The sequence below is a fragment of the Variovorax sp. 05L425 genome (genome assembly GCF_056397705.1).
In genome coordinates this window covers 1-56,775 of sequence record NZ_JBFTNY010000024.1, presented here as the reverse complement: position 1 = coordinate 56,775, position 56,775 = coordinate 1, and the positions used below count along the sequence as shown (strand labels likewise).

Annotated in this window: 51 protein-coding genes (1 of these 51 only partly in view); 10 read left to right on the top strand and 41 right to left on the bottom strand. The window is 65.5% G+C overall.

From position 1 onward, the window contains the following. From AC1DN9_RS23800 to AC1DN9_RS23730, 15 genes are all read right to left on the bottom strand, one after another. A protein-coding gene (locus tag AC1DN9_RS23800; protein WP_478104154.1) for a heme lyase CcmF/NrfE family subunit crosses the window boundary here: on the bottom strand, positions 1-1,761 show its 5' portion. The gene continues 234 nt to the left of window position 1, outside the view; 1,761 of the gene's 1,995 nt are visible here — the first part of the coding sequence; its start codon is at positions 1,759-1,761; the stop codon falls past the left edge of the window. Next, positions 1,758-2,237, bottom strand: a complete 480-nt coding sequence (gene ccmE, locus AC1DN9_RS23795) for a cytochrome c maturation protein CcmE (protein WP_478104153.1) — start codon at positions 2,235-2,237, stop codon at positions 1,758-1,760. Before ccmE ends, AC1DN9_RS23800 begins: the two co-directional genes overlap by 4 nt. Then, positions 2,234-2,374, bottom strand: a complete 141-nt coding sequence (locus tag AC1DN9_RS23790) for a heme exporter protein CcmD (protein WP_478104151.1) — start codon at positions 2,372-2,374, stop codon at positions 2,234-2,236. The genes ccmE and AC1DN9_RS23790 overlap by 4 nt, the downstream gene beginning before the upstream one ends. Beyond that, entirely contained in the window at positions 2,362-3,156 is a 795-nt protein-coding gene (locus AC1DN9_RS23785; RefSeq protein ID WP_478104150.1) for a heme ABC transporter permease, read from the bottom strand. The genes AC1DN9_RS23790 and AC1DN9_RS23785 overlap by 13 nt, the downstream gene beginning before the upstream one ends. A 7-nt stretch (positions 3,157-3,163) precedes the next feature. Continuing rightward, a complete protein-coding gene (ccmB, locus tag AC1DN9_RS23780; RefSeq protein WP_478104149.1) occupies positions 3,164-3,832 on the bottom strand; it encodes a heme exporter protein CcmB in 669 nt (222 codons plus the stop codon). 4 nt (positions 3,833-3,836) lie between these two features. Next, complete coding sequence (gene ccmA / locus AC1DN9_RS23775; protein ID WP_478104201.1) at positions 3,837-4,472, bottom strand: cytochrome c biogenesis heme-transporting ATPase CcmA; 636 nt, start codon at positions 4,470-4,472, stop codon at positions 3,837-3,839. A gap of 24 nt (positions 4,473-4,496) precedes the next feature. After that, a complete protein-coding gene (locus AC1DN9_RS23770) occupies positions 4,497-5,084 on the bottom strand; it encodes a NapC/NirT family cytochrome c (protein ID WP_478104147.1) in 588 nt (195 codons plus the stop codon). A gap of 12 nt (positions 5,085-5,096) precedes the next feature. Further along, positions 5,097-5,600: a nitrate reductase cytochrome c-type subunit gene (locus AC1DN9_RS23765; RefSeq protein WP_478104200.1), complete on the bottom strand. Its 504-nt coding sequence runs from the start codon at positions 5,598-5,600 to the stop codon at positions 5,097-5,099. A gap of 29 nt (positions 5,601-5,629) precedes the next feature. Then, positions 5,630-8,125 (bottom strand): periplasmic nitrate reductase subunit alpha, encoded by a 2,496-nt coding sequence (napA, locus tag AC1DN9_RS23760; RefSeq protein WP_478104146.1) that lies wholly within the window; start codon positions 8,123-8,125, stop codon positions 5,630-5,632. Beyond that, positions 8,097-8,435: a chaperone NapD gene (locus tag AC1DN9_RS23755; protein WP_478104145.1), complete on the bottom strand. Its 339-nt coding sequence runs from the start codon at positions 8,433-8,435 to the stop codon at positions 8,097-8,099. The genes napA and AC1DN9_RS23755 overlap by 29 nt, the downstream gene beginning before the upstream one ends. Before the next feature lie 42 nt (positions 8,436-8,477). Continuing rightward, the gene (gene napE, locus AC1DN9_RS23750; RefSeq protein ID WP_478104143.1) at positions 8,478-8,642 is read right to left on the bottom strand and encodes a periplasmic nitrate reductase, NapE protein; all 165 of its coding nucleotides are present in this window, start codon (positions 8,640-8,642) and stop codon (positions 8,478-8,480) included. 95 nt (positions 8,643-8,737) lie between these two features. Further along, positions 8,738-10,324 (bottom strand): mechanosensitive ion channel family protein, encoded by a 1,587-nt coding sequence (locus AC1DN9_RS23745; RefSeq protein ID WP_478104142.1) that lies wholly within the window; start codon positions 10,322-10,324, stop codon positions 8,738-8,740. Positions 10,325-10,390: 66 nt separating this feature from the next. Then, the gene (locus tag AC1DN9_RS23740) at positions 10,391-10,891 is read right to left on the bottom strand and encodes a hypothetical protein (protein ID WP_478104141.1); all 501 of its coding nucleotides are present in this window, start codon (positions 10,889-10,891) and stop codon (positions 10,391-10,393) included. A 21-nt stretch (positions 10,892-10,912) separates the two neighbouring features. Then, complete coding sequence (locus AC1DN9_RS23735) at positions 10,913-11,761, bottom strand: DUF2092 domain-containing protein (RefSeq protein ID WP_478104139.1); 849 nt, start codon at positions 11,759-11,761, stop codon at positions 10,913-10,915. Between the two features lie 96 nt (positions 11,762-11,857). Next, positions 11,858-12,718, bottom strand: a complete 861-nt coding sequence (locus AC1DN9_RS23730) for a bile acid:sodium symporter family protein (protein WP_478104138.1) — start codon at positions 12,716-12,718, stop codon at positions 11,858-11,860. Between the two features lie 175 nt (positions 12,719-12,893). On the opposite strand from AC1DN9_RS23730, the gene AC1DN9_RS23725 reads away from it, so the two are divergent. After that, the gene (locus AC1DN9_RS23725) at positions 12,894-13,250 is read left to right on the top strand and encodes a response regulator (RefSeq protein ID WP_478104137.1); all 357 of its coding nucleotides are present in this window, start codon (positions 12,894-12,896) and stop codon (positions 13,248-13,250) included. Positions 13,251-13,253: 3 nt separating this feature from the next. Here the strand turns inward: AC1DN9_RS23725 and AC1DN9_RS23720 are convergent, their stop codons facing one another. From AC1DN9_RS23720 to AC1DN9_RS23675, 10 genes are all read right to left on the bottom strand, one after another. Further along, positions 13,254-13,433, bottom strand: a complete 180-nt coding sequence (locus AC1DN9_RS23720; protein WP_478104135.1) for a DUF3606 domain-containing protein — start codon at positions 13,431-13,433, stop codon at positions 13,254-13,256. A 169-nt stretch (positions 13,434-13,602) separates the two neighbouring features. Continuing rightward, positions 13,603-13,869 (bottom strand): hypothetical protein, encoded by a 267-nt coding sequence (locus AC1DN9_RS23715; protein WP_478104134.1) that lies wholly within the window; start codon positions 13,867-13,869, stop codon positions 13,603-13,605. A gap of 149 nt (positions 13,870-14,018) precedes the next feature. After that, positions 14,019-19,121, bottom strand: a complete 5,103-nt coding sequence (gene treY / locus AC1DN9_RS23710; RefSeq protein WP_478104133.1) for a malto-oligosyltrehalose synthase — start codon at positions 19,119-19,121, stop codon at positions 14,019-14,021. Then, the gene (gene treZ / locus AC1DN9_RS23705; RefSeq protein ID WP_478104131.1) at positions 19,114-20,991 is read right to left on the bottom strand and encodes a malto-oligosyltrehalose trehalohydrolase; all 1,878 of its coding nucleotides are present in this window, start codon (positions 20,989-20,991) and stop codon (positions 19,114-19,116) included. The genes treY and treZ overlap by 8 nt, the downstream gene beginning before the upstream one ends. Continuing rightward, positions 20,988-23,120, bottom strand: coding sequence for a glycogen debranching protein GlgX (glgX, locus tag AC1DN9_RS23700; protein ID WP_478104130.1), 2,133 nt, complete (start codon positions 23,118-23,120; stop codon positions 20,988-20,990). Before glgX ends, treZ begins: the two co-directional genes overlap by 4 nt. Then, on the bottom strand, positions 23,117-23,893 hold the full coding sequence (locus AC1DN9_RS23695; protein WP_478104129.1) for a mechanosensitive ion channel family protein: 777 nt from the start codon (positions 23,891-23,893) through the stop codon (positions 23,117-23,119). Before AC1DN9_RS23695 ends, glgX begins: the two co-directional genes overlap by 4 nt. Positions 23,894-23,925: 32 nt before the next feature. Then, positions 23,926-27,252: a maltose alpha-D-glucosyltransferase gene (gene treS, locus AC1DN9_RS23690; RefSeq protein WP_478104127.1), complete on the bottom strand. Its 3,327-nt coding sequence runs from the start codon at positions 27,250-27,252 to the stop codon at positions 23,926-23,928. Positions 27,253-27,259: 7 nt separating this feature from the next. Next, the gene (locus AC1DN9_RS23685) at positions 27,260-29,302 is read right to left on the bottom strand and encodes an alpha-1,4-glucan--maltose-1-phosphate maltosyltransferase (protein WP_478104126.1); all 2,043 of its coding nucleotides are present in this window, start codon (positions 29,300-29,302) and stop codon (positions 27,260-27,262) included. Next, on the bottom strand, positions 29,295-31,190 hold the full coding sequence (gene glgB, locus AC1DN9_RS23680) for a 1,4-alpha-glucan branching protein GlgB (RefSeq protein WP_478104199.1): 1,896 nt from the start codon (positions 31,188-31,190) through the stop codon (positions 29,295-29,297). Before glgB ends, AC1DN9_RS23685 begins: the two co-directional genes overlap by 8 nt. A gap of 114 nt (positions 31,191-31,304) precedes the next feature. Next, a complete protein-coding gene (locus AC1DN9_RS23675; RefSeq protein WP_478104125.1) occupies positions 31,305-32,285 on the bottom strand; it encodes a LysR family transcriptional regulator in 981 nt (326 codons plus the stop codon). Positions 32,286-32,492: 207 nt separating this feature from the next. On the opposite strand from AC1DN9_RS23675, the gene AC1DN9_RS23670 reads away from it, so the two are divergent. Further along, positions 32,493-32,735 (top strand): hypothetical protein, encoded by a 243-nt coding sequence (locus tag AC1DN9_RS23670; protein WP_478104123.1) that lies wholly within the window; start codon positions 32,493-32,495, stop codon positions 32,733-32,735. 24 nt (positions 32,736-32,759) lie between these two features. On the opposite strand, the gene AC1DN9_RS23665 is transcribed toward AC1DN9_RS23670, so the two are convergent. The 10 genes from AC1DN9_RS23665 to AC1DN9_RS23620 all read right to left on the bottom strand — a co-directional run bounded on the left by AC1DN9_RS23665 (position 32,760) and on the right by AC1DN9_RS23620 (position 41,989). After that, the gene (locus AC1DN9_RS23665) at positions 32,760-33,461 is read right to left on the bottom strand and encodes a GntR family transcriptional regulator (protein WP_478104122.1); all 702 of its coding nucleotides are present in this window, start codon (positions 33,459-33,461) and stop codon (positions 32,760-32,762) included. A 125-nt stretch (positions 33,462-33,586) separates the two neighbouring features. Next, positions 33,587-34,576 carry a dihydroxyacetone kinase subunit DhaK gene (gene dhaK, locus AC1DN9_RS23660; protein WP_478104120.1) on the bottom strand — a complete coding sequence of 330 codons (990 nt, stop codon included), beginning with the start codon at positions 34,574-34,576 and terminating at the stop codon, positions 33,587-33,589. A gap of 9 nt (positions 34,577-34,585) precedes the next feature. Beyond that, positions 34,586-35,206 (bottom strand): dihydroxyacetone kinase subunit DhaL, encoded by a 621-nt coding sequence (dhaL, locus tag AC1DN9_RS23655; protein WP_478104119.1) that lies wholly within the window; start codon positions 35,204-35,206, stop codon positions 34,586-34,588. 26 nt (positions 35,207-35,232) lie between these two features. After that, on the bottom strand, positions 35,233-36,270 hold the full coding sequence (locus tag AC1DN9_RS23650; RefSeq protein WP_478104118.1) for an ABC transporter ATP-binding protein: 1,038 nt from the start codon (positions 36,268-36,270) through the stop codon (positions 35,233-35,235). Next, positions 36,263-37,384 (bottom strand): ABC transporter ATP-binding protein, encoded by a 1,122-nt coding sequence (locus tag AC1DN9_RS23645; RefSeq protein WP_478104116.1) that lies wholly within the window; start codon positions 37,382-37,384, stop codon positions 36,263-36,265. Before AC1DN9_RS23645 ends, AC1DN9_RS23650 begins: the two co-directional genes overlap by 8 nt. 3 nt (positions 37,385-37,387) lie before the next feature. After that, positions 37,388-37,594, bottom strand: coding sequence for a hypothetical protein (locus tag AC1DN9_RS23640; protein ID WP_478104115.1), 207 nt, complete (start codon positions 37,592-37,594; stop codon positions 37,388-37,390). 19 nt (positions 37,595-37,613) lie between these two features. Continuing rightward, entirely contained in the window at positions 37,614-38,576 is a 963-nt protein-coding gene (locus AC1DN9_RS23635; RefSeq protein WP_478104113.1) for a carbohydrate ABC transporter permease, read from the bottom strand. Between the two features lie 8 nt (positions 38,577-38,584). After that, positions 38,585-39,538, bottom strand: a complete 954-nt coding sequence (locus tag AC1DN9_RS23630; protein ID WP_478104112.1) for a carbohydrate ABC transporter permease — start codon at positions 39,536-39,538, stop codon at positions 38,585-38,587. Between the two features lie 31 nt (positions 39,539-39,569). Beyond that, on the bottom strand, positions 39,570-40,901 hold the full coding sequence (locus AC1DN9_RS23625) for an ABC transporter substrate-binding protein (protein ID WP_478104197.1): 1,332 nt from the start codon (positions 40,899-40,901) through the stop codon (positions 39,570-39,572). Between the two features lie 56 nt (positions 40,902-40,957). Further along, on the bottom strand, positions 40,958-41,989 hold the full coding sequence (locus AC1DN9_RS23620; protein ID WP_478104110.1) for a LacI family DNA-binding transcriptional regulator: 1,032 nt from the start codon (positions 41,987-41,989) through the stop codon (positions 40,958-40,960). A gap of 197 nt (positions 41,990-42,186) precedes the next feature. On the opposite strand from AC1DN9_RS23620, the gene AC1DN9_RS23615 reads away from it, so the two are divergent. Beyond that, on the top strand, positions 42,187-43,053 hold the full coding sequence (locus AC1DN9_RS23615; RefSeq protein ID WP_478104109.1) for a GDSL-type esterase/lipase family protein: 867 nt from the start codon (positions 42,187-42,189) through the stop codon (positions 43,051-43,053). 16 nt (positions 43,054-43,069) lie between these two features. On the opposite strand, the gene AC1DN9_RS23610 is transcribed toward AC1DN9_RS23615, so the two are convergent. Then, positions 43,070-45,952, bottom strand: a complete 2,883-nt coding sequence (locus AC1DN9_RS23610) for a 1-acylglycerol-3-phosphate O-acyltransferase (protein ID WP_478104107.1) — start codon at positions 45,950-45,952, stop codon at positions 43,070-43,072. A gap of 48 nt (positions 45,953-46,000) precedes the next feature. Then, positions 46,001-46,474: an Lrp/AsnC family transcriptional regulator gene (locus AC1DN9_RS23605; protein WP_478104106.1), complete on the bottom strand. Its 474-nt coding sequence runs from the start codon at positions 46,472-46,474 to the stop codon at positions 46,001-46,003. A gap of 204 nt (positions 46,475-46,678) precedes the next feature. On the opposite strand from AC1DN9_RS23605, the gene AC1DN9_RS23600 reads away from it, so the two are divergent. From AC1DN9_RS23600 to hppD, 5 genes are read left to right on the top strand one after another with little or no spacing between them, the layout of a single operon-like run. Further along, positions 46,679-47,653, top strand: coding sequence for an ABC transporter substrate-binding protein (locus AC1DN9_RS23600; protein WP_478104105.1), 975 nt, complete (start codon positions 46,679-46,681; stop codon positions 47,651-47,653). Between the two features lie 15 nt (positions 47,654-47,668). After that, positions 47,669-48,598, top strand: coding sequence for an ABC transporter permease (locus tag AC1DN9_RS23595; RefSeq protein WP_478104103.1), 930 nt, complete (start codon positions 47,669-47,671; stop codon positions 48,596-48,598). Continuing rightward, a complete protein-coding gene (locus AC1DN9_RS23590; RefSeq protein WP_478104102.1) occupies positions 48,598-49,392 on the top strand; it encodes an ABC transporter ATP-binding protein in 795 nt (264 codons plus the stop codon). Before AC1DN9_RS23595 ends, AC1DN9_RS23590 begins: the two co-directional genes overlap by 1 nt. A 24-nt stretch (positions 49,393-49,416) precedes the next feature. Further along, the gene (locus AC1DN9_RS23585; protein WP_478104101.1) at positions 49,417-50,643 is read left to right on the top strand and encodes a Glu/Leu/Phe/Val dehydrogenase dimerization domain-containing protein; all 1,227 of its coding nucleotides are present in this window, start codon (positions 49,417-49,419) and stop codon (positions 50,641-50,643) included. A gap of 11 nt (positions 50,644-50,654) precedes the next feature. Then, a complete protein-coding gene (hppD, locus tag AC1DN9_RS23580; RefSeq protein ID WP_478104099.1) occupies positions 50,655-51,734 on the top strand; it encodes a 4-hydroxyphenylpyruvate dioxygenase in 1,080 nt (359 codons plus the stop codon). Between the two features lie 490 nt (positions 51,735-52,224). Here the strand turns inward: hppD and AC1DN9_RS23575 are convergent, their stop codons facing one another. After that, entirely contained in the window at positions 52,225-52,371 is a 147-nt protein-coding gene (locus AC1DN9_RS23575) for a hypothetical protein (protein WP_478104098.1), read from the bottom strand. A 294-nt stretch (positions 52,372-52,665) separates the two neighbouring features. On the opposite strand from AC1DN9_RS23575, the gene AC1DN9_RS23570 reads away from it, so the two are divergent. Both AC1DN9_RS23570 and AC1DN9_RS23565 read left to right on the top strand, forming a co-directional pair. Further along, positions 52,666-53,736: an alkene reductase gene (locus tag AC1DN9_RS23570; RefSeq protein WP_478104097.1), complete on the top strand. Its 1,071-nt coding sequence runs from the start codon at positions 52,666-52,668 to the stop codon at positions 53,734-53,736. 48 nt (positions 53,737-53,784) lie between these two features. Further along, a complete protein-coding gene (locus AC1DN9_RS23565; RefSeq protein WP_478104096.1) occupies positions 53,785-54,057 on the top strand; it encodes a hypothetical protein in 273 nt (90 codons plus the stop codon). 226 nt (positions 54,058-54,283) lie between these two features. Here AC1DN9_RS23565 and AC1DN9_RS23560 read toward each other — a convergent pair whose 3' ends face one another. The 3 genes from AC1DN9_RS23560 to AC1DN9_RS23550 form a co-directional block, all read right to left on the bottom strand. Further along, entirely contained in the window at positions 54,284-55,336 is a 1,053-nt protein-coding gene (locus tag AC1DN9_RS23560) for an MBL fold metallo-hydrolase (RefSeq protein WP_478104095.1), read from the bottom strand. 81 nt (positions 55,337-55,417) lie between these two features. After that, positions 55,418-56,167 (bottom strand): carboxymuconolactone decarboxylase family protein, encoded by a 750-nt coding sequence (locus AC1DN9_RS23555; RefSeq protein ID WP_478104094.1) that lies wholly within the window; start codon positions 56,165-56,167, stop codon positions 55,418-55,420. 263 nt (positions 56,168-56,430) lie between these two features. Further along, positions 56,431-56,775 (bottom strand): zinc-binding dehydrogenase (locus AC1DN9_RS23550; protein WP_478104092.1); only part of this gene is annotated, 345 nt, incomplete at its 5' end.

Sequence of the window (56,775 nt, the reverse complement as noted above, 5' to 3'; positions counted from 1 at the left end):
GACGTCGATGGCGGCCTCGGTGGTGGGCATCTGCTGGCTGCGGTAGACGCGTCTCTGTGGCGCCAACGTGGCGACGGGGCTTCCGTTGCGGCTGACAGTCAGCGTCGCGGCGAGAGCCTCGTAGTTGGGGCCCACGAAAGGCGACACGCCATCGAACCGGAACTCGTAGCCTGCCAATTCGAGCGTATCGCCGCTTTTCATCGGCAGTTCGCGCATGCTTTCCTGGCTGCTGACCAAGGTGACGCCGGCGATGAAGACACCGACCCCGGCGTGGGCGACCAGCATGCCCACGTAGCTTGCGGGCAGTTGACGCAAGGCGGCCAGCCGGCGGCCGCGCTGATGGCGAAGTCGATCGGCCAGATTGGCGATCGCGCTGGCGATGGCCCAGCAGGCCAGCAGCAGACCCAGGCCCGTCAGTGCCGAGGCGTTGCGCAACACGGCCAGCAGTCCCGCGCTGATCGCGAGGCTGGCAAGCGCCGACCAGCGCAGGCGCGTCGACAGGTCCGCCCATGCCGCGCCGCGCCATCGCACCCACGGCGCGGCGCCCATGAGCAGAACGGCCGGTGCCATCAACGGCACGAACACCTGATCGAAATACGCAGGGCCGACGGAAATCTTGCCGAGCCCCAGCACGTCGATCAGGAGCGGGTAGAGCGTTCCGAGCAGGACCGTGGCCGCCGCCACTGCGAGCAGGACATTGTTGGCCAGCAGGAAGGACTCTCGCGACAGCGCGGCGAATCCGGTGCGTCGCGCCAGCTTTGGCGCGCGTGCGGCGAACAGCACCAGGGCCAGCCCTGTCACCAGCCCGAGCAGGGCCAGGATGAAGGTGCCGCGCAGGGGATCGACGGCGAAAGCGTGGACGGACGTCAGCACGCCCGAGCGGACGAGGAAGGTGCCGAGCAGGCTCAGCGAAAAAGTGAAGATCGCAAGCAGGGCGGTCCAGGCGCGGAACGCGCCGCGCTTCTCCGTCACCGCCAGCGAATGGATCAGCGCCGTGCCGGCGAGCCAGGGCATGAAGGAGGCGTTCTCGACCGGATCCCAGAACCACCAGCCACCCCAGCCCAGTTCGTAGTAGGCCCATGCACTGCCGAGCATGATGCCCAGCGTCAGGAATGCCCATGCCGCGATTGTCCAAGGGCGGGTCCACCGCGCCCAGGCGGCATCGAACGTTCCGGACAGCAGCGCGGCGACAGCAAAGGCGAAGCTCACCGAAAAGCCCACGTAGCCCATGTACAGCAAGGGCGGGTGCAGCACCATCCCGGGGTCTTGCAGCAACGGATTGAGATCGCGTCCTTCCATGGGGGGCGGCAGCAAGCGCACGAACGGGTTGGACGCGAACAACAGAAACAGAAGGAACCCCGCGCTGATCGCTCCCATGACACCCAGCACGCGGGCCACCATGTCCAGCGGCAGGCGGCGACTGAACAGCGACACGGCCGCGGACCAACCGCCGAGCATCAGCGTCCACAGCAACATCGATCCTTCGTGCGAGCCCCAGACCGCCGTCAGGCGATAGGCCAGCGGCAGCGCGGTGTTCGAGTTGGCGGCCACGTACCGGACGCTGAAATCGTTGTCGACGAAGGCCCATGCCAGCGAGACGAAAGCCATGAGCACGAGCGAACCCTGCAGGCGTGCGGCGGGACGCGCCATTTCCATCCAGCGGGTCCTGCCGGTGACGGCGCCCGCGAGCGGCAACGCAGCCTGGACCAGCGCGACCAGCAGCGCGACGATGAGGCAGAAATGACCGAACTCCGCGTTCATGGCTCTGCGGCGCGCAGGGCGCCCCCTTCTGCGCCGGCCATCTGTCGCCTGACCTGCTCGGCCTTCTTCAGCGCGTCGGCGGCTTCCGGCGGCATGTAGTTTTCGTCGTGCTTGGCCAGGACCTCGGTCGCGGCGAACACGCCGTCCTCGCGCAGCTTGCCGTTTGCGACAACGCCCTTGCCCTCGCGGAACAGGTCCGGCAACAGACCTCGATAGACGACCGGCACGGTGCGCGCGGTATCAGTGACGACGAAGCGAATGGTCAGCCCGTCCCCTTCGCGGCGAATCGACCCCGGCACGACCAGACCCCCTAGGCGGAAGTTGCGGGCCACCGGCGCTTCATGTGCGAACACCTGCGTCGGGCTGAAGAAGAAGACCAGATTGGAGCGAAAGGCGTTGAGCACCAGCGCCAACGCGGCGCCAGCGCAAACCAGGGCCGCCGCCAGCATGCCGAGCCTGCGCCGCCTGGCGGTCATGGCGCAGGCGCCGACACGGCACGGTAGCGCCGTCTCAGCCACAGGACTTCGACGCCGAGGAGTGCGAACGCCAGGCCGAACGCGGTCGCGACATAGGCCGTGTGCGGATCCGATGCAAGCTGCGTCAGCCAGTCCATGCTTCGCTCCCTGGTCGATCTGTCGCCTGAAGGCCGCCGCGCTCGCGCAGGATGCAACGCACCCGGACCAGCGCGACGGCGATCGTGTACATCCAGCAGGCGAGCGTCATCAGCAGCATGCCGCCCAGCATGGTCGCCGCCATCGATGGTGCCGCGGTGAGGCTGATGGACGCGCCCTGGTGCAGCGTGTTCCACCACCGCACGGAGAAGTAGATCACCGGGACATTCAGCGACCCCACGAGTGCAAGCACCGCGCAGGCGCGCTCGGCGCGCCGAGATTCGTCGACCGCCGCTTCGAGCGCCAGGTAGCCCAGGTACAGGAAGAGAAGAATCAGCTCCGATGTGAGGCGCGCGTCCCACACCCACCACGTGCCCCACGTGGGCCGACCCCAGAGCGCACCGCTCGCCAGCGCGATGAGCGTGAAGACCGCACCGGTCGGCGCCAGCGCTGACGCCATCATCGACGACAGACGGGTATGGAAGACCAGTGCCAGCGCGCTGTACATCGCCATGACCAGATAGATGAACATCGACATCCACGCCGCCGGGACGTGAATGAAGATGATGCGGTACACCTCGCCTTGCTGCGCATCGGTCGGCGCGACCACGAAGGCGACGTACAACCCCGCCAGGAGGAAGGCCAGGGCCGCGGCGAAGAACCATGGTGCGAGGCGCCGTGCCAGCGGGTCGAATCGCTTCGCCGAGGCGAAGGCGAGCCACCTTCGTCCGAGCGCCCAGGCCGGTGCACGGGTTCTTTGCGTCGTGCTCAGGAGGTTGCTCATGGACCGGTCACTCCACGGCGATGCGCAGGCCAGCGGCGGTGGCGAGCGGACAGAGGAAGAGCGAGAGTGCCAGGCAGGCACCCAGCAGCGACAACTGCGGCGCCACGTCGAGGCCCGCGTCGGCCGCTGCGCCGGCGCCGGCGCCGAAGATGAGCACCGGCACGCACAGTGGAAGCACGAGGATGCACAGCAGCACCGCCCCGCCGCGCAGACCCAGCGTCAGCGCCGCACCCACGCTGCCGATCAGGCTCAGTACCGGCGTGCCGATCAGCAACGAAGCGGACAGCAACATCGCGGACGAGACCGGAAGCCCATACTGCTGCGCGAGCAGCGGCGTCAACAACAGCAGCGGAAGGCCGCTGGTGATCCAATGCGCACAGATCTTGGCAAGCACGAGCAGGGCCAGCGGGTGTGGCGACAAAAGGAGCTGGTCGAGGCTGCCGTCGGCGTACTCCTGCGCAAAGAGCCTCGACAGTGAAAGCATCGACGCCAGCAGCGCCGCGACCCACAGGATGCCCGGGGCCAGCGCGCGAAGCTGCTGCGGATCCGGCCCGATGGCCAGCGGAAACAGGCTGCTCGTGATGACGAAGAAGAGCACGACGGACAGGATGCTCCCGCGGCGACGCCATGCCAGCGAAACGTCGTGGATCACGATGGCGCAGAAGACCGGGGTCATGCGGCTATCCACCCAATTGCAGAAGGCGGCCGCGGGCGGCCATCGGCCGATGCGTCGCCACCACCGCCATGCCGCCCGTACGCAGATGCGCGTCGATCTGCGCCTGCAAGCATTCGCTTGAGCGGTCATCGAGCGAGGTCAAGGGCTCGTCCAGCAACCACAGGATGCGTGGCGCGAGCGCGAGCTTGGCAAGCGCCACGCGTCGTCGCTGGCCTTGAGAAAGCGCGCGCACCGGCACCGATGCAGCGCGTTCCATGCCGAACGAAGCCAGCGCGTCACGGATGAGCGCGGGGTTCGGCGCGCAACCAGCCAGGCGCATCGCGAAACGCAAGTTGTCCTGGGCGCTGAGGTCGGGGTCGATGCCGTCGGCGTGGCCCACATAGGCCATCGACTGGAGGTATTCCGATTCGCCGGCGAGCACAGGGTGCGCACGCCAGCGCAGTTCGCCCGTGGCAGGCGGAAGCAGTCCGCTGAGCACGCGCAGCAGGCTGGTCTTTCCACTGCCGTTGGCGCCCGTGACCTGCAGCATCTCGCCGGGGCCGATCGAAAAGTCGATGCCGCTGAACACAGCGCGCCCCCCACGGGAAAGGCCGAGACCGCTGGCGGTCAGGCTGTTGTCGACCGTGGTTTCGCGACACATGTCGGCGGGGCGGGTGGGCACGCGCTATGGTTCCTTCGCCTGGGCGACGTCGGGCAGGCGATGGGCAATGCCCTTGTGGCAATCGATGCAGGTCTTCTCCCTGTTGGCGAGGAACGTCGAATGCATGGCTTGGGCGCGGGGGCTCTGCCGCGTGAAGTCCATCGACTCGTAGTCGTGGCAGTTGCGGCATTCGAGCGAATCGTTGGCCTTGAAGCGGTCCCATTCGTGCTGCGCGAGCACCAGGCGGTGTTCCTGGAATTTCTCGCGCGTGTTGATGGTCCCGAAGATCTTGGCCCACACTTCCTTGGATGCCTGCATCTTGCGGGCGATCTTGCTGGTCCAGTTGTGGGGCACGTGACAGTCCGGGCATCTGGCCCGCACGCCGCTTCGATTCGAGTAATGAATCGTTGTCTGCAACTCAGGGTAGACGTTGTCGCGCATCTCGTGACAACCGGTGCAGAAAGCCTCGGTATTCGTCAGCTCGAGGGCGGTATTGAAGGCGCCCCAGAACATGACCCCTGCGATGAAGCCGCCCAGCGTGAGGAAACCCAGGCTGAAATAGGCGCTGGGCCGATTGATGGTGATCCAGTAGCGCTTCAAGAGTTTGAGCATGCCGACCCCACGCTATTTCGTCGATCCCGGCACGCCGGGCTTGCGTTGAAGCAACCGCTCCACATCGACGAAGTTGTTGCCGATGAGCGGTTTTGCGTCCGCCTGGGCCACATGGCATTGCGTACAGAAATAGCGTCGCGGCGAGACGTCGGCAAGCATGTTGCCGTTGCGGTCCTGGTAGTGGGTGATGCTGACGGGGATCGCACCCGTTTCCTGCGTGCGCGTACGAGCGTGGCAGAACATGCACCGGTTGAAATCCTTGTCGACCTGATAGCCGTCGATGGTGTGCGGAATGGTGGGCGGCTGCATGGCGAAGTTGCGCGTGCGCCGTACGTCCTTGTTTTCCGTCGGAAAGAGCGGAGGCGGCTTCGTCTGCTGCGTGATGGGTGTCGGGCCCCGCATCGAGTCCACCAGTCCTTGCGCATGCGCCGGTGCGAGCTGCAGCACGCACAGCGCGGCCAGCACCAGTGAGCTCAGGCAGAGCCACACGGCGTGGGATCGGCTCATCACCTTCATGGTTTGCATGGCTTGTCTCCCCCCGGTGTCTATACCTTCAGGATCTTGATGGCGCACTTCTTGAAGTCGGTCTGCGACGAGATCGGGCACGTGGCGTCCAGCGTGACCTTGTTGATCAACTGACTCGCGTCGAACCACGGAACGAAGACCAATCCCTGCGGCGGAGCGTCCCGCCCTCGCGTCTCGACCCGCGTGCGCATGCGGCCGCGGCGCGATACCAAATCGACCTCGACGCCGCGCCGCAGCCCCAGCTTCCTGGCATCTTCGGGATGCATGAAGCACACGGCGTTGGGCACGGCCCGATAGAGTTCCGGGACGCGGCGCGTCATCGAACCCGAATGCCAGTGTTCGAGCACGCGGCCGGTGGCGAGCCAGAACGGATATTCCTTGTCGGGCGACTCCGCCGGCGGCTCGTAGGGCAGGGCGAAGATCACTGCCTTGCCATCGGGATTGCCATAGAACTGGAAGCCCGTGCCGGCCTTGACGTAAGGGTCGCTGCCTTCGCGATAGCGCCAGCGCGTTTCCTGGCCGTTGACCACGGGCCATCGCAGTCCCCGCGCCTCGTGATACATGTCGAAGGGCGCAAGGTCATGCCCATGGCCGCGGCCGAAGGTCGCATATTCCTCGAACAGTCCCTTTTGAATGTAGAAGCCAAAGGCTTTCGCCTCGGCGTTGTTGTGGTCCGGATCGATGTCCTTGAGCGGAAACTTGTCGACCTGGCCGTTGCGATAGAGCACGTCGAAAAGCGTCTTGCCCTTGACCTCCGGCTGCTTTGCGATCAGTTCGGCCGGCCAGACTTCTTCCACCTTGAAGCGCTTGGAGAATTCGACCAGTTGCCACAGGTCGGATCGCGCGTCGCCCGGCGCATCCACGAGCTGGTGCCAGAACTGCGTGCGCCGCTCCGCATTGCCATAGGCGCCTTCCTTCTCGACCCACATCGCGGCCGGAAGGATGAGATCCGCTGCCAGCGCAGTCACGGTCGGATAGACGTCCGACACCACCACGAAGTTGTCCGGATTGCGATAGCCCGGATAGCCCTCTTCCATGAGGTTGGCCGCTGCCTGCATGTTGTTGTTGCACTGCACCCAGTAGGCGTTGAGCTTTCCGTCCTTGAGCATGCGGTTCTGCAACACCGCGTGGTAGCCCGGCTTCTCCGGGATGGTCCCGGGCGGGAGCTTCCAGATACGTTCCGCCTCTTCGCGGTGCTTGGGATTGGCCACGAGCATGTCGGCGGGAAGCCGGTGCGAAAAGGTCCCGACCTCGCGCGCCGTGCCGCACGCCGACGGCTGGCCGGTCAGTGAGAAGGGACTGTTGCCGGGTGTGGCGATCTTGCCGGTCAACAGGTGCAGGTTGTAGACCATGTTGTTGGCCCACGTGCCCCGCGTGTGCTGGTTGAAGCCCATCGTCCACAGCGACATGACCTTGACGTTGGGGTCCGCATAGAGTTCGGCCAGCCGGTCCAGCTTTTCGCGCGGGACGCCGGTCAGCTTGGTGACGTACGCGGCGTCGTACCTGGAGACGAACTTCGCGAAATCGTCGAACGTGATCGGCGTCGACGCATTGGGGTCACCGGCGTTCTTGGCGGCCTTCTGCAACGGATGTTCCGGACGCAGGCCATAGCCGATGTCCGTCACGCCTTGCTTGAACACGGTGTGCTTGCTGACGAAGTCCTGGTTGACCTTGTTGTTGCGGATCAGGTAGTTGGCGATGTAGTTCATGATCGCCAGATCGGTCTGCGGCTTGAAGATGATGGGCACGTCCGCGAGGTCGAACGACCGATGCGTGAAGGTCGACAGGACCACCACGCGCGTCTTCGGCGCGCTGAGCCTCCGGTCGGTGATCCGCGTCCACAGGATCGGATGCATCTCGGCCATGTTCGACCCCCACAGCACGAAGGCATCGGCGGCTTCGAAATCGTCGTAGCAGCCCATCGGTTCGTCCATGCCGAAGGTGCGCATGAAGCCCGTCACCGCGGAGGCCATGCAGTGGCGCGCATTCGGATCGAGGTTGTTCGAACGAAATCCGGCCTTGTAGAGCTTCGATGCCGCGTAGCCCTCCCAGACGGTCCACTGGCCCGAGCCGAACATCCCGATTGCCGTGGGCCCTTTTTCCTTGAGCACGCGCTTGAACTGCTGCTCCATCAAGTCGAAGGCCTGGTCCCATGTGACGGTCTTGAAGTCGCCGTCCTTGTCGTACTTGCCGTTCTTCATGCGCATGAGCGGCTTGGTCAACCGATCGGCGCCGTACATGATCTTCGAGAGGAAGTATCCCTTGACGCAGTTCAGGCCCTTGTTCACTTCGGCCTGCGGATCGCCCTGCGTGGCGACGACCTTGTTGTCCTTGACGGCAACCGTCACGCCGCAGCCGGTTCCGCAGAAGCGGCACGGGGCCTTCGACCATTTCAGCTTCGTGAGGTCGCCATCGGTGACGAAGTTGGCGGCGTCCGCCGGCAGGGCCACGCCGGCGACAGAGGCCGTCGCCGCGACGGCGGTCTGCTTAATGAAGTCCCGGCGGCTGAAGGTCATCACTCATCTCCTCGGTCATGGCGGCGGCGTCTTCGTTGTGTTGATAGACGAGGGCTGCGGAGAGCACCCCGTCGAGCCTGTGCAGGTATTCGAGATGGGCAGCGATCGCGCGCGAACTGGGCGCTTCCAGCGTGACGACGAGCTTGCCGGCGTCGCTGACCGCATGTACTTCGGCGCCTGCCATCAGGTCGATGGCCCGTCGGACCTCATCGAGCCGGGCAGGATTGGCATGCACGACGACACCGGCGATGTGCCATTCGTCGGCAGGAGCTTCGGATTCGATGGCGAAGAATCGCCTTGCGATCGTCAATCTGGATCTCCTTGGATGGGGACCCACGCTGCCGCACCTTCGTTAGTGCGCAGGCGGGCCGGCCACGAGTTGGATCATCCAGACGATGAATCCATAACCACCGACAACTGCAACGGACAGGACAGGCACCATGACCGCCGTCAAGAAGATGAAGCTGCGAAGCTCCTCCTTCTTGCGTTGCGGATCAGGTGCGGTAGAGGTCTCCATCGTGATCATCCTCTGCGTCAAGTGAACCTGCCGCCGACGAGCGGTACCGGACAAATTAAAGGCACCTGCCAATTGCTTGTCAAGCGAGTAATCGATCACGCTGGCGGCGCATGCCATGAGTCCTTCGGTATGACCACCGCCTCGGCCGGCTGCAAGACGAAGTGCGGCGACATGATCTGCACGCCGTATTCGTTGAAGACATCCTGGATGTGCCCGTGCAGCTCATTCAGAACGTCGTACTTGGGCGCGCCGGCACGCATGAAGACGTTGAGCTCGTACTCGACGTAGAAGTCCTGCAAATGCAATTGACGCACGACCGCTGGCGGATGGGGCAGCAGTTCGGCCGTCCTGCCCGCGGCAAGCACGAGCATCGCGTGCACCTGTCGCCAAGGCGCGTCGTAGCCGATCGTGACCTCGGTCGCGAGCGAGATGCCGTGCCCCTTCGGCCCCTTCGAGGTGTCGCTCAGATTGAGGATGCTCGCGGCCACGACCACCGTGTTGGGCAGCGTGACGACCTGGTCGACGCGGTTGCGCAGCTTGGTCGACAACACGCCCATCTCGACGACATAGCCCTCCGATTCGCCGATCTGCACGAAGTCGCCGATTCGCAACGCCCTCGCATAGATGAGCACGAAGCCCGCCATGACCTGCGAGACCGTGCCCGACGAGCCCAGCGTGACGAGCACGCCGAAGAACACGCTGAGGCCCTTGAACGCGTCCGAATGGGAGCCCGGAATGAAAGGGTAGGCCATGACCAGCGCGAACACCCAGACGAGCGCCGAAGTCAGGCGACGCGTCGCGCCGATGGTGTCTTCCTGCAGCGCCGCCAGCGTGACGCCGCTGCTGCGCGCGGCCTCGAAAATCGCGTGCAGCCCGCGAATGGTGAGATGGGCCAGGACGAAGATGACACCGACCGTCGCGAGGTCGGGCAGCGAATGAAGAATCCCGGTCGCGAGTTTCGTCGCCAGCGCAAGAACCGAACTGCCCAGCGTTTGTCCCCAGGGTTGCGTATACGGAAAGCGTGTCAGCACGTAGGCCAGCCAGACATAGACGGCCATCAGGACGATGGCGATCTTGATCCAATGGATCGCGCCGAGCAGCGCGAGCACGATCAGGCGGCGCCAGTCGAGCAGTTTGCGGCCCTCGATGCGCGCTCGCAGGCGCCCGGTTCGGCCCTCGATGCGGACAGCGATGCGCTGCAGCCCGAAGACCACAGCGGCAAGGATCAGCGTTGCCAGTGCCGTCCACGCGACCGACGTGGCGAACTGGCGGCCGTTCAGCTGGTCCGCGCGAGCCATCAGCGCCTCGTGCAGTCGCTGGCCGGCGGTCGTCGCGACTTGCTCGAGCGGTGGATCGCCCGGCTCCCGGTCGCCCTCGTACACGGTGAACAGGGTCTCGCCTTCGACCATGATCGCGTAGCCCTGCATGCCTTCGTGGGTGAAGCCGTTGGCCTGCGGGGGCGATCGCAGGCGCGCGAAGGGCGTTTGCCCGATGCGTTCTGTCGCGCGAGCCGCCCGCTGCTGCGCAGTGAGGCCGAACATCGGCGTGCGGAAGACGAAGACCAGGCGATTCGAAACGGTCAGCGGAGCCGCCGCCGGAGGCGCCTCCTGGGCATGGGCCGACCCCGTCAAAAGGACAAGGAGAACCGCAACCCATGCCGTCGACCAGGCAGGCCAGCGCACGCGCCGCGCCGTGAAGCTCCACGGCGACGCAACGGAGTGGTGTCTGGACAATGTTTGCAGCAAGCCTCAACCCGGTGGATTGACCACCACGTAGGTCACCTGGGAGCCTGCGTACTGAGGCTGATACCAGGCGCCACCGCAGTTCTGATAGGTGATGCCGTTCACCACTGTCGCGGTGCACGCGGGCGGCAGCGAGCGCGTGATGGAACCGATCGCCGCCGCCGTGACCGCCACGCCGGCCGTCACCGCGGCGGCGGTGGCGACCGGGTGGTAGTGGTCGTCGTACCCGTAGCGCCCCCCGTTGTTGACGTTGACGACGTTCACGTTCCGGTTGGCATTGACGTTGACGTTCGTGTTGCGATTGACGTTGGTATTGACGTTGGCATTGACGTTCCGGTTCGCGCTCGCGTTCACGTTCTGGTTGACGGAGGTGCGCGCGCCGCCGTGTATCTGCCGTTGCGCATGGGCGTCGCCCGGGTAGCCGATGGCGCCAAAGCCGACCGCCGCGATCAATGCGGCGCCGAACACCATCGATGCAGCCCTGCCGGAGAATGGATACGCAGTCATGGTTCGTCCTCGATGGATGGGCTAGTTGGCGGGCGACTCGACCGTGCCGTCGACCTTCTGGATCACGATCCGTTGGCTGCCGGCCGGGGGCTTGAAGTCGAAGATGCCCGCTGCGAACTTGGGCGCGAGGTTCCAGCGCATCAGCACCGAATGCTGCGGCCTGGCGACATCGGAGGTCGTGGTGATCACCAGCTTGCGCGGCAGCGGGGTGCGACCCTGCTCGATCCAGATCTGCCAGTCGAATCCGTCCTGCCGGATCGCGAAATGGTCCGTCAGGGTGCCGTCGATCACCGCCGTGCCGAGAAAATCGGCGGACTTGATTCCGGACTTGTCGACCTTGTCGGTGCCCCACGCAAAAAGATCCGCCGCCGGCAGCTCGATGCCGTAGCGCTCGCCGAGCACCGTGGTGACTTCCTTGAGTGTCGGGGGCGCCTTCACCGTGGCGTAGTACTTGGTCTTCGGGTCGAACAGCGTTGCCGTCTTGCCGTTGTAGACCAGCATCCGCCGGTCGCCGCTGTCCTCGCCGATGTCGGCCAGCAGCCCGTCGGGGCGACGAACCTTCATCCTCGCCGACTTGTTGACCTGTGCGAGCTGGTCGTTGTCCAGCGTCGCGTCGGTGGTCGAACTCAGCGTGACCTCGAAGTTCTTCAGGGTGCGCAGGAAGTCGCCCATGCGGTCGAGCTGCTGGATCACGCCGGGGTCGACCGCGGACGCGGCCGGCGCGGGTTTCGCCCCCGGCGCCGAGGTCTGGGATGAGGGGGTGCTCGACGCCGCGGCGGGCGTTGTCGCTTGTTGGGCGCAGGAAGCGAGCACCAGGCATGCAGTTGCCGCGACGAGCCGTAGCCTCGAGATGTCAGACGCGTGATTCATGCGGGCCTTTCGTTGGATGTCGCGACAAGCGGCACGTAAACATACGGTTTGCCGCCGGATAGCGCAATTGCCCTCTGGTGCATGTTCTCGTGTTTTTCATGTCCTCGCGGGCTGCAGCCGCCGCCTCTGCCACATCACGTAGGGAATCGAGACCGCGATGTTCAGCACGAAATAGAGAAGGATCGCGGCGGCGATGTTGTGGTCGCCCGGGTAGTTGACCGCCGTCACGGTCATTGCGATGCCAGGATGGCGCGTGGCCGTCGAGAGCGCAAGCACGGCCCGGTCTTCGGGCGCAGGACCGCCCAGTGCATGGCCCACCGCGAGCCCGGCGACGATGAACCCCAGTATCACGACGAGCGTCCCGTTGCCGATGAGCGCCGCGACGACGTGCGCGCTGCCGATCAGGATCGCGACGCCGCCCACCGGCAGCAGAGTGCCGGCGACCAGCAGCGCCGGCCTTGCGAAGCGCTGGGCCAGGCCGGGTATCAGCGCGTGGACCACCATGCCCGCCATGAGCGGCAGGATCACCACCTCCAGGATCAACCGGGCGATGGGCCCGGGGCCCATCGTGAATGGCCGTCCGTAGAAAAGGCTCAGCAGATGCGTACTGAGCGGAATGACGGCGATCGACAGCAGCGCCATCGTCACCATCAAACCCAGCGCATGCGACGGCCGTCCCACAGCCTTGTCCTGTCTTCTCGGCAGCAGGGGCGGAATGGGCGAAAACGCCAGCGCCACGATGGCGATCTCCACCTCGGTCCGAAAGTCGAACCACTTCGCCAGGGCGACCGCCAGCACGGGCATGACCACGAACATCGCGAGCACCGAGCGCCCGAACAGGCCCGGCCTGCTGACCACATAGAGCAGGTCGTCCTTCGTCGCCGCGAGTCCGAAGCCGAAGATCGTGACCATGACGCTCGCCTGGAGGGCGAAAAGGATGAGCTGCTGGAGCGTCATGGTCCGTGCGTGAATCCCTGGGCAATCGTTGCGGGTACCGGCGCCCAGGCACTTTCCAGTGGGTCGACCGACTTGTCAATTGCTCCAAGGTGCAAGGGCCGCAGGTGAGACCACGTCCTACATTCCGGCCTCGCGCGCCGTCCGATACTTGCGCTTGCCCTCCCGGAAGACCGAAGTGAATGTTCTGATCGTCGACGACAACGAAGCGGCAGCCGATCTGCTCAAGGAGATTCTCGAGCTGCAGGACCACACGGCGCGCTGCGCCTACACGGGCCGGCATGCACTGGAGGCCGCGGCCGCCGAGGCATTCGATGCCGCGCTGGTCGATCTCAAGTTGCCCGACCTTCCCGGGACCGAAGTGGCGCGCCAACTGCGCGCGCGCGCGCGGGGCGCGCCGCCCCTGATCGTGGCGATCTCGGGATTTGCGTCAGAGGAGGCCGGTGCGCCGGCCGGCCTGTTCGATCACCATCTGCAGAAGCCCATCGACTTCGACGCGCTCGACCGGATCCTGGCCCAGGCCGCCCGGACCTGAGGTTTACATCCTTCCGAGGTGCACGGCGACCTGGTCCGCTGAAACACCGACATCGGCGATCGCCTTGCGCAGCGCCTCTTCGGAGACGCCCAAGCGCTCCATCCAATAGCGCACTTCATGGGGTTGATTCACGTCGATCTGGGAACTGTCTTGGCTGGCACGCACGACGATGTCATCGGACATAGGGAGACTCCTTGCGATTGAGGAGCGCTACTTTGCTGCCCGCGGACTGAAGGACGCGCAGGCCGATGCAGAATTTCCGTGCAGGACAAAGTCCGAGAGCGCTCTATCGGAACGGCGACGGCTCTCCCATCGCGCAGGCGTTGCGCAACTTCTCTTCCGGCGCGTTGTTTCAGAAGATTTCGTGAGCGGACATCTCGAAGTCCGCTGTTTCAAGCAGAACCGGCCGCCCGCCGGTCACGCGGTGGCGCTCGATCGCCGTCGCAATGATGATTTCCGCGTTTTCCAGATAGGCCTGGACAAGGCTTTCGCCGCCTTCGTTCGCTCCGAAGCGATCGCGCAGCGGATCCTCGCTGATCGCGGCCACGAATCGAGCCCCATCGACATAAATGGCGAACCGCACGGAGGCGGTATCGAAACAATAGATGGCTTCTCGCATTCTTTCTGTCTCCGTCTTCACACACACACCACGCTCCGAACGCCCCGCACAGGGAGCACCCATCCATAGGCTTCTGCACAGGAGACTTGCAGCAGCAAGGGACAGTTTTGACTGTAGGCATCCTCCTGCCGGAGCGCTACTGCGGGGGGTCAAATCCCTCCGACGAGCAGGGTGCCCGGAAACGCACGGAGCAGCTCCGAGACGGCGTGCTCGCCGGCGCCCAGCGTGTGCCGGGCGCCCGTGACGCAGTCCTCGAAGCTGTGCGTGCCGACGTCCGCGGGCAGGACGATTCGCGTGTCGCGCCAGGCTTCGGGCGGCGACACCGGATGCGCGCCCGGCGCGCGCGGGCGCCCGGCCTCGTTCAGCGAAGCGAAGAGCCGCACCACGAGCACCACGGCGCGGAGACTCTCGTGGCCGCGCAGGAACGCAATCAGATGGTGCGCCTGTGCGCCACGGACTTCGAGCGGCACATAACTGCCTTCGCCGAGGAGTGCAGGTTCGCGCGCTCGCAGCCCGAGCAGCCGCCAAGTGAGCCAGAGCTTGGCGCGGCCGTCGACAGCGGCTTCCGCGAGGCCGCGCACGGCGGTCTCCAGGTCGGCGCCCGCGGCGATCGCTTCGAGTTCGTCGAGGCGATGCCGGCGCTCCTCGTAGTCGACGGCGCGCCGGTTGTCGGGGTCCACCAGGCTGCGATCGATCAGCTCACAACCCTGGTAGATATCGGGCACGCCCGGCGAGCTGAACTTGAGCAGCGTCAGGCTGATGTCGTTGAGCGCGCCGTAGCGGTCCAGCGCGGTCACGGCGCTGCGCAGCTCGACAAGGAAGGCGTTGGCGGGGTCTGCTGCCAGGATGCCGCGAACGAAACTTTCCAATGCCTTCTCGTAGGCGGTGTCCGGGCGCATCCAGCTGGTCGCGGCCTTGCCTTCGCGTGCCGCCTTCAGCATGTAGCGGACGATGCGTGCGGTGTAGTCGTCGTGCGCCGTCGCGTCGCCGTCCGCGGCCGGCATCGTGCCAAGCAGCGTCTGGTAGAGAAGATACTCGTGCACCGGCGTGACGCTGCCGCGCAGCGGGGCATTCAGGGTCCGCCACTTCCGCAGGGCCAGCCGCCAGAGGCCGGGGCATTCAGAGAGCACGTCGATGCGCAGCCGAACATCTTCGGAGCGCTTGTTGTCATGCGTGGAGGTCGCCAGCATGGTGTGCGGCCAGCGCTTTTGCCGGTCATCGCTGGCCACGTGAAACTCCGCGACGGGGATGCCGATCCGGTCCGGCTCGCCGCCCACCTCGTTGACCGCACAGAGCGGAAAGTAACGATAGAAGGCCGTGTCCTCCACACCCTTGGCCGCGACCGGCGCGCTGAACTGCTGAAAGCGCCGAGCGAAGCGCATGGCCGCTTCACGCACCGGCGAGTCGACGCCGTCGGGCGGCAGTCCCAGCAGCGCATCCCGCAGGAATCCGAAGACCGACGGGTCGGGCAACTGCAGCCGCTCGCGGGCAGCATCGAGCGCCTGGTCGACGTAGCGCAGGTCCTGGGCACTGGCTTCCTGGGCGTTGTAGGTGCGATAGACCGTCATGCAGGCGGCCACCGTGGCGATGGCTTCCCGCAGGGTGTTGAGCGTGTGGTCGCGGGTGCGGTGGTGGCCCTTCGCGATGTCGAGCAACGCGTGGGCCAGGACTTCGAGATCGGAGGAGAGCGTTCCGTGGGCGACTTCCTGCTTGGCGTGGTAGACCACATCCTCGTAGCGCTCGCGCATGCCGGTGAATTCACGCCAGATTCTCGACAGGCGATCCGCCGCCCGATGGTCGATGAGCACGGCGTTCGCGAGATTGGCGAACCGGTAGCCGGTCGTTCCGTGGATGGCCCAGGACACGGGCACGTCTTCATGAGGCGCGGCGATTTTTTCGGCCACGACATAGAGCGGACACTCGGGCCTGCCCTGTGCGTCCGTGCCCCGCGCCTTGGTTCCGACACGCGCGACGAAACCGTCCTGCAAGCGATTGAAGTAGCCGGCAGGGTCTAGCAAGCCATCGGGGTGATCGATGCGCAGGCCGTCGACCCATCCGCGCGCCGCCAGGTTCAGTGCGAGGGCGTGCGTGGCCTCGAAGACTTCCTCGCGCTCCGTGCGCAGCGCCGCGAGTTCGTTCACGTCGAAGAAGCGACGGTAGTTGATCTCGTCCGCCGCCGTGCGCCAGTGGGCGAGGCGATAGGCCTGCGCTTCGAGCAACTCGTGCAAGGTCTCTCGCTGGTCGGTGCTGTTCAATGCGCGTACGGCGGCATTCACTGCCTGCGCGGCAACGGGGCTTTCGGTCTCGAGTCCGGCGAGCCGGTCTCCGAGCAGTTTCTTTTCCTTCGCGCGGCGGGCCACCGCTTCGGCATCGTCGCCGCTCACGGCAGGAAGGTCGCGGGACGACTCCGCGATGGCCGCGAGCAGTGAGGCGGCCTCGGCGTCTTGCGCACGGGCCGCGGCCCGGTCGAGGATGAGCGCGAAGGTCTGTGGCGCCAGCGGAAAGCGATGATCGAAGTAGCACACGCCGAACGCGCCTTCGGCCGGCTCCCAGCGCAGTTGCAGTTCGCCGCGTTCCAGCACCTGGCCGTAGTGATCGCCGAGCACCGGCAGCAGCACCTTGCCTGTCAGTCCGGGCGCCAGCCCCTCCCATTGGATGTCGAAGTGGCACGCATGCGGCGAGGCCGTCCCGTTTTCGAGAACGTCCATCCACCAGCGGTTGTCCGTGCCGAGCACGCCCATGTGATTGGGGACCAGATCGATCAACTGCCCCATGCCGTGCTGCTTGAGCACCCGTGTGAAGTGCTCGAAGGCGGGCATGCCGCCAAGCTCGGGATTGATCTCGTCGTGCGCGACCACGTCGTAGCCATGCATGCTGCCGGGCCGCGCGCGGTGGATCGGTGAGCAATACACGTGGCTCACGCCCAGCCTGGACAGGTAGGGGACGATGCGCGCCGCGTCGTCGAAGGTGAACTCGCTGTGCAGTTGCAGCCTGTAGGTGGCACGCGGCACGCGCAACGGGGGCTTCGACGTCACTGCTGCGCGTTCCCGGGCGAAAGGGCGGGCCTGCAACAGCGCCGCGCAGACTTTCTGCACGCTGGCTTCGCGCCAGAGCGCGTCGACGGTGGGCGCGTACTTGCGGCGCCAATTGGGATGCTCGTCGATGGTGCCGGGCAGGTTTGCCTGCTCGATGTTGCCCAGCGCATCTTCGAGCTGAACCGCCATGAGCTTCGACGGCGCTCCGGCAAGGAAGCCGTGCACCGCGGCGATACCGTCGGCATCCAAGGGCCCCTCGACCGACGACCCGCCCAAGCCGGCGGCGAGTTCAGGCGACTGCTGTTGCATCGCCTCTTTCAGCCGAGCGCGCGCCCGGGCGCGCTCCAGCGTTTGGTGGGCCAGCGTCGACGGGTCGGCGATCAGGCCGAGTTGGAAACGCGTCTGGAGATCGTGCGCCGACCACCAGCCGGCGAGCGTGGCGAGGTCGTGCGTGCTGACGGCCGCGATCGCATCGCGCGGGTAGTGCGCGGGTGGGCGAAACGCGCCCTCGCCGACTTGCTCGAAATACAGCACGCGATAGGAAAGCACACCGTATCGGTGCAGCGTGTCGCGCATGGCCTCGGGCACCGTGCCGAGGTCCTCGCCGATCACGAGGCACCGATGGCGGGTGCTCTCCAGCGCGAGGATGGCGAAGAGTTCATCGACCGGATAACTCACGTACGCGCCGTCGCGCGCCGCGCCCGCGGCGGGGATCCAGAACAGGCGCATCAGGATCATCACGTGGTCGATGCGGATGGCACCGGCCTCGTGCATGTTGGCGCGCAGCGCTTCGATGAAGGGCTGGTAGCGTCCTTCGCGCAAGCGGTCCGGCCGCAATGGCGGCAGGCCCCAGTTCTGGCCTTCGAGATTGAACGCGTCCGGCGGCGCGCCAACGCGCACGTCCTGCGCAAAGCTTTTCTGATGACGCCAGGCGTCCGAGCCGCTTCGATCGGCCGAGACGGCCAGGTCGAGGTAGAGGCCGATGGCCTTGCCTGACGCTGTGCACTGGGCCGCAACGGCCCAGAGCTGTCGGGCGGCCTGCCATTGAAGGTATTCGAAGTAGGCGATTCGAGCGCCGTTTTCGCTTGCGAAGTTCGCCACGGCGGGCGAGGCCGGATCGCGATAGGGCTCGGGCCAGACGGGCCAGCCCCAGACGCTGTCATCGGCTGCGTGGAAGTGCCCCTGCAAGGCTTCGAACAGCGCATGCTGCCGCAAGGCCTCTCCGCCGTCCTCGCGGAATCGCGCGAAAGCCTGGACCTCCGGGTCGACATCGTCGCGCTCGGCGAAGCGGCTGTGGAGCATCGTCAGTACCTCGTGCTTGAGCGCTGCGACACCGGCGTAGTCGACGAGTGATGCTTGGCGAAGCTCTGCAAGGCGAGCCTGAAACGCGGGCGAGCGGACCTTTTGCCTCGCTGCGGCGCAGTCGGCGAAGTCCGGCACCGCTTCGACGTCGATGTACAGGATGTTGAGTTGTGCCCGCGAGGATGGGCTGTAGGGACTCGTGCGGGCCGGATCGTGCGGGAACAGTGCATGAAGCGGGTTGAGCCCGACGAAGTCGGCGCCGGCATGCGCAGCCCGTGCGACGAAGTCCTTCAGGTCGCTGAAATCCCCGATGCCCCAATTGCGCCCGGAACGAAGTCCGTAGAGCTGGAGCGTGAATCCCCAGGCGCGGCCCTGTTCGAGCAGCTGCGGGCGATGGCACTGCGCAGGCGCGCAGATCACCAGGGATTCGCCCGGCAGGCCGGTGAGCATCAACCGGTGATAACCGTCCGGCAGTGCCAGGGGGATCGGCAGCTCGTAGCACCCGTAGGCCACACCGTCCAGATCGGCATGCTGCGTGATGTGCAGATCCTTGGTGTCGGCGAAGCCTTCATGCACGTTGCCGTGCTCTTCGACGAACCGCCATTCGATGCGTGTCGTCGAAGCCGGAAGCCGCACATCGGGCACGACGAACGACGCCGAGCCCGAAGCCACGACCCGCGTTGACGGCAACGCGCGATGCCAGGTCGCGCTTTCGGCAGCGGCCTCGGCAGCGGCGAAATCGGCAGGCGGCCCGCGCGCGACGAAGCCGGCGTCGACCAGCAGCGCCGCAAGCGCTTCGGTCGTGACCGTGTGGCGCACGCCGAATGCGTCTTCAAACGCCGTGGCAATGCCATGGCGCGTGCACAGGCGGTGAATGCTCGCAACCTCGTCGTCGGTGAAGTTGCGTTCAGGCATCCCGCAACTCCTCGATCGACGCGCACACGCCGCCGGGCACGAGCGGGAGCAGGGCGTCGTTCGCGGCTTCCTGCATGGCGGGGAGCATGTGGATGATTCGCCCGGGCGGCCATGTCACGAGCGCATCCACGCTGCCGAAGTTCGCGACGAGATGCAGGAAGGCCGGGTTCGTGTTCCCGCTTCGCCCCTTGCCGAGCGACCAGACGAGCCGAAGCGCATCGCCTTCGAGCGACCATTGAACCAGGCGGGTGCCATCGCCGAAGCGTGGCGCAAGTTCGTTGCGCCGCACTGCCAGCAGCGCGCGAGTGTGCGTGAGCGCTTCGGCATGCACGGGAAGCGCGCGGTCGTCGTCGTCGTCGTCGAGCTTGGACCGCGCAAACGCTTCCATGCCGTTCGGGTCCGGAATCTGCAGGCGCGCCGCCTCGTTGGCAAAGGCCGCGAAACGCCCGAACTCCTCGCGCCGCCCGGCCGCCACGGCGGCGGCCAACTCCGGTCCGAAATCGCAGAAATAGAGGAAGGGCGTGCGCGCTGCGTATTCCTCGCCCATGAACAACATCGGCGTGTGCGGCGATAGAAGCACGCAGGTGCGCGCCGCGCGCAGCAGGTCCGGCGGTGCGAGCACGTCGATACGTTCCCCCAGCGCGCGATTGCCGATCTGGTCGTGGGTCTGCAGGAACGAGACGAAGGCCGAGGGTGGCAGATGGTCGCAACGTTCGCCGCGCGGCTCGCCTCCGCGAAACGGCGACGGTTGGCCTGCGTAGACGAAGCCCTGCGCAAGCGCGAGCCCGAATTTCTCCAGCGGATGCTGCGCATAGTCCGCGTAGTAGCCGTCGGTCTCGCCGGTCAGGAGCACATGCGCCGCATGGTGCAGGTCGTCGTTCCATTGCGCAGTCGCGGCGATGGGCTTGCCATCGTTATCGCGCGCGAGGCGGCGGGCTTCGTTGAGGTCGTTCTCGAGCACGACGTGCACCTGCCGATAGCGGCCGGGCCCCTGGTGCAGCGCCGCGCAGATCTCCTCGACGATCGGCTGCGTCGAGCTGTCTCGAATGGCGTGGACCGCATCCATCCGCAGGCCGTCGAAGCGATATTCCTCGACCCAGTACAGCGCGTTGTGTATGAAGAAGTCCCGCACCGTGCGCGAGTCAGGCCCGTCGAAATGAATGGCCGCGCCCCACGGCGTCTGGTGCGAGGCGTCGAAGAACTGCGGACAGTAGGCATGAAGGTAGTTGCCTTCCGGTCCGAAGTGGTTGTAGACGACGTCGATCAGCACCATCAGTCCGAGGTTGTGGGCGGTGTCCACGAAGGCCTTGAGTTGCTCTGGCGTGCCGTAGCTGGTGTCGGGCGCGAAGGGTAGGACGCCGTCGTAGCCCCAGTTGCGGCGCCCCGGAAAATCCGCGATCGGCATCAGCTCGATCGCGGTGATGCCCAGTTCGGCCAGCGCCGGAAGCCCCTGCCGAGCGGCCTCGAAGCTGCCCTCGGGCGTGAAGGCGCCGACGTGCATCTCGTAGATCACGGCTTCCTGCCACGGGTGGCCGGTCCAAGCGTCGTCGCGCCAGGTGTAGGCCTGCGGATCGACCACCTCGCTCGGGCCGTGCACGTCGTCCGGATTGCGGCGCGAAGCCGGGTCGGGCACACGGAGGCCGTCGGGCAGGCGATAGCGGTAATGGTCGCCGACAGCGGCCTGTGCCAGCACGCGTTCGTGCCAGCCGGCGGCATCGCGTTGCATGGGCGCTTCGCGCCAGTCTTCGCCTTTTCCGCGGTTGGACCATTCGAGGACGATCTCAGGAATGTCGGGCGCCCAGATCCTGAAGCGGACGCCGTCGCCGCCCAGCATCTCGGCACCGAAGGGCATCGAATGACGATGTTTCATGTCGAAGCCCGTGTACGCCGCAGCAACGCCAGTGAGCGGCTCTGCAGCGAATAGGCGGGCTCGCTGAGCAGCACCGACAGTGCGCTCTCGCGCGCCGTGTCGATCACGCGCGTCCAGGTTGCGCCTGGACGCGGCGGCAGCGTGAAGGGGAGCGCCTCGTGATAGGCGTTGAGCAGCAGCAGGAAATCGTCGTCGCGCTGCGTCTCGCCGCGCGGCCCGACGTCGATGATGCCGGTGCCCGAGAACATCATGCCCAGGCAGCGCACGTGCTCGCCCCAGTCAGCCGCCGCCATTTCCCCGCCGTCGGGCTTGACCCAGACGACATCCTTCGCCTCGCCATCGCCGACGGGTTGGCCGCGCAGAAAGCTGCGTCTGCGAAAGGAGGGATGCAGGCGCCGCGTCCGGATCAGCACGGCGACGAAATCGCGAAGCGAGTCCGCCTCGGGCGAGGGCGTCCAGTCGAGCCACGACAGTTCGTTGTCCTGGCAATAAGCGTTGTTGTTGCCCTGCTGCGTGTTGCCGCGCTCGTCGCCCGCGAGCAGCATCGGAACGCCTTGAGACAGCAGCAGCGTCGCCAGGAAGTTGCGCTTCTGGCGCTCGCGCAGTTCAAGGACTTCGGCGTCGCTGGTTGTTCCTTCGGCGCCGCAGTTCCACGAGAGGTTGTTGTTGTTGCCGTCGCGGTTGTCTTCGCCGTTCGCCTCGTTGTGCTTGTCGTTGTAGGAGACGAGATCGTGCAGCGTGAAGCCGTCGTGCGCGGTCACGAAGTTGATGCTGGCGTGCGGCCCCTTGCCGGACCAGCCGTAGAGATCTTGCGAGCCCGACAACCGGTGCGCGACATCGCCGGCCACGCCCGCGTCGCCCTTCCACCAGCCGCGAATGCCGTCGCGGTAGCGGTCGTTCCATTCGGCCCAGCCGGGCGGAAAGTTGCCGACCTGGTAGCCGCCGTGCCCGAGGTCCCAGGGCTCGGCGATCAGCTTGACGCGGTTGAGTGTCGGGTCCTGGCGGATCGCGTCGAAGAAGCCGCCGAGGTTCTCGACCTTGCCCGCCTCGCGCGCGAGCGCGGATGCCAGGTCGAAGCGGAAGCCGTCGACATGCATCTCCTCGGCCCAGTAGCGCAGCGAATCCATGACAAGCTGGAGTGCGCGCGGCTGTTCCAGGTTGACCGTGTTGCCGCAGCCGGTGAAGTCGTCGTAGTAGCGTGGCTGACCGGCGTTGGCGATGTAGTAGGACATGTTGTCCACGCCGCGCATCGAGAGCGTGGGCCCGAGGTGGTTGCCCTCGCAGGTGTGGTTGTAGACCACGTCGAGGATGACCTCGATGCCCGCCGAGTGCAGGGTCTTGACCATCGTCTTGAACTCCTTCACCTTGCCGGAAGCGCTGTAGCGCACCTCCGGCGCGAAGTAGCCCAGCGTGTTGTAGCCCCAGTAGTTCTGCAGGGTCTTGTCGGCGAGATGGCGATCGTTGATGAAAGCATGCACCGGCAGCAGTTCGATCGTCGTCACGCCCAGGCGCTGCAGGTAGTCGATCACCGGCGAGCATGCCAGCGCCGCGTAGGTGCCGCGCTGGTGTTCCGGAATGGCGGGGTGCAGCATCGTGAAGCCGCGCACGTGCATTTCGTAGATCACCATGTCCTGCCAGGGCACCTCGGGCCGGCGGTCGTCGCCCCAGGTGAATGCGGTTTCGAGCACGCGGCTCTTGGGCATGAAGGCGGCACTGTCGCGGCGGTCGAACGAGAGATCCTGGCGCTTGCTGCCCACCGAGTAGCCGTACAGGGCATCGCTCCAGCGCAGTTCCCCCATCAGGTCCTTGGCGTAGGGGTCGAGAAGCAGCTTGTGCGGGTTGAAGCGATGGCCTTCCTCCGGCTTGTAGCGCCCGTGGATACGGTAGCCGTAGGCCATGCCCGGGCGGGCCTCCGGCAGATAGCAATGCCAGACGTCGTTGGTGCGCTCGCGCAGGGTGATGCGCTGCCGCTCATGGCGGCCCTTGTCGTCGAAGATACAGAGTTCGGCCTTCTCGGCGTGCTTCGAGAAGATCGCGAAGTTCACGCCCTGGCCGTCCCAGGTCGCGCCGAGCGGGTAGGGGCGCCCCGGCCAGACTGCGCCCAGGGAAACATGATTGCGTTTCGTCACGGATGGGGTCGGTCACGATCGGTTCGGGGCGGCCAAGCGGTGGTCGGACGTGTCGCGCCGGGAAAGTCACGGGTGGATGCTTCCTTGACCACCGGGCGCGGCGGGGGCCGGTCTTTCGGCCACCATTCCTCGATGCGCCGCGCGGCCCAGTCCTTGCCCGCGAGCCCGAAAGCCAGTGCCAGTGCGAACACCACGCCGGCAAGGATGATCAGGAAGCTCTGCCGGACGATGTCGCCGCCGACCTTGATCTGGTCGAGCGCGATGAGCACCACGAAGAGAAGAATCGCGTATTGCGCCACCTTGCCCAGCAACTGCGCATCCTGCATGCCGGCGTTGCGGCCGTAGGTGCCGATCGCGTCGCCGACGTATTTCGCGAAGAACGCGCCGAACACCACGATCAGCAGTGCGACGAAGACATTGGGAACGAACCACATCACGCGCCCGAGCACGTCCGCCGCGTAGGTGAGCCCGAGGCCGTTGAAGGCGACGACCAGCGAGATCAGTATCACGAGCCAGTAAGCCAGTGCACCGAAAACGACGGTCGAATCCTGGACCATCCCGCCTTGGCGGAGAAAGTCGTCGATGCCCGAGCGCTCGGTCAGCACGGGGAAGTTCAACGCACGCAGGCCGCGCACCACGGTGAAGCGCGCCGCCTTGGCCAGCAGCCAGCCCACGAGGACGGCCAGCACTGCGAAGAGCAGCCTCGGCATGTAGGCGCCGAGCTGGAACAGGAATGCGCGCAGCGGCTCGAGATGGATGGAGAGGCTTTCCATGGACGTTCTCCCGGGGGTGTCTGTGCTCGCGGTCAGCGAACGGCCGTTCGGTCAAGCAGCGCCAGGATTCCCTGCAACGGAACGGGCACCCAGTCGATTCGGTTGTTCAGTTCGTAGCGCAGCTCGTAGAACGCTTTTTCCAGCTCGAACAGTTCCAGCAGTTGCATGTCGACTGGACCTGCCTCGGGCGCCAGGGCCTCTTGGTAGCCGGCGAGGAAGGCGGCGCGCGTGTCGCGCTCCCAGGCCCGTGCGGCGGCGTCCAGGCGCACCAGTTCGTCCGCGTTCTGCGCTGCGCGGCGCAATGCGCTCCAGCGCGCATAGTTGAAGGAGCGCAGCATGCCTGCGACATCGCGCAGCGGCGATTGCTTGCTGCGGCGCTCCTCGATCGGCCGCGCGGGTTCGCCTTCGAAATCGATGATCACGAAGTCGTTTCGCGTCAACAGCACCTGGCCGAGGTGGTAGTCGCCGTGGAATCGCGTTCGCCATGCCGCCTTGCCTTCGACCGGCACATCGTCGACGAAGGCGTCGACCGTCTTGCCCATGCCGAGAAGCCTCGCGGCATCCTCCTGGCAGCTGTCGGGCAATGCTGTGCGCATGGACTCCTCCAGTTGCCTGAGCGTGCCGGCGGCTTCCGTGCGCACGGTTTCACGGATGCGGCGCAGATCGGCATCCGACATCGGCACTGGGTCGAAGGCTGCGTTGCCCGTTCGCTTGGCCAGCGCGTTGTGCAGCTCGGCGGTGCGGGCGCCGAGGATGCGGATCTGTGCGAGGAAGGCGCCGTGCGGATCGGGGGGCGCTTTGCCGTCGGTGTCGCGCAGTTCGCCCAGCACGCGCTCGAGGTAGGCGAGCGTGTGTTCCCAACCGTCGCCCTGGTTCGGCACGTAGGCCTGCAGCAGGGCGAGCGTCATGACGGTGCCGTCTTCGCCGACATATTCGAGCGCGCCGGCGATCGGCACGCCGTGCACGAAGCCGGCTTCTTCCGTGAGGAAGCGGCCCATTTCGAGTTCCGGATTGACGCCCGCGCGGAGCTGCCGATAACCCTTGAGGAACAAGGTCTCGCCCAGCGTGACCACGGTGTTGCTGCTGACCGGGCTGGGCGGGCTCACCGGAAGGGTGTCGATGACCTCGACCGGAAATTCCCGTCCCAACGCCGTGGGCCGGAAGTGGAGCTGGCCGTGGTCGGTGCGCAACCGCGTTTCCCGCACGATGGCACGCACCATCTCGCGGCAGAACGCTTCGTCGAAGAATGCATCGCTCATCACGCCGACGTTGGCCTGCTGGCGAGTCTTCGCGATGGCGGCCTGCTGGAGTGACTTGAACCGCTCGCCGTCGCGGTCTTCCCATGCCAGCGCCAGCGGCATGAAGTAGGTGGCGCCGCCGGGCGGTCCTTGCAGCGCCAGCAGCGGCAGCATCCAGCTGTAGCCGTCGATCTGCCAGATCGCCTGATCGCGGAACGCCGCGCGGTCGATGCGCGAACCCTTGGTGGCATACCAGCGCTGGGCCTCGATGTGCGGCGGCAGCGTGTCCGTTTCGATCTGACGGTTCAGCCGGTCGGCGAAGCCGATGCGCCAGGGCACCACGCGGTCCCTGAACATGCTGGTCCAGCCGTCAAACAGCACCAGCACCGGCCGGTCGAGCAATGCCACGCCTTCCTGGTGCCAACTCGGCATGGGCGCCTCGTCGGCGAGCCTGAACCAGTAGAAGCCGTAAGAGGAGAGGGTGAGCAGATAGGGCAGTTCGCCGATGGGCGGAAACGAAGTCCGGCCCAGCATCTCCACCGGCACCCGGCCCTTGAAGGCCGACAGGTCGAGCTCGACAGGTTGCGCGGCGCGCGACAGGTTGAACACCGACAGGATCACGTCGTCGTCGTGCTCACTGATGTAGGCGAGGATTCTGCGGTTTCCGGGCTTGAGGAAGGTGCGGCGTCCGCGGCCGAAGGCGCGGCTGGTCTTGCGCACCGCGAGCATTCGCCGCGTCCAGTGCAGCAGCGAACTCTTGTCGCGCAACTGCGCTTCGACGTTGACGGCCTCGAAACCGTACATCGCATCCATGATCGGCTGCAGGTACAGGCGCTGCGGGTCCGCGCGCGAGAAGCCTGCATTGCGGTCGGGGCTCCATTGCATCGGCGTTCGCACGCCGTTGCGGTCGCCGACGAAGACGTTGTCGCCCATGCCGATCTCGTCGCCGTAATAGATGATGGGCGAGCCCGGCATCGACAGGAGCATGCTGTTCATGAGCTTGATGCGGTCCTTGTCGTTGTCCATCAGCGGCGCGAGCCGGCGGCGGATGCCGAGGTTGATGCGCGCCTGCATGTCGGCCGCGTAGGTGGTGTACATGTAATCGCGTTCGCGGTTGGTCACCATCTCCAGCGTCAGCTCGTCATGGTTGCGCAGGAAGATGGCCCACTGGCAGTTGTCGGGGATGTCGGGCGTCTGCTGCATGATCTCGACGATCGGGTCGCGGTCTTCCTGCGCGATGGCCATGTACATGCGCGGCATCAGCGGGAAGTGATAGCACATGTGGCATTCGTCGCCCTCGCCGAAATAGCCCCGCACGTCCTCGGGCCACATGTTGGCTTCGGCCAGCAGGAAGCGGTCCTTGTAGTTCGCGTCGATGGCCGCGCGCAGTTTCTTGATGACTTCGTGCGTCTCGGGCAGGTTTTCGTTGGTGGTTCCGTCGCGCTCGATCAGGTAGGGAATGGCATCGAGCCGGAAGCCGTCGACGCCCATGTCCAGCCAGAAGCGCATCGTGCGGAACACCGCTTCGAGCACCTCCGGGTTGTCGAAGTTGAGGTCGGGCTGGTGGCTGAAGAAGCGATGCCAGTAGTAGGCCTTGGCCACCGGGTCCCACGTCCAGTTGGACTTCTCGGTGTCGGTGAAGATGATGCGCGTGCCGGCGTAGAGCGTGTCGGTGTCGCTCCACACGTAGAAGTCGCGCTCGGGCGAACCGGTCGGCGCCGCGCGCGCGGTCTTGAACCAGGGATGCTCGCTCGACGTGTGGTTGATGACCAGCTCGATGATCACCCGCAACTCGCGCTTGTGCGCCTGCTCCAGCATCTCGCGGAAATCCTGCAGCGTGCCGTACTGCGGGTGCACGTCGTCGTATTCGGCGATGTCGTAGCCGTCGTCGCGCAGGGGCGACGGGTAGAAGGGCATCAGCCAGATGGTGTTGACGCCCAGGTCCTTGACGTAGTCGAGCTTGCTGGTCACGCCCGTGAAGTCGCCGACGCCGTCGCCGTTCGAGTCGACGAAGGCCTTGACATTGAGCTGATAGATCACCGCGTCGCGGTACCAGGTCGGATCACCGGAGGTGTCGATCTCGGTGGTTTCGAGGACGAGAGTCGGCAGCGGTGCGTTCATGGACGCCCTATTGGTAGTAGTCGAACTCGCGCTCGTCGCGCACGCGGTGGCGCACCGCGAGGATGTGCGCGGGCAGGCGGTGCGGATCGAGCAGGATGTAGTGCCACGCGCCATGCCATGTGAATCGCTGGTCGCTCAGCAGGTCGTGCATCTGGAACGGCCGGTCGCCCTCCACGCCGACCAGGGCCGGGTCGAGGTGGACCCAGCCGGTCTGCACATTGTGCGGATCGAGATTCACCACGGTGACGACGATCTGCTTGCCGTCCGGCGAGGTCTTCATGTAGGCGATGAGCTGGTCGTTGTCGATGTCCAGGAAGCGCAGGCTGTCGTCGGACTGCAAGGGCACGTTGCCGCGGCGAATCCGGTTGACGCGCGCGATGAAGGGGCGCAGGCCGCTCTCTGCGCTCCAGTCCCATTGGCGCAACTGGTACTTCTCGGAATCGAGGTACTCCTCGCTCGAAGGCTCGCGTGGTGCGTGCTCCATCAATTCGAATGCGGGGCCATAGATGCCGTAGTTGGCCGAAAGCGTGGCCGCGAGCACCAGGCGCGACTTGAACACGGGCTCATCGCCCGTCTGCAGCGCAGCGTGAAGGATGTCGGGCGTGTTGGGCCAGACGTTGGGGCGGAAGTAGTCCTTGCCGGGTCCCTGCGCGAGTTCGGTGAAGTAGGCGGTCAACTCTTCCTTGGTGTTGCGCCAGGTGAAGTAGGTGTACGACTGCGTGAAGCCGAGCTTGGCCAGGCGATGCATCACCTTGGGCCGCGTGAAAGCCTCGGCCAGAAAGATGACCTCGGGGTGCTCGCGCTTGACCTCCGTGATCGCCCATTCCCAGAACCCGAAGGCCTTGGTGTGCGGGTTGTCGACGCGAAACACGGTGACGCCTTGCGCGATCCAGTGGTCCAGCACGGACTTCAGTTCGCTCCAGAGCGCGCGCCAGTCCGGACTCTCGAAGTGAAAGGGGTAGATGTCCTGGTATTTCTTCGGCGGGTTCTCCGCGTACTGGACGGTGTTGTCGGGCCGCCACCGGAACCATGTCGGATGCGCCTTGACGTAGGGGTGGTCCGGCGCGCACTGGTAGGCGATGTCCATCGCGACGTCGATGCCCATGTGCGCGGCCTTCGCGACCAGGCGACGGAAATCTTCCGCCGTGCCGAGCGCAGGCAGGATGTCCTTGTGCCCGCCTTCGGCGGCGCCGATGGCCCAGGGGCTGCCGACATCGCCGGTCTCGGTCGTGAGCGTGTTGTTGCGGCCCTTGCGCTGCAGGCGACCGATCGGGTGGATCGGCGGGAAGTACAGAACGTCGAAGCCCATTGCCGCGACCAGCGGCAGGCGCTCCTCGACATCGCGGAAGGTGCCGTGCGCACCCGGCATGCCCGAGGCCGAGCGTGGAAAGAGTTCGTACCAGGTGCTGAAGCGGGCACGCTCCCGGTCGGCCACCAGCGGCAGTTCGGCCGCGAAGCGGGCCTCCAGGCTGCGATCCGGGTGCCGCGAGGCGATCGCGGCCAGATCGTCGTCGAGCGCAAGCGCCTTGATCTCATTGGCGTTCTTGCCGGCGTTGGTCGCGCCTTCGTCGAGAGAGCGGGCCCATTTCGCAAGAGCCTGGCGGTCGTCGCCGTTCGCCCGGCCCGCGGCCGCGGCAATCTCCAGCGCGCCGGTGCGAACGGCAAGCCGAATGTCGTCCGCGTCGACACGCCGAACCAGTTCATGCCGCCATGATTCGAAGAGATCGACCCACGCGACCACCGTATAGATGTAGCGGCCGGGTACGGGCGGCGTGAAGTCGGCATGCCACTCGTCGTTGTAGCGCAGCTTCATGGGCACTTCGTGGCGCGTGTCGTCGCCATCCTTCCACCATTGAAGCATCACGCGCGGCACATCGTGGCCGTCGGTGAAGACGTGCGCAGTGACGCGGACGCTTTCGCCTGCCACGCGCTTGACCGCGAAACGACCGCCGTCGACGATGGGCATGACCGCATCGACGACCGCACGGCGCCGGCCATCCCCTTCGGCGGATTCGAGTGACTGCGGCGGCGACAGCAGGGCGCTAGGCATCGGACTGCACCTTGAAAAAGAGCGTGGACAGCGGCGGCAGCGTCAGGCACACGGCGTACTTCTGCCCGTGCGAATGCATCGGCGCGGCTTGCACGGCGCCAAGATTCCCCCAGCCCGAGCCGCCGAACGCACGGGCATCGCTGTTGAGAATCTCCCGCCATGTGCCGTCCCGGGGCACGCCCACACAGTAGTTCTGCCGCGGCACCGGTGTCAAGTTGCAGACGACGAGTACCGTGTCGCCCGCGCGCGAGCGCCGCACGAAGGCCACGACACTCTGCTCATGATCGTTGGGTTCGAGCCACCGGAAGCCTTCCGAAGAAAAGTCCAGCTCGTGCAGGGCCGGCTCGGTGCGATAGAGGCGGTTCAATTCGCCGACCAGGTGCTGCACGCCGCGGTGCTCGGCCGCGTCCAGCGAAGGCCAGTCGAGCTGACCTTCATGCGTCCACTCGCGCCGCTGCCCGAACTCGCCGCCCATGAACAGCAGCTTCTTCCCCGGATGCGCCCACATGTAGGCGAACAGCGAGCGCAGGTTGGCGAACTGCCGCCACGGATCGCCCGGCATCTTGCCGATCAGCGAACCCTTGCCGTAGACGACCTCGTCGTGCGAGAGCGGTAGCACGAAGTTCTCGCTGAAGGCATAGACCATCGAGAAGGTCAGTCGATGGTGGTGGTAGCGGCGATGCACCGGGTCCTCATGCATGTAGGCGAGGGTGTCGTGCATCCAGCCCATGTTCCATTTCATGCCGAAGCCGAGGCCGCCCATGTCGGTCGGTCGCGAGACCTGTGGCCAGGCTGTCGATTCCTCGGCGATCGTGAACGTGTCCGGCTGATCGCGGTAGACCGCACGATTGAGTTCCTGGAGGAACCCGATCGCCTGGAGGTTCTCGCGCCCGCCGCGGGTATTGGGGATCCACTCGCCGCCTTGCCGCGCATAGTCGAGGTAGAGCATCGAAGCCACCGCATCGACGCGCAGGCCGTCGATGTGATAGCGATCCAGCCAGAAGAGCGCCGATGAGATCAGGAAGCTGCGAACCTCGTCGCGGCCGTAGTTGAAGATCGCCGAGTTCCACTCCGGATGAAAGCCCTGACGCGGATCAGCGTGCTCGTACAGATGCGTGCCATCGAAGGAGGCGAGACCATGGGCATCCGTCGGAAAGTGCGACGGCACCCAATCCAGGATCACGCCGATGCCGCGCTGGTGCAGATGATCGACGAAGTACATGAAGTCCTGCGGCGTCCCGTAGCGTGCGGTGGGCGCGAAGTAGCCCGTCGTCTGGTAACCCCACGAGCCGTAGAACGGGTGTTCCGTGATCGGCATCAACTCGATGTGGGTGAAGCCGATGGACACCACGTAGTCGGCCAGTGCGTGTGCGAGTGCGCGGTAATCCATCGGGCGGCCGTCGTCACGGCGCCAGGAGCCCGCATGCACCTCGTAGATGGAGATCGGCGCATCGAGGCTGTTGCGCGCGGCACGCGTTCGCATCCATTCAGCGTCAGACCATGTGTAGTCGAGCGACCAGAGTCTGGACGCAGTCGCCGGCGGCGCCTCCGCGAAGCATGCGAGCGGGTCCGCCTTCTCGATCACCCTCCCGGACTTCGAGAGGATGCGGTACTTGTAGGCATGCCCGTGGCGCGCACCCCCGGCATGGCCGTGCCATACGCCGGTCGAGTCCGGACGCGGCGAAAGCGGTTCGGCGTGGCCGTCCCAGTGGTTCCAGTCGCCGATGACCGCGACCGAACTTGCGTTGGGTGCCCACACCGCAAACGAAGCGCCTGCGTCGTTGTCGCGCAGATGCCCGCCGAGGTGCTCGTACAGCCGCGAGTGCGTTCCTTCGCGAAAGAGGTAGGCGTCGGTGTCGCCGAAGGACACGGGGATATTCACGGGAATGGCTCCAGTGCGAGGAAGAACCCACTGTTGTAGTCCTGCGCGAGAGGGGCTTCACGAGCGATAGCGCCCGATCGCGTGTCGGACGACGCCTGACGAAAGTCCCATCCCCCCTGACTACGGTGTGACCTGGTAGGTGCCAGGACCGCCCGATGGATGGAGCGGCGCGGGCTTTTCTTCGGCGGATTCGACCGATAGCGAGCCCAGCCGCGCCACCACCATGTCGTGCAGTCCCTGCGCCGCGGCCGACAGGCTGCCGTCGCGCCGTTGCACGAGGTAGATGCGCCGGGTGAGTTGCGGCAGCGGCAACGGGCGGATCGCGATCGTCTCGCGCCTGAACTGGTAGAGCGTGAGGGCCGGCACCACGCTGATGCCGAGCCCGGCTTCGACCATCCCCATCACGGTGGCCAATTGCTCGACTTCGAGCACCGTGTTCATCGCCAGCGGATGCAGGGCGACTTCGAGCGCCTGCCGCACGCTGCTGTTGCGCGTCATGTGAATGAAGGCCCAGGGTTGCAGCTTGCGCAGCGTGAGCTTCGGCTCGGTCGCGAGCGGGTGGTCGGCGCGGCAGACCAGGTGGAAGCGGTCGGTACACAGCACGCGCATGCGCAGCTCCGAACTGTCGGCGGGGCGCCCGCCGGCCGCCGCCAGCGCGAAATCCGCCTGGCCTCCGCGCACCAGGTCGATGCAGGCATCCGACAACTGATCGCTCAGCACGAGTTCGATGCCAGGCCAGCGCGCGTGGAAGTCCGAGAACATTGCCGGCAGCCAGCCCGCAGCCAGAGAGGGCAGGGCGGCGACATGCACGCGTCCCTTGCGACGCTGCACATGGTCGTCCAGATTGCCGACCGCCCGCTCGATGTCGCCAAGGAGCCGCCGCGCCGAAACTTCGAACACGCGGCCCTCCGGCGTGAGTTGGACACTGCGCGTATTGCGGTCGAAGAGCCGCGCGCCGACTTCGCTCTCCAGCGTGCGGACAAGCATGCTGAAGGCCGGTTGAGAAAGATGGCAGGCCTGGGCGGCGCGCGTGAAGTTGGGCAGGTCGACCAGCGCGACGAAGGCGCGCAATTGGCGAGTGGATAGTTCAGTGGAGGCCATTGATCTGAAAATCGAATAAGCGGATTTTCAGGCAGGCTGGGGTCGTGCGTCTCACATTCCGTATCGCAGGCGCTTGTGCAACGCACCAAACTGACTAATTCGAGCGGATTTCGTCAGAAACCGGCACCGAAGTTGGGCGAAGCTCAGTATTAAGTGTTACTCTTAATTTCATCGAATGATTTTTTGTAGCACTTTAGGAGCGCTCCGATGAAGATGTACCCTGAACTGCACGATAGCGGGCTTGGCGGGCTTGGCCCTGCGCCTGTGAAATCCACGGTGCGGCAAAAGCAGCCCGCCATCAGGAACGATGGCCTGCTGCGAGCATTGAAGAAGGTCCGGCGCGCGGCTATCTTCCCCCTTCAGATCCTCGTATGGGGAGCCATGGCCCTCATGATGTACGCGACGCTCGGGCTCGATGTCGTGAGCGCACTGCTCGAACAATGGGAATAGTTGGAATAGGGCCAGGAGGCCGCCTCAAGTCACCAGTCGCTTGTCGATCATGTGCTTCACGCAGTCCTGCACATGCCTGGTCAGCGTGACCTGCGCACCCTTCCAGTCTCGTTCCAGGGCGCACCTCATCAAGTGCTGGTGCTCGCCGGCCGCGATTTCTCCGCGGTAAACCGCAGCGACCATCTGATAACGCAGATACCGGTCGTAGATGACCGAGTGGGTCTGGAGCAAGACCTGCGAACCGCAAGCCGAGATCAGCGCACGGTGGAATTCACGGTCATAGCGCTTCCACGCCTGTGCGTTGGAACGCTCCTCCACGCTCATGCGGCGCTCCATCGACGCGAGCTTGTGATGGGCCGCGACGACCCTGCCTTCCCATTCCATGTCCCCGGCTTCGAAGGACTCGCGCAAGGCATGCAGTTCGAGGAGGCAACGCATGGCGGCCACTTCGCGCAGGTCGGCCGCCGAGATCGGAGTGACCTGGAAGCCGCGCGAGCCCTCGGCGACGATCAGGCCTTCGGATGACAGGCGATTCAGGTTCTCGCGCAGCGTGCCGACGCTGACCTCGTAGGCATCGCGCATGCGGTCGAGCGTCAGGCGCTCCCCGGGCGCCAGCCGGCCGCTGACGATGTCCGCGCGCAGGCGTTGATAGGTCTTTTCTCCAATGGTTTCTGTCTGCCGCACCTCGTCGAGCATCGCCGTGTCCCGTTTTTGCTCGACGATCATACGCCCGGGCCCGTTTTGCCACCAATCGTTGGAGCCTATTGTTTTTGTTCAATAAAGCTTATTTCGTCGGACGAAATCACAAGAGGACGGGCTCAAGATGTTTCCGGGCCCGATCATCGAACTGCTCACATGCCCCAGCGCAGCGCCGCGGTGTGGACCGGCGCATCCCAGAGCGCCAGGGTCGCGTCGTCCATCGCGCTCACCGTGACTGAGCATCCAGCCATCTCGAGCGAAGTGACATAGGACCCGGTGAGGTAGCGCGCGACCTTGAGCTGGTGGCCGTCGAGCACCTTGCGCATCGCGTGCACCATCAGGTAGAGCTCCATCAGCGGCGTACCGCCAAAACCGTTGACCAGCAGCAGCACCTGCTGCCCGGGCTTGAGCGAAAGATCCTTGAGGATCGCGCCGCCGAGTTCGGCGGCAATGTCGTCGGCCGATGACAGCCTGACCCTGCGCCGGCCGGGTTCGCCGTGGATGCCGACGCCCATCTCCATCTCGTCAGGCCCGATCTGGAAGGTCGGCTTGCCGGCGGCCGGCACCGTGCAGGACGTGAGCGCAACGCCCATCGAGGCGGTGGCCTTGTTGACCGAATCGCCGAGCGCCTTCAGGGCAGCGAGCTTGTCGCCGCGCTCGGCCGCGGCACCGACGATCTTCTCCACGATCAGCGTGCCCGCGACGCCTCGCCGACCGGTGGTGTAGGTCGAGTTCTCGACGGCCACGTCGTCGTTGACGATGACGGTCTCGTTGTCGCAGTCGACCATCTCCGCGGCCATCTGGAAATTCATCATGTCGCCGGAGTAGTTCTTGACGATGAACAGCACGCCCGCACCGGTGTCCACGGCCTGCGCCGCGGCCAGCATCTGGTCGGGCGTGGGCGAGGTGAACACCTGGCCAGGGCAGGCCGCATCGAGCATGCCGTGGCCGACGAAGCCCGTGTGCAGCGGTTCGTGCCCCGAACCGCCCCCCGAGATCAGCGCGACCTTGCCGGGCTTGGGCGTGCGCCGCCGGACGAACGGGCCGGTCTCGCCGAGCGCCACGATGTCTGCGTGCGCGGCCGCGAAGCCGTCCAGGGATTCGGACAGCAGGGAATCGACGTCGTTGATGAGCTTCTTCATGATGCGCTTTCAGGCGGAAAGGGAAGACGGTTGCGCCGGCGAGGTCAGGCTGTCACAGATCGCGCCGATGATCAATGCCACAGAACGCGAGCCCGGATCGACGTGGCCCAGTGCGCGCTCGCCGAGAAAGGACGCGCGGCCCTTGATCGCGTCCATCGCGGCGGTCGAGTCGGCGCTGGCGAAGGCGCATTCGCGAACCCGGGCGGCCAGGCCATCGCCGCCTTCGGCGAGCACCTTCTGCACCGGGTCGAGCACATCGAGCAATGTCTTCTGGCCGACTTCGGCCTTGCCCAGACGAGTGAGTGCCTTGATGCCCGCATCGAGCGCGGCCGCCATGGCGCTCGGCGTCGGCGGGTCGGGCAGTTCCTTGCCGAGCGTGACCATCAGCGTGCCGAACACGGGGCCCGACGAGCCGCCGATGGTCGACATGCAGGTCATGCCCATGGTGCGCAATGCCTCGTTGAGCGACTGGCCGGCGAGTTCGTCGAGCTTGCCCTGGATGGCCAGCGCGCCGCGCCGCATGTTGAGTCCGTGGTCGCCGTCGCCGATGGCCTGGTCGAGGGCCGTCAGTTCATCGACGTGGTCGATCAGCGTCTGGGTTGCGTTCCGGATCAGGTCGATGTCGGCCATGTGTGCTCCCAATGATGTTGCCTGGGTCACGCGCTGATGCGCAGACCCTCGGCGTCGAACCAGAGCGGGCGCACCAGTTCCACGTGTACGGCGTCGTTCGGCGCGAAGCTTGCGTTCGCGGGTGCCGAGACGATGAGTTCCTGGTCGCTGCCGTCGAGGCCGACGTGCACAAGGTGCAGGTCGCTCAGGCGCTCGATGCGCCTGACTCTTGCGGCGCGGTGTGCCCGGCTCGCCGGGCTTGTCGTCTGGCCATGCAGCCTCAGATGCTCCGCCCGCACGCCGACGGTGACCGCGCGCGGCGGGCCGTCGAGTTCCGGCACCAGTGCCCGCGCAACGAGGTTGATGCGCGGCGAGCCCAGCCTGGACGCCACATGGGCGCTGCTCGGGTTCTCGTAGATCTGCTGCGGCGTGCCGACCTGCACCAGCACGCCGTTGTCGAGCACGCCGATGCGGGTGGCCATGGTCATGGCCTCGATCTGGTCGTGCGTCACGTAGAGCATGGTGGCGCCGAGGTCCTGCTGGATGCGCTTGAGTTCGAGCCGGAGGTCATTGCGCAGCTTGGCGTCGAGCGAGGACAACGGCTCGTCCATCAGGTAGATCGACGGGTCGCGCACGAGGGCTCGGCCGATCGCCACGCGCTGCATCTGGCCGCCCGAGAGTCGGGTCGCGGGGTTCTTCAGCTTGTCGTGGATGCGCAGCATGCGTGCCACTTCCTCGATCTTCCGGCGCACCTCGTTCTCGGAAATCGGGCGAAGGGGCGAGCGCAGCGGAAAGGCGAGGTTGTCGTAGACGTTCAGGTGCGGATAGAGCGAATACTGCTGGAAGACGAAGGCCACATCACGCAACGCCGGCGCGAGCGCCGTCACGTCGCGCCCGCCGATGGAGACGCGCCCTGCGTCCGGCTTTTCGAGGCCTGCCACCAGCCGCAACGTGGTGGTCTTGCCGGCGCCGCTCGGACCGAGCAGCACGAAGAACTCGCCGCTCGGCATGTCGAGGCTCAGTCCGTCGATGGCCCGCACTGCGCCGAAGCGCTTCCCGACGTTGGCGAGGCGAAGCTCAGCCATGGCGCGCTCCCTGCCGGGTCCGTTGCGGCGCCTCGTCGCGGGCGGTGCGCAGCGCCCGGCCCGAAGCCGCGTCGAACAGCGAGATCGCCGAGGCGTCGAAGGCCAGTCCGACGTGGTCGCCGCGCGCCACCGGGAGCGTGACGTCGACCTTGGCGCGGACCGTGGCGCCTTGCGCCGTGACCAGCGTGACGACGGTGCGCGTGCCGAGGTATTCGGTCCCGAGCACCTCGGCACGCAACGGCGAGGCTTCTTCGAGACGAAGATGCTCGGGCCGCACGCCGCACAGCAATGCGCGCGGCGGAATGTCTTCGCGCAGGATGGGTACTTCGATCTGCGCCGGGCCGATGCGGATCGCGTGTTCGCCACTCGCAAAGCCCGCTTCGAACGGCAGGAAGTTCATCGACGGTGCGCCGATGAAGTCGGCGACGAAGACGCTCGCCGGCCGCTCATACACCTCCAGCGGCGCACCTAGCTGCTCGATCACGCCTTCGTTCATCACGGCGATCACGTCGGCCATCGCCATCGCTTCCATCTGGTCGTGCGTCACGTACACGGTGGTGGCGTGCAGCCGGTCGTGCAGCGCGCGCAGTTCCTGGCACATCACTTCGCGGAATTCGGCGTCGAGCGCGCCGAGCGGTTCGTCCATCAGGAAAGCCATCGGCTGGCGGACGATGGCGCGCCCGAGCGCCACACGCTGGCGGTCGCCGCTCGACAGCTGCGACACCGGCTTGTCCAGCAGATGCGTGATGCGCAGTGTGCGCGCCGCCTGGTCGACCTGGCGATGGATCTCGGCGCGCGCCATTCCTTGCGAGACCAGCGGGAAGGCGATGTTGTGACGTACGTTCATGTGCGGATAGAGCGCGAACATCTGGAACACGAAGGCGATGTCGCGCGCCGATGCGCGCTTGAAGCTGACGTCCTCGTTGCCGAGGAAGATCTGGCCTGATGTCGGCAGCTCCAACCCCGCGATCATCCGCAGTGTGGTGGTCTTGCCGCAGCCCGAAGGACCGAGCAGGCAGAAGAAATCGCCGTCGCGCACTGTGAAGCTCGAATTCTTCACCGCGGTGAAGTCGGCGAAGGCCTTGTGCAGTTGGTGGACGCGGATCTCGGCCATGGCTCAGTCCGGAAACTTGGAGACGACCATGAACAGCGCAGTGCCGAACAGGGTGGTGATGAACGACCAGGTGAAGAGCGGCATCGCGAGCGGCTGCAGCATCATCACGAGGCCCGCGGTGATCACGATGCAGGCGACGACTTCCATCGGTCCGCGGCGCAGCCAGCGCGGCCATTGGCGTCGGGAGATGGAGGGTGGGGCGGTCGGCATGTCTGGCACTCCTGCACTCCTATTTGCGCACCGCGCCGAAAGTGATGCCGCGCAGCAGGTGCTTTCGCAGCAGGATCGTGAAGACCAGGATCGGCACCAGGAACAACGTGGTTCCGGCGGCGACGGCCGGCCAGTCCTGACCGCCTTCGCCGATGATGATCGGGATGAAGGGCGGCGCCGTCTGCGCGGTGCCCGAGGTCAGCAGCACCGCGAAGGCGTATTCGTTCCACGCAAAGATCAGGCAGAAGATCGAGGTCGCGACGATGCCCGTGGTGGCCTGCGGCAGCACCACCTTGCGGAAGGCCTGCAGCCGCGTGTAGCCGTCGACCATCGCGGCCTCTTCGTATTCGCGCGGGATCTCGTCGATGAAGCCCTTGAGCAGCCACACCGCCAGCGACACGTTGACTGCGCTGTAGAGCAGGATCATGCCGAGTCGCGTATCCGACAGGCCAAGCTCGCGGTACATCAGGAAGATCGGGATCGCCACCGCGATCGGCGGCATCATCCGCGTCGACAGGATGAAGAACAGCAAGTCGTCCTTCAGCGGCACATTGAAGCGCGAGAACGCATAGGCCGCCATCACGCCGATGCCCACCGACAGCACTGTCGAGCCGAAGGCGATGATCAGCGAGTTGACGAAGCGCGGGATGTAGTTCGATCGGCCGGCGACCACCATGTGGTCGTCTCGCGCCACCTTGTCGCAGACGTCGGTCGGTGGCGGCAGTGAGGCGATGTATTCGGGCGTCTGGCGCGAGCGGGTCGTGAAGAGGTTGCAGTAGCCCTGCGGCGAAGGCGTGAACAGGATCTTCGGCGGATAGCTGATCGAATCGGTCGGCGTCTTGAAGCCGGTCAGGATGATCCAGACCAGCGGGATCATCGTGACCAGCGCATACAGCACCACGACCGCGCCGGCGACGAGCCGGGTGCGCGAACTCGGCTCGACGACGGAGTGCGCGGTGCTGATGCCGATACCGATGCTCATGCGGTGCCTCAGCGATTCTTCACGTGGTTGAGGGCCTTGACGTAGATGTTGGCCAGGCCGAACACCGCAACGAAAAGGATGATGGCGAAGGCTGACGAATAGCCGGTGCGCCACTTCTCGAAGGCCTCGCGCTTGAGGGTGATCGAGGCGAGTTCGGTCGCCGAGCCCGGGCCACCCGAAGTCAGCAGGTTGACCATGTCGAACATCTTGAAGTTCTCGATGCCGCGGAAGAGCACCGCCAGCATGATGAACGGCAGCACCATCGGCAGCGTGATCGACCAGAACTGGCGCCACTTCGAGGCGCGGTCGACTTCGGCCGCCTCGTAGATGTAGTCGGGGATCGAGCGCAGGCCCGCGAGGCAGATCAGCATCACATAGGGCGTCCACATCCAGGTGTCGACGATGATGATGGCCCACGGCGCGAGCTTGACCGAGCCGATCATCTCGAACGACGAGGCCGGCACGCCCGAGAGGTACGACACGGCATAGTTGAAGAGGCCGGTCTGAGGCTGGTAGAGGAAGGCCCAGAAATTGCCGACCACGGCGGGCGACAGCATCATCGGGATCAAGATCATCGTCGTCCAGAAGCCGTGGCCGCGGAACTTGCGATCGATGAGGTAGGCCAGCGCGAAGCCGATCAGCACCTGCAGGAAGATGGTCCAGAACAGGAAGTGGGCGGTGGCCTGCATCGCCAGCCAGATGTCGGGGTCGGTCAGCACCGACACGTAGTTGTCGATGCCGACGTCGACCACCGTCGCGTTGGGCCGGTTGGCCCGGTAGTTGGTGAACGACAGCTTGATCGTCCAGATCAGCGGGAAGATGTTGATCGCCAGCAGCAACAGCATCGTCGGGCCGACAAACAGCCATGCGATCGCGCGGTCGGAGAGACCGCGCATCCGCACCGCCACGCTGGGCGGCGTGGCCTGCGCGGCGCGGACGACGATGACGGTCGGGTTCTGCATCGACGATGGATGGCGACTGCGGCCGGGCGCGTTACTTGGCCTTGCCGTCGTCCTTGAAGACCTTCTTCCAGTCCACCACCAGTGCATCGAGCGCCTCCTTGGCGGTGCCCTTGTCGGCGACCACGTAGTCATGCACGCGTTTCTGCATCGCCAGCAGCAACTGAGCATACGAAGGCTCGGCCCAGAAGTCGACCACCATGTCCATCGAGTCGAGGAACGGCTGCGCGAACGGCGAGCTCTTCGGATAGGCCGGGTCGTTCAGCACCGCCTTGGCAGCCGACGAACCGCCGATGGCCTGCCACTTCTTCTGCACCTCGGGGTTCGCGAACCACTTGATGTATTGCAGCGCCTCGTTCCGGTTCGGCGAATAGGAAACCACCGAGATGCCCTGGCCGCCGAGCTGCACGCCCTTGGCCTTGTCCGAGGGATTGACGAAGAAGCCGATCTTGTCGCCGCCGACGTTCGGGTCCTTGTAGAGGCCCGGGAAGAAGGCGAACCAGTTCATCATCATCGCGACCTGGCCCGACTTGAAGGCGTCGAGGCCTTCGGTCATGTAGGCATTGGTCAGCCCGGGCGGTGTGGCGCCCTTGTAGAGCGCCTTGTAGAACTCCAGGCCGCGCACCGCGTCGGGCGAATTCACGAAGCCGTCCATCGCATACGGCTTCTTCGGGTCCTCGTACTTGAAGCCCATCGGATAGAGCACGTTGGTGACGCCCATCGTGATGCCTTCGGAGCCGCGCTCGGTGAACAGGTAGGCGCCGTAGACCTTCTTGCCGTCGATCATGCGGCCCTGGAAGAACTCGGCCACTTCCTTGAATTCGGTCCAGGTCTTCGGCGGCGCGAGGTCGCGGTTGTACTTCTTCTTGAACTCGGCCTGCAGCTCGGGCTTGGCGAACCAGTCCTTGCGGTAGGTCCAGCCGACCGCATCGGCCATCGCCGGCAGCGCCCAGTAGTTGGGTGTGTTCTTCGGCCACTCCGCGTAGCCCACCACGGTGGCGGGCGCGAAGTCCGTCATCTTGATGCCTTCCTTGTCGAAGAACTCGTTGAGCTTGACGTACTGGCCTTGCTCGGCCGCGCCGCCGATCCACTGGCTGTCGCCGATGATGAGATCGCACAGCTTGCCCTTGGAGTTGAGCTCGTTGAGCATGCGGTCGGCAAAGCTGGTCCACGGCACGAACTCGAACTTCATCTTGATGCCGGTCTTCGTGGTGAAGTCCTTCGAGAGTTCGACCAGCGCGTTGGCCGGGTCCCAGGCAGCCCAGCAAAGGGTGATGGTCTTGTCCTGAGCGCGCACGTCGGCCGCGGTCAGGCTGAGCACGGTGGCAGCGGCGAGGGCGATCACCCCCGGGAGCATCTTGGACATCGATTTCATGGTCTGTCTCCAAAGGTTGGGTTCAGGGGCACATACCGGGCGTCCGCTCAGTGAAGGTTCTCGGCCGTCAGGATCTCGATGCGCGGCTGCACCACGTTGAGTGCGCCGCGAACGTTCTCGCACAGCGCGCGCAGCACGCGCGCAGCCGTCAACACGCAGTAATGAATGTCCTGGTGCAGGACATAGGAAAGGGAATCCGCGCCCAGCAGCGAGGCATGGGCGTCGGTGAAGTCGTGGACGACCACGCCAGCCTGCGGCGCCAGCCCGGCTTCCGCCATGGCGCGCGCAACCCCCGCGCTGCCCGAGCCGACGTTGTAGATGCCCGCCACGCGCGCCGGATCGATCTCGTTCTGCAATGCCTGCAGCAACGCTTTGCAGGCGCCGTCGTCATCGGCCGGCAGGTCGGGCGTGCGCACCAAGCGCAGCTTCGGAAAGCGTTCCTCGATGGCGTGCGCATAGCCGATGCGCCGCTCGATCTCCGCCGACAGACGGGTCGCCTGCGATGACAGCAGCAGCGTGTCGCGTCGGCTGTCGTTGGCCATCCGTCCCAGCAGCAGGCCGGCGGTCCGGCCGGCGGCGCGGTTGTCGGCGCCGATGCAGGTCTCGCGCATCGAACCCGCCACGTCGGAGAAGAGGGTCACCACGTGGACGCCGGCGCGCACCAGTTCGTTGATGGCGCGCTTGATCGGCGGCATGTCGGGCGCCAGCACGGCCACCCCTTCGCAATCGGCGACCTGGGCCAGTTCCTCGGCAAAGCGCGCGGGGTCGGTGGCGTCCATGCGATGCGTGACCTCGGTGATGTGGGCATGCCGGAAATCGCCCGCCGCCTGTGCGATCTGCCGCTCGACCAGATCGAGGAAGGGCGTCGGGTCCGCGGGCAGTACGTAGGCGAACCGCGCATTCGCGCCGCGGCGTGGCCGGCCCGGCTGCTGCGGGGCGCCAAGTTCCTCGACCACCTGCATCACGCGCTGCACCGTTTCGGCATTGACCCCGGGGCGCCCGTTGAGCACGCGGTCGACCGTGGCCGTGCCTACGCCGGCAGTCCGTGCGATGTCGGCGATGGTGGGTGCTGAAGACATGCTTGATGGTGTTCTGATTGTTTGATCGTATTTACATCGTTAATTAAATCAATCAGGGTTTTGGAGCATTCGGCCGGCGCGTGCTCGCGCCGCGAGCGCGGCGTCGTCCTGCACCGAGGGGACCTTTGTTCCGGCAAGCGGCGCGCTGCGATTCGTCACAAAATGAACGCAGTCGAAGCGAAGAAAAGGAGGCGTCGATGATGGCGTTCCGTGCATTGCGTGCGGGCGCGGCGATGGCTGGGGCGATGGCTGGCATCGCGCTCGTATCCGTCACCGCGGCACAGTGGCTGCGGATGCGCCACGCCCTCCGGACGGCCCGCACCACCTGGTCCGTGCACCGTCCCTACGAATGCAAGCCCGAGCAGCCGTTGGCGCGGGTGCTGGTGCTGGGCGACAGCACCGGCGTGGGCTTGGGCGCCAACCTGCCCGGCGAAACCATTCCGGGGATGTTGAGCGCCGAGCATCCGCAGGTCGAGATCACCAACCTGGCGGTGAGCGGCGCGCGGCTCGAAGACGTGCGCAAGCAAGTGAGCGTTTTGGCGGCAGACGAAGCTGCACCGCCCTACGACCTGATTCTGTTGCTGGTCGGAGGCAACGATGTGTTGCGCCTGACGCCCATGGGGCGGCTTGCACTCGAAGCCGATGTCCTGCTGCCGGAACTGACCCGCCTCGGCACGAAAGTGCTTTGGCTGTGCAGCGCCAATCTCGGCCTCGCGCCGGTGTTCATGGCGCCCTGGTCATGGTGGGCGAGTTTGCAGACCTACCGCGCCTGCATGCTGTTCGAACGGATGGCCGCGCGGTACGGAGTGCTTTTCCTCAGCGTCTTCCGGCAGCGCGGCGAGGAGCCGTTCTCGAACGAGCCTTCGATGTACTTCTCGCTCGACGGTGTGCATCCCAGCAGCGCGGCCTATCGCGTTTGCTACGAGCAACTGCGAGAAGCGGCGTGCCTGAATGAGCTGATCAAGGACGCGGAACGCAGAAATGCGGGCGCCCGTGTGGATGCGAGCGTTGCCAGCGCGCGTGCGGCGCCATTGCGCGTAGCGTGCGATGCGATGGGGCGGTGAACTCGCTCCGGTTCCATCAAGCGGCGAGAGCACCCACGGGTTCGAGTTCGATGCCGGTGTCGGGCTCTGGAACCCGCTCGAGGATCGCATGCCGCGCAGCATCGCGCAGTGCGACCGCAGCGCTCCAGTCGTGCTGCGACGCGACGATCGGCAAGCCGACCTCGATCACGACCTCCGTGCGGCGCGGCAGCCACTGCCCGGGGCGCAGCAGCGACCGCGTACCGATCAACGCGACCGGGATCACCGGCGTCTCGGTATGTGCAGCGACCACGAAGGCGCCGAGCTTGAAGGGCAGTACGCCGGGCGCGCGTCTGAATGTTCCCTCGGGGAAGACGATCAGCGGCTCGCCGGCGCGCGCATGCGATTCGAGCGCCGCCGTGTCTTCGACGGCGCCGGCGAGATCGGCACGCTCCACGAACACCGCCCCGAGCCGCTTGAGCATCACGCCGAGCATGGCGGTTGCCTCCAGCTCGCGTTTGGCGACATAGGCGAAACGCGGCGGAAGCGCGGCCGTGAGGATGATCGAATCGGCATAGCTCGAGTGGTTCGCGACCACCAGGGCAGCGCTCGAAGCCGGCAGCCGCTCGAGCCCTTCGATGCGCACATGGACGCCGGCAAGCCGAGTCGCCGCTCGTGCCCACGCACGCGCCGCGCGGCGGCGCAGCGCGATGTCCGGCAGAACCATCGTTGTCAGCCAGGCGCCGATGCCGCCGAGCAAGAAAATCACCCCGGCCCAGCACCCCCAGGCGAGTCGCGCGGCGCTGCGTGTGCTTCGCTGCGCCTGCGCGGCCGCAGCGCCGGTGACGAGCCGGATGAGCTGGCGCCAGGGCGCATGCTGCGAACGCCCGAGCGCGCCTTGCTCGTAGAGCTCGCGCGCAGTGGCGCGGCGGATCTTGCCGCTCGAGGTCTTCAGCACCGTTCCCGGCGGCGCGAGGACGATGTCGTCGGGCGGCATCCCGATCTGGTCCACGGTGGTTGCCGTGATCGCGGCCTTGATCTCGTGGTGCACCTGCGCGTCGGTGGCGCGCACCTCGGCCAGCACGACGAGCCGCTCGCTGCCGCCCTGTGCATCGGTCGCCGGGAACACCGCGACGCCCCCCTTGCGGACGCCCGGCAGGCTTGCGAGCGCGGATTCGAGGTCGGCAGGGTGGATGTTGGCGCCGCGGCGGACGATCACGTCTTTTGCACGGCCGGTCAGATACAACTCGCCACTGGCGAAGTAGCCGAGGTCGCCGGTGTTGTGCCATCCGCCGTCGATCAGCGCTGCGGTCGCGGCCGGATTGCGGTAGTAGCCGCTGGTCGCCGATGGCCCGCGAAACTGGACCCGGCCTTGCTCACGTTCGGGCAGTTCCTGCGAGGCCGTGTCGACGATACGCACCTCGACCCCGGGCAGCGGCAATCCACAGGAAACGACTTGCAACGCCTGCGCATCGTCGGTTGCAGCGGGCCGGGCGACGCCGCGCTCGCGCAGCGCGGTGCGGTCGACCCGATCGATGAGCGCACCGCGGCCGAGCGGCGGGAACGTGACGCCGAGCACGCCTTCGGCCAGTCCGTAGACGGTGAACATCGCCTCGCGCCGGAATCCGTAAGGTGCGAAGCGCGACGCGAAGCGCTCGATCGTCGTTGCGCTCACCGGCTCGGCGCCATTGAAAGCGAGCCGCCAACTGCTCAGGTCGAGGCCTTCGAGGTCGGCATCCGCGAGCTTGTTCAGGCACAGCTCGTAGGCGAAATTGGGCGCCGCCGAAACGCTGGCGCGATGGCGGTCGATGGCCGACAGCCAGCGCGCCGGCCTTGCCAGGAACTCCAGCGGTGACATCAGCACCAGCCGGTAGCCGACACACAGGCTGCCGATGCAGGCGCCGATCAGCCCGAGGTCGTGGTACAGCGGCAGCCACGACAAGAAGGTATCGCTGCTCGTGATTCGCGCTGCGCGCCGCATCGCCCGAACGTTGGCGAGCAGGTTGGCGTGGCTGACCACGACGCCCTTCGGGCTGCCGGTGCTGCCCGAGGTGTATTGCAGGAACGCGGTGGCATCGGGGCGGATCGCGGGCCGCACGAAAGACTCTGCGGACACGTCCGCCGTGAACAGGTCGGCGATCGTCACCACCTGTCTGAGCGTCTCGCAATGCGCCGTCAGCAAGCGCGAGAGCGGCTTCGCCTGCGCGACCGTGATGAGCAGCGTCGCCTCGGCGTTGCGCAGGATGCCGAACAGGCGCTGCAGGTGATCCTCGAGTTGCGACAGCCGCGCCGGCGGGTACAGCGGCACCGGCACGCAGCCGGCGTACAGCGCCCCGTAGAACGCGGCGAAGAAATCGCTGCCGGTCGGCAACATCACGGCCACCTTGTCGCCGGCGCCGAAGCCTTGCTCGGCCAGCCAGCCGGCAACCGCGAGCGCATCGATCTGCAGGCGCGCGTAGCTGAGCTGGGTGGTCGGGCCCTGATCGGAATCGAGCGTCACGAGCAGCCGGTCGCCATGGTGCTCGACATGCCAGTCGAGCACGTCGACAAGGGTCGCGATCGAATCCGGCGGGTAGCCGATTTCGGTCGTTTCGGCGGCAGGCTCTGGGGTGGTGGTGACAGATGAGCCGCCGCCAGCGGGCGCGAGGGATAGCGCGCCCAGCAGATCGCGCGGTGTCTCGGCTTCGGCGAACGATGCTTCGGCGAACGTCGTGCCGAACTCGCGTTCGATCCGCACCTGCAACTCGGCGCGTGCCAGGCTGTCGAGCCCGTAGTCGCGCGTGAGCGAATGGTCAAGGCCCAGGCTTGTCGCGGACCCGCTGCCGCGATGCAACTCGTCGGCCAGGTCGCGCACCAGTTGCAATAGTTGGCCAGAGCGATCCGGGAGCACCGGCGCTTCGCTTGCGTTGCTTGCATTGCTTGCGAAAAGGTCGCCTGTCATGGCGTCGACCATTTTGCTCCGAGCGCGCCGATCGCGGGGACGCCGCCGTCATTCAGGCAGCGGCAGCGAACTGGTGCACTTGAACTCATCCAGGCAGACGCTGGAACGCACGCCGTCCACGCCCGGCAGTCGCATCAGCTTGTCGATCAGGAACTGCGACAGCCCCTTGAGGTCGCGCGCAATGACCTTGATGACGAAGTCGTAATCGCCGGTGATCGAGTAGCACTCGAGCACTTCCGGCATGTCGATGACCACGTCGGTGAACTTCGACAGGTCGCGGATATGCCCCTTCTCCATCGCCACGAGGATGAATGCCACCACGTGCAGGTCGAGCCGCGCGGGGGCCAGGCGCGTTTCATAGCGCGAGATGAATCCCGCTTCTTCCAGCCGACGGTGGCGGCGATGGCATTGGGCGGGCGACAGCCCCGCAGCCTCGGCGAGTTCCAGGTTGGACGCGCGCCCGTGCTCCTGCAGGAAGGCGAGGATTTTGCGGTCGATGCGATCGAATTCTGGTTCGTACAAGATCTTCTCCTTTTTTGTTATGAACGAGAAATTATGTTGCTTGCCTGAGGGTTCGCCCCAACCCTCGATGAAAACAGATTTTCCGTGCGGAAGTTCACACTTCTCTTCCTTGAAGGCGGCTCCGGGACGGGGATCAAACAGGTTCTCGGTCGAGGCAGTTTTCTAAATTGAACTACGCCGACTATTTCTCACAAGGACCTCAACGTGCAACATTCTTTCCTGCGTTCCTCCCTTGCCTTGATCGCCGCCGCCGTCGCCACCGCCGCCGCCGCGCCCAGTTTTGCTGCCGAGAAGTCGGTCGCGGTCACGGCGATCGTCGAGCACAAGGCGCTCGACGCCGTGCGCGACGGCGTCAGGGATGAGCTGAAGGCGGCCGGTTTCGAAGCCGGCAAGAACCTCAAGTACGAATATCAGAGCGCGCAGGGCAACAACGGCACGGCCGCGCAGATCGCCCGCAAGTACGTCGGCGAGCGTCCGGACGTGATCGTCGCGATCGCGACGCCGTCGGCGCAGGCCGTGGTCGCGGCGAGCAAGGACATCCCGGTCGTCTACAGCGCGGTCACCGATCCGGTCGCGGCCAAGCTGGTCAAGGGCTGGGAGGCTTCGGGCACCAACGTCACGGGCGTGTCCGATCTTTCGCCGCTGGACAAGCACCTGGAGTTGATCAAGCGGGTCGTTCCCAACGCGAAGCGCGTCGGCGTGATCTACAGCCCGGGCGAGGCCAATTCGGTGGCGATCATCGAGGCGCTGAAGAAGGCGGTGCCGGCCGCTGGCATGACGCTGGTGGAAGGCGCCGCGGCGCGCACGGTCGACGTGGCGAGTGCGGCGCAGAGCCTGGTCGGCAAGGTCGACGTCATCTACGCGCCCACCGACAACAACGTGATGTCGGCCTTCGAGGGCATCGTCAAGGTGGCCCAGCAAGCGAAGATCCCGGTGGTCGCGGCGGATACCGACGCGGTCAAGCGCGGTGCCGTCGCGGCGCTGGGCCTGAACTACTACGACATCGGCCACCAGACCGGAAAGATCGTGGTGCGCATTCTTCAGGGACAGGCGCCGGGCACGATCGCTTCGCAGACCAGCAACACCTTCGAGTTGCACGTCAATCCGGCTGCTGCGCTGAAGCAGGGCGTGACGCTGTCGGATGAGCTCGTCAAGTCGGCCCAGGTCGTCGTCAAGTAAGCGGGCGCAACGGATATGTCGCTGATTGCCTCCCTCGGCGCCATCGAGATCGGTCTGATATTCGGACTGGTCGCCCTGGGCGTCTTCCTCTCGTTCCGCATCATCAACTTCCCCGACCTCACGGTCGACGGCAGCTTCCCGCTGGGCGGTGCCGTGGCCGCGGCGCTGATCGTCGCGGGCTGGAATCCGTTTGCCGCCACCGCGGCGGCGATCGTCGCCGGCGCGCTGTCGGGCTACCTCACGGCGTGGCTCAACGTGCGCCTGCGCATCATGCAGTTGCTCGCCAGCATCCTGGTGATGATCGCGCTCTATTCGATCAACCTGCGCGTCATGGGCAAGCCCAACATTGCGCTGATCGACGAGCCGACGGTCTTCACCATGCTCGAATTCGGCGGTCTGCCTGACTACGTGCTCAAGCCGCTGGTGCTGCTGGCGATCGTGGTCGCCGCCAAGGTTCTGATCGACCTGTTCTTTGCGTCGGAAGTCGGCCTGGCCATGCGCGCCACCGGCGGCAATCCGCGCATGGCGCGGGCGCAGGGCATCTCGACAGACCGGCTGACGGTGTGGGGTCTGGCGCTGTCCAACGGGCTGGTCGCGCTGGCCGGGGCCTTGTTCGTGCAGAGCCAGGGCGGCGCCGACATCTCGATGGGCATCGGCACGATCGTGGTCGGCCTGGCCGCGGTGATCATCGGCGAGACCATCCTGCCGGCGCGCAGCCTGGTCATCACGACGCTGGCTTGCGTGCTCGGTGCGGTGCTCTATCGCTTCTTCATCGCGCTGGCGCTCAACAGCGACTTCATCGGCCTCAAGGCCCAGGACCTGAACCTGGTGACTGCCGTGCTGGTCGCGTTCGCGCTGCTCGTTCCCACCTACAAGCGCAAGCTGGCCGGCCTGTGGCCCGGTGTGCGCGCCAATCCGACACGCGTCGTCAAGGAGGCCAAGTAATGTTGCGCGCCAAAGGCCTGGAAATCACTTTCAACCCCGGCACCCCGATCGAGAACCGGGTGCTGCGCGGGCTGGACCTGAGCATCCCCACGGGGCAGTTCGTGACCGTGATCGGCTCCAATGGGGCCGGCAAGTCGACCTTCCTGAATGCCGTGAGCGGCGACCTCTCTGTCGATCGCGGCAGCATCCAGATCGACGAAAGCGACGTCACCCGCCGCTCGGCATGGCAGCGCTCGGACCTGGTCGCGCGCGTCTTCCAGGACCCGATGGCGGGCACCTGCGAGGCGCTCACGATCGAGGAGAACATGGCGCTGGCGTGGAAGCGTGGTGCGCGCCGCAGCTTCGGCTTCTCGCTGACGCGCAAGCTTCGCGAACTCTTCCGCGAGAAGCTGAGCATTCTCAACCTCGGGCTCGAGAACCGCCTGGCTGACCGGATGGGCCTGCTCTCCGGCGGTCAGCGTCAGGCGGTGAGCCTGTTGATGGCCTCGCTGCAGCCGTCGCGCATTCTCTTGCTCGACGAGCACACGGCCGCGCTCGATCCGAAGACCGCTGCTTTCGTGCTCGAACTCACCGCGAAGATCGTCGAGGCCGGCAAGCTGACGGCCATGATGGTCACGCACAGCATGCGCCAGGCGCTCGACTACGGCACGCGCACGGTGATGCTGCATGAAGGCCGCGTGATCCTCGACGTCAAGGGACCCGAGCGCGCCTGCATGGACGTGCCCGACCTGCTGCACATGTTCGAGAAGACGCGCGGCGAAAAACTCGACGACGACAAATTGCTTCTGGCCTGACGCCAGAGAACCTGAAAGATAGAGATGAAAGAACTGCTGAACCGTTTCGAGAACAAGGCGCCCGAGATCGTCTTTGAATGGCACGACGCCGAGACGCCCGCCAAGGGCTGGGTTGTCATCAATTCACTGCGCGGCGGCGCTGCCGGCGGCGGCACGCGCATGCGCCCGGGGCTCGACCGGCGCGAGGTGGAGTCGTTGGCGAAGACCATGGAAGTCAAGTTCAGCGTCTCCGGCCCGGCCATCGGCGGCGCGAAGTCGGGCATCGATTTCGATCCCGCCGATCCGCGCAAGAACGAGGTGCTGCGGCGCTGGTACAAGGCGGTGACGCCGCTGCTCAAGACCTATTACGGCACCGGCGGCGACCTGAATGTCGACGAGGTGCACGAGGTGATCCCGATCACCGAGAGCTACGGGCTGTGGCATCCGCAGGAGGGCGTGGTCAACGGGCACTTCGAGCCCAGCGACAGCGAGCGAATCCAGAAGGTCGGCCAGTTGCGCATGGGCGTGGCCAAGGTCGTCGAGGATCCGCGCTACACGCCCGATCCCGCCCGCAAGTACCTGGTGGCGGACCTGATCACCGGCTGGGGTGTGGCCGAATCGGTGCTTCACTACTACAGGCTCTACGGCGGCGAGGTTGCGGGCAAGCGCGTCATCGTGCAGGGCTGGGGCAATGTCGGCTCCGCCGCGGCTTACTACCTTGCGCAGGCCGGCGCACGCGTGGTCGGCATCATCGATCGCGAGGGCGGGTTGCTTAATCCCGATGGCTTCAGCTTCGAACAGATCCGCACGCTGTTCCTGCAGAAGAAGGGCAACCAGTTGGCCGCGAAGGGCATGCTCCCGTTCGACGTGATCCATCGCGCTGTCTGGTGCGCGGGCGCGGAAATCTTCCTGCCTTGCGCCGGATCGCGCCTGGTGACGCAGCAGCAGATCGAGCAGCTGATCCAGGGCGGTCTCGAAGTCGTGTCAAGCGGCGCCAACGTGCCCTTTGCCGATCGCGAGATCTTCTACGGCCCGATCTACGAGCAGGCCGATTCGAAGGTGGCGGTGATTCCCGACTTCATCGCCAATTGCGGCATGGCGCGCGCGTTCGCGTTCCTGATGCAGGACAACGTGGAGATTTCCGACGAGGCGATCTTCGACGACGTCTCGTCCACCGTGGCCTCGGCGCTCGAGCGTTGCCATGTGCGCTCCAGCGACCACACCGGCATTGCCCGCACCGCGTTCGAGAACGCACTGACCGAGCTCGTCTGATAGGCACATCCATGACAGATCTGTTTGAGAACCCCATGGGCCTGATGGGCTTCGAGTTCGTCGAGTTCGCGTCGCCGACGCCCAACACGCTCGAGCCCTTCTTCGAGAAGCTGGGCTTCCGGCTGGTGGCGAAGCATCGCTCGAAGGACGTGGTGCTCTACCGCCAGGGCGACATCAACTTCATCGTCAACCGCGAGCCCAACAGTCCTGCGGCCTACTTTGCCGCCGAGCACGGGCCTTCGGCCTGCGGCATGGCGTTTCGCGTCAGGGATTCGCACAAGGCTTATGCGCGTGCTCTTGAGCTCGGCGCACAGCCGATCGAGATCGCGACCGGTCCGATGGAACTGCGGCTGCCGGCCATCAAGGGCATTGGCGGTGCGCCGCTGTATCTGATCGACCGCTTCGAGGATGGCAAGTCGATCTACGACATCGACTTCGAGTTCGTCGAAGGCGTCGACCGCCATCCGATCGGCCACGGGCTGAAGCTGATCGACCATCTGACCCACAACGTCTACCGCGGCCGCATGGCCTTCTGGGCCAACTTCTACGAGAAGCTCTTCAACTTCCGCGAGATCCGCTACTTCGACATCCAGGGCGAGTACACGGGCCTGACGTCGAAGGCGTTGACGGCGCCGGACGGCAAGATCCGAATTCCGTTGAACGAGGAGTCTTCAAAGGGCTCCGGCCAGATCGAAGAGTATTTGATGAAGTTCAACGGCGAGGGCATCCAGCACATCGCACTGCTCAGCGACAACCTGATCGACACCATCGACCAGCTTGGCCTGGCTGGCGTGCCCTTGATGACCGCGCCGAACGACATCTACTACGAGATGCTGGAAACGCGCCTGCCGGGCCACGGCCAGCCGGTGGCCGAACTGCAGGCGCGCGGCATCCTGCTGGATGGCACCACGGAAGGCGGACAGCCGCGCCTGCTGTTGCAGATCTTTTCAGAGACGGCTTTCGGCGGTCCCGTCTTCTTCGAATTCATCCAGCGCAAGGGCGATGACGGCTTCGGCGAAGGCAACTTCAAGGCACTGTTCCAGTCGATCGAGCGCGATCAGCTGCGCCGTGGGGTGCTGAGCGCGGCGTGATCTGATCGCGGCGTGAACCTGCGGTTGGCCACGCTCGGATTCCTTTGGTTACGAACACGACGACCGCATCATCGAGGTTCATTCCTATACTTCGCGGCCCGACTGACCCAGGAGTGCACATGCCGGCTGAAAGTGGAAATCAGGAACGCATCAACACAGCGCCGCGCCCGGATCTGACGCTCGAGGCTTTTGCGGCTGCACTCCTGGCCCAAGCCTCAGGAGGATCCGCAGCCCCGCGCTGGCTTTGCATGAATGCGCAAGCTCGACAAGAAGCGCTGGACTCCGTTCGCGATCGACACGCCGATTGGGTCGCCGGGGAGCTTGCTGCGGCGGAGCGGCGCGCGATGGTCGCGGACTCCGTGGCGCTCTGGACGCCACGACGGCAGTCCGGCCACCTGGACGCCAGACATCCCGACTGACCAGATCGGTTGCTTCGCCTTTTGCGTGCCTGGGCCTGCTCCCAGGCGACGCCGTGCTTGGCGCTCTCCCACTACGGCCTGATACCGAGCACCGACAGAATGATTGCGGCCAAAGTCAGCGCTACCGGAAGCTTCTGAGCAGCGAGCGCGCGGGCCCGTTCAACCGACAGCTTCGACGGCCGTACAAGGTTGAATTCGGAATGAAGCGATGTGGACATGGCAGCTCCTGAATGTGGGCGAGCCCATTGCTCGCATGGCCTCAAAGATATTCCTGTCGGTGGATGCCGGCACGGACCATCCGATGACACGGCGTTTCCGTTTCCGTACCAATCGGCCTTGCCGCGGAACAGGGACCATTGGCGTCCGTGATCGGGCCACCGCCCCAGCGCATGGCGGCGTGAGCAAGGGATCGTTGTCGTTTCTGAAATTCGGCTTTTCAGTCAGGGCGTTTGTCTTCGCGCACGGCGCCCTTACTCTTGCCTGAACCTCATTTGCCACATCAGAGCGTTCAGATGCCCACCCTTTTCGATCCCCTCCTGCTCGGCTGCGTCCATCTGCCGAACCGCATCGTCATGGCGCCGCTCACCCGGTTGCGGGCCGGGGCACCAGTGCATGTGCCCAATCGCCTCATGGCCGAGTACTACGCTCAGCGAGCGGACGCGGGACTGATCATCACCGAGGGCGTACCGGTGTCGCCTCAGGCCGTCGGGTATCTGAACGTTCCAGGCATCTGGACTTCGGAGCAGGTGGCCGGTTGGCGACTCGTCACCGACGCAGTACATGCAGCGGGGGGACGCATATTGGCGCAGCTCTGGCACGTCGGGCGCATCTCCGACCCTTCGCACTTGCGAGGGGACTTGCCAGTGGCGCCGAGCCCGTTGGCGGCGCCGGGTCACGTCTCGCTGCTGCGGCCGCAACGCCCGTACGTCGTCCCACGCAGCTTGGGGCTCGAGGAGATCCCGGGAGTTATCGAGGCGTTTCGGACAGGTGCGCAGAACGCGAAGGCGGCGGGGTTCGACGGAGTGACACTTCACGGAGCCAACGGCTACCTGCTCGACCAGTTCCTCCAGGACGGCACCAACCACCGGACCGATGGCTACGGCGGGAGCCTCGAAGGCCGCGCAAGGCTGATGCTCGAGGTGACCGATGCTGTCGTGAGCGTGTGGGGTGCGGACAGGGTCGGAATGCACCTCGCGACGCGTTCTCCGAGCCACGGGGTGTCCGACAGCCATCCCGAGATCACGTTCCCCTACGTGGCAGCCGAACTCGGAAAGCGCAAGCTTGCCTTCCTCTTCATCCGTGAGTCCCGCGGGCCCGGTGCGCTCCTGGGGAAACTCAAGAGAGCATTCGGAGGTGCCGTGATCGCGAACGACGGCTTCGACTTTGCCGCGGCCAACGAGGCCGCGACACAAGGCTTGGCCGACGCTGTCGGCTTCGGCAAGGACTACATCTCCAATCCCGACCTGGTGCGACGGTTGAGGATCGGTGCGCCCTTGAATCCGCTGGTGGCGGAGACGATCTACGACCCGCTCTCGGCCTCAGGAGCGCAAGGGTATACGGACCACCCAGTTCTGACTTCTTGACGACTTCGACTCGCAATCATCCACCTGACATCAACCCAAGGAACCCTCATGATCACCCGCAAACTCTTCGTCGCTGCCGGCATCGCCTTGGCGGCTCTTTCGGCCCAGGCTGCACCTGTCGAGGTTCACGACTTCGACGTCTTCGTGGACCCGCCAACGGCCTTCGCTTTCGTCAAGCTTCCGCAGGGATGGAAGTTCGTCGGCAAGATCGACGCGAAGGCGCTCTCCGAGCTTCCCGCGAAGGTTCATACCTCGCTGCTGCCGCCGAACGATGGCGAGCGCACTGCGGACGCCGAGCGCGCTTCCCGCTCGATCGAGTGACGCGAGTCTGGCGCACGACGGCCGGACCCATTCCCACAGTCATTGGGCTCATGAAGCCCGCCGCAGGGAGGATCAAGGCTGACGGGCTTCGATGGCCTCTGACCAGTCGTACTGCAGGCGCTCCCAGATGCCGCCCGGCCCTTCCGCTATTCGCGAAAATGCAATTGCTTTTTGCTGCCATGGCCTCGCATGGCCGGAAGGGAATTGCGCGTCTCTGCGGCGGCTTTTAAGCGCTTCTGCGGTACCAGGCAATGCCTTGGGCGTCGATCGACTTGACGGCACGCCCGGCCTGAACGAGGTAGTTAAGGCAAGCGATGCCTTCGCCCGTCGCCATGCCGAACACAGCCATTTGCGATTCGTCGATGGGGCGGCCGAAGAGAGGGGTGAACACATCCACCACGCGTTGGGGCGATTCAAGGCTCGCTTCGAGCTTGTCGAGCGCCCGATGCTGCGAAGCTTTCAGGTAGTCGAGGCGCGCATGCAAGCCATGGAAGCACTCGTTGTGCGCGGGCAGCACCAGCACGTCGTCCAGCACTTCGCGGCGGATCTTCGCGAGCGAAGCCAGCCAGTCGGCCATCGGATTGGCGTTGGGCTCCGTCGGAATGACGGACACGTTGGACGAAATGCGCGGCAGCACCTGGTCGCCCGAGATGAGCACCTTGAGCGCCGGGCAATATAGACAGGCGTGCTCGGGTGAGTGTCCATTGCCTGTGACGACGCGCCAGATGTTGCCGTTGATGCGCAGCTCCATGCCGTCGCTCAGGCGCTCGAATGCATCGGGCAGGGTGTGGATTTGGTGGCCGAACCTGCCGAACCGTGCACGATAGGACTCGATCGCGTTCTCGCTCCAGCCCGCCTGGCGATAGAAGGCAAGCGCTTCGGGCGGCGCCTCCCGTCCGCTGTCCGAAGCCATCACCCGGCACGTGAGGTACTCCAGGCGTGTCATCCACAGGCGCGCACCCAGCTTGCGCGTGAGCCAACCGGCCATGCCGATATGGTCCGGATGCATGTGCGTGACAAAGATGCGCTTCAGCGCGCCTCGCTTCGGATAGTTGGCAAACAACTCGCGCCAGACACTGGCAGTCTCCTCGTCGCGGATGCCTGTGTCCACCAATGCCCAATCGTCACCGTCGTCGAGCGCCCAGAGATTGATGTGGTCCAGCTTGAAGGGAAGCGGCATGCGGATCCAATGCACCCCCGGTGCCACTTCCAGGATGTTGCCGCGTTCGGGTGCCGACTTGAAGGGGTACTTCAAGACTGGTTTTTCATCGGTCTGCATGTTGCTTGAAGAACTCCTCTGACGGCCGCCCACGTGGGGGATCGACGTGGGTGTCGCATTATCAACTCGGCAGGTGAGCGCTCAGCTTGTCTTGGAGGTGGAAATTTGCCGGTATGCGTTGGTGCCCAGTGCCGTGCCATGCACCGCCAGATGGGCGCCCATCTGGATGGCTTGCAGCAATTCGCCCGGTGCCAGGCCTTGCGACAGTGCCGTGGGCACGATCTGCCGTATCGCGTCCGGATTGAAAGCCGTGAAGCACGCATGCAATGCCAGCTGTACCAGGCTGCGCTCCGCCGGGGTCAACCCCGCGCCGGGGCCGCCTTGCTCGACAAAGTCGAGAAGCACTTCGGCATAGCCGGGGTCGAGACGCGCCACGGAGGTCAGGGAGAGGGCGTGCGCCGCACCGAGCCTGTCGATGCGGGCCTGAAGCCTTTCATCGATGGCCGCCAAACGGGTCAGGTCGGTGAACTCGCCCAGGATGTCGGTGGCCCGGCATACGCTGGCGACGCCTTGCACGGCAACCAGATGCAGCACATCGAAGATGTCGGCCTGTGTCACCCCGACCTCGAGCGCCCGCTTCATATGGGTGTGCAGGCCAGATTCGAAAAGATGCGAAGAAGATGAATCGAGCGCCACATAGATCAACTCCACCATGCGCTCTGTCAGCGGCCCCGAGCGCGCGGGATAGCCGGCGTAGCGCGCGTATTGCTGCACGAAGCCGGGGCAGGCCTCGAGCAAGCGCTGCACCCTCATGCGGAGGAATTCATCCGCATTCGGCGCGACATCCACCAATGCCGAGATTGCGCATTTCAGCCATGTCCATGAATTCATCTCCATTGAAGTTGAGGAAGGAACGCATGGACTGCTTCGCAATCGCCGGGCCAGCGCGTGCCAGGCGATGCAAGTCGTTGTGGCGCAATGGCTTTGCGACCGAAGTGCTCCACAGTGACGTGACCCGATGCGCGGGTCCCCGTGCGGGAGTGGAGCAGGTGTTGCAAATTGAACCAGCGCCGCGATCACCACTTCATCTTCAGCCGGGCGGCATCCCAGGCGCGACCCACGAAACCGGCGCCGGGTGGCGCAGGGTGCCGCGTTCACTCGAAGTTCAGCAGCACCTTCATCGCCTGCGTCCGATCGGCCGCCAGCGCAAAGGCGCGGGCCGAATCGCGGTATGACAGCGTCGCGGAAATCAGCGGCTTCACGTCGACCAGCCCCTTGTTGAGCAACTCGACCGCCATCGCGAATTCCTCATGGAAGCGGAAGGCCCCGCGCAGATCGAACTCCTTGGCGACGATGGTATTGATCGGCAAGGTCATCTCTCCACCCAGGCCCAACTGCACGATGATCCCGCGCGGCCTGATCGCATCAAAGGCGCCGCGCAGGGCACGCTCGTTGCCGCTGGCCTCGAACAGCACATCGAAACTTCCCTTGTCGGCAGC

Excerpts from the sequence above, each read along its gene's own strand:
- AC1DN9_RS23665 (WP_478104122.1), bottom strand. The coding sequence starts at position 33,461 with ATGATCGTCGAGCAAAAACGGGACACGGCGATGCTCGACGAGGTGCGG.
- AC1DN9_RS23595 (WP_478104103.1), top strand. The coding sequence starts at position 47,669 with ATGTCGCTGATTGCCTCCCTCGGCGCCATCGAGATCGGTCTGATATTC.
- ccmA (WP_478104201.1), bottom strand. The coding sequence starts at position 4,472 with ATGTGTCGCGAAACCACGGTCGACAACAGCCTGACCGCCAGCGGTCTC.
- AC1DN9_RS23650 (WP_478104118.1), bottom strand. The coding sequence starts at position 36,270 with ATGGCTGAGCTTCGCCTCGCCAACGTCGGGAAGCGCTTCGGCGCAGTG.
- AC1DN9_RS23585 (WP_478104101.1), top strand. The coding sequence starts at position 49,417 with ATGAAAGAACTGCTGAACCGTTTCGAGAACAAGGCGCCCGAGATCGTC.
- AC1DN9_RS23640 (WP_478104115.1), bottom strand. The coding sequence starts at position 37,594 with ATGCCGACCGCCCCACCCTCCATCTCCCGACGCCAATGGCCGCGCTGG.
- AC1DN9_RS23620 (WP_478104110.1), bottom strand. The coding sequence starts at position 41,989 with ATGTCTTCAGCACCCACCATCGCCGACATCGCACGGACTGCCGGCGTA.
- AC1DN9_RS23715 (WP_478104134.1), bottom strand. The coding sequence starts at position 13,869 with ATGCGAGAAGCCATCTATTGTTTCGATACCGCCTCCGTGCGGTTCGCC.
- AC1DN9_RS23675 (WP_478104125.1), bottom strand. The coding sequence starts at position 32,285 with ATGGCCTCCACTGAACTATCCACTCGCCAATTGCGCGCCTTCGTCGCG.
- dhaL (WP_478104119.1), bottom strand. The coding sequence starts at position 35,206 with ATGGCCGACATCGACCTGATCCGGAACGCAACCCAGACGCTGATCGAC.
- dhaK (WP_478104120.1), bottom strand. The coding sequence starts at position 34,576 with ATGAAGAAGCTCATCAACGACGTCGATTCCCTGCTGTCCGAATCCCTG.
- AC1DN9_RS23770 (WP_478104147.1), bottom strand. The coding sequence starts at position 5,084 with ATGCTCAAACTCTTGAAGCGCTACTGGATCACCATCAATCGGCCCAGC.
- ccmB (WP_478104149.1), bottom strand. The coding sequence starts at position 3,832 with ATGACCCCGGTCTTCTGCGCCATCGTGATCCACGACGTTTCGCTGGCA.
- AC1DN9_RS23730 (WP_478104138.1), bottom strand. The coding sequence starts at position 12,718 with ATGACGCTCCAGCAGCTCATCCTTTTCGCCCTCCAGGCGAGCGTCATG.
- AC1DN9_RS23590 (WP_478104102.1), top strand. The coding sequence starts at position 48,598 with ATGTTGCGCGCCAAAGGCCTGGAAATCACTTTCAACCCCGGCACCCCG.
- napE (WP_478104143.1), bottom strand. The coding sequence starts at position 8,642 with ATGGAGACCTCTACCGCACCTGATCCGCAACGCAAGAAGGAGGAGCTT.
- treZ (WP_478104131.1), bottom strand. The coding sequence starts at position 20,991 with ATGAAACATCGTCATTCGATGCCCTTCGGTGCCGAGATGCTGGGCGGC.
- treY (WP_478104133.1), bottom strand. The coding sequence starts at position 19,121 with ATGCCTGAACGCAACTTCACCGACGACGAGGTTGCGAGCATTCACCGC.
- AC1DN9_RS23685 (WP_478104126.1), bottom strand. The coding sequence starts at position 29,302 with ATGCCTAGCGCCCTGCTGTCGCCGCCGCAGTCACTCGAATCCGCCGAA.
- AC1DN9_RS23610 (WP_478104107.1), bottom strand. The coding sequence starts at position 45,952 with ATGACAGGCGACCTTTTCGCAAGCAATGCAAGCAACGCAAGCGAAGCG.
- AC1DN9_RS23735 (WP_478104139.1), bottom strand. The coding sequence starts at position 11,761 with ATGAATCACGCGTCTGACATCTCGAGGCTACGGCTCGTCGCGGCAACT.
- AC1DN9_RS23790 (WP_478104151.1), bottom strand. The coding sequence starts at position 2,374 with ATGGACTGGCTGACGCAGCTTGCATCGGATCCGCACACGGCCTATGTC.
- AC1DN9_RS23765 (WP_478104200.1), bottom strand. The coding sequence starts at position 5,600 with ATGAAGGTGATGAGCCGATCCCACGCCGTGTGGCTCTGCCTGAGCTCA.
- AC1DN9_RS23565 (WP_478104096.1), top strand. The coding sequence starts at position 53,785 with ATGATCACCCGCAAACTCTTCGTCGCTGCCGGCATCGCCTTGGCGGCT.
- AC1DN9_RS23635 (WP_478104113.1), bottom strand. The coding sequence starts at position 38,576 with ATGAGCATCGGTATCGGCATCAGCACCGCGCACTCCGTCGTCGAGCCG.
- AC1DN9_RS23560 (WP_478104095.1), bottom strand. The coding sequence starts at position 55,336 with ATGCAGACCGATGAAAAACCAGTCTTGAAGTACCCCTTCAAGTCGGCA.
- AC1DN9_RS23695 (WP_478104129.1), bottom strand. The coding sequence starts at position 23,893 with ATGGAAAGCCTCTCCATCCATCTCGAGCCGCTGCGCGCATTCCTGTTC.
- AC1DN9_RS23720 (WP_478104135.1), bottom strand. The coding sequence starts at position 13,433 with ATGTCCGATGACATCGTCGTGCGTGCCAGCCAAGACAGTTCCCAGATC.
- AC1DN9_RS23555 (WP_478104094.1), bottom strand. The coding sequence starts at position 56,167 with ATGAATTCATGGACATGGCTGAAATGCGCAATCTCGGCATTGGTGGAT.
- AC1DN9_RS23670 (WP_478104123.1), top strand. The coding sequence starts at position 32,493 with ATGAAGATGTACCCTGAACTGCACGATAGCGGGCTTGGCGGGCTTGGC.
- AC1DN9_RS23615 (WP_478104109.1), top strand. The coding sequence starts at position 42,187 with ATGATGGCGTTCCGTGCATTGCGTGCGGGCGCGGCGATGGCTGGGGCG.
- AC1DN9_RS23575 (WP_478104098.1), bottom strand. The coding sequence starts at position 52,371 with ATGTCCACATCGCTTCATTCCGAATTCAACCTTGTACGGCCGTCGAAG.
- AC1DN9_RS23785 (WP_478104150.1), bottom strand. The coding sequence starts at position 3,156 with ATGAGCAACCTCCTGAGCACGACGCAAAGAACCCGTGCACCGGCCTGG.
- AC1DN9_RS23630 (WP_478104112.1), bottom strand. The coding sequence starts at position 39,538 with ATGCAGAACCCGACCGTCATCGTCGTCCGCGCCGCGCAGGCCACGCCG.
- ccmE (WP_478104153.1), bottom strand. The coding sequence starts at position 2,237 with ATGACCGCCAGGCGGCGCAGGCTCGGCATGCTGGCGGCGGCCCTGGTT.
- AC1DN9_RS23570 (WP_478104097.1), top strand. The coding sequence starts at position 52,666 with ATGCCCACCCTTTTCGATCCCCTCCTGCTCGGCTGCGTCCATCTGCCG.
- AC1DN9_RS23740 (WP_478104141.1), bottom strand. The coding sequence starts at position 10,891 with ATGACTGCGTATCCATTCTCCGGCAGGGCTGCATCGATGGTGTTCGGC.
- hppD (WP_478104099.1), top strand. The coding sequence starts at position 50,655 with ATGACAGATCTGTTTGAGAACCCCATGGGCCTGATGGGCTTCGAGTTC.
- napA (WP_478104146.1), bottom strand. The coding sequence starts at position 8,125 with ATGACCTTCAGCCGCCGGGACTTCATTAAGCAGACCGCCGTCGCGGCG.
- treS (WP_478104127.1), bottom strand. The coding sequence starts at position 27,252 with ATGAACGCACCGCTGCCGACTCTCGTCCTCGAAACCACCGAGATCGAC.
- AC1DN9_RS23625 (WP_478104197.1), bottom strand. The coding sequence starts at position 40,901 with ATGTCCAAGATGCTCCCGGGGGTGATCGCCCTCGCCGCTGCCACCGTG.
- AC1DN9_RS23645 (WP_478104116.1), bottom strand. The coding sequence starts at position 37,384 with ATGGCCGAGATCCGCGTCCACCAACTGCACAAGGCCTTCGCCGACTTC.